Origin of the sequence: Bradyrhizobium sp. CCBAU 11357 (assembly GCF_028128865.1) — a bacterium.
Taxonomy (GTDB): Bacteria; Pseudomonadota; Alphaproteobacteria; order Rhizobiales; family Xanthobacteraceae; genus Bradyrhizobium.
The window spans coordinates 742,949-792,391 of record NZ_LBJW01000113.1 but is presented as its reverse complement, the minus strand read 5'-3'; the positions used below and the strand labels follow the sequence as shown (position 1 = coordinate 792,391).

General features: G+C 58.0%; 37 protein-coding genes and 1 pseudogene (1 of these 38 running past the window's edge). 10 read left to right on the top strand and 28 right to left on the bottom strand.

What is annotated here, in order from left to right; translation table 11 throughout:
- Positions 1–568: 568 nt before the first annotated feature.
- Both XI05_RS39435 and XI05_RS39430 read right to left on the bottom strand, forming a co-directional pair.
- Entirely contained in the window at positions 569–1,204 is a 636-nt protein-coding gene (locus XI05_RS39435) for a class I SAM-dependent methyltransferase (RefSeq protein WP_271511915.1), read from the bottom strand.
- Between the two features lie 53 nt (positions 1,205–1,257).
- The gene (locus XI05_RS39430) at positions 1,258–2,199 is read right to left on the bottom strand and encodes a glycosyltransferase family 2 protein (RefSeq protein WP_271511914.1); all 942 of its coding nucleotides are present in this window, start codon (positions 2,197–2,199) and stop codon (positions 1,258–1,260) included.
- 114 nt (positions 2,200–2,313) lie between these two features.
- Here XI05_RS39430 and XI05_RS39425 point away from each other — a divergent pair, with 114 nt between their 5' ends.
- The 3 genes from XI05_RS39425 (at position 2,314) to XI05_RS39415 (ending at position 6,495) form a co-directional block, all read left to right on the top strand.
- Positions 2,314–3,537, top strand: a complete 1,224-nt coding sequence (locus XI05_RS39425; protein ID WP_271511913.1) for a glycosyltransferase family 4 protein — start codon at positions 2,314–2,316, stop codon at positions 3,535–3,537.
- A 482-nt stretch (positions 3,538–4,019) separates the two neighbouring features.
- A complete protein-coding gene (locus XI05_RS39420; RefSeq protein WP_271511912.1) occupies positions 4,020–5,156 on the top strand; it encodes a glycosyltransferase family 4 protein in 1,137 nt (378 codons plus the stop codon).
- A 10-nt stretch (positions 5,157–5,166) separates the two neighbouring features.
- Positions 5,167–6,495, top strand: a complete 1,329-nt coding sequence (locus XI05_RS39415; protein WP_271511911.1) for a hypothetical protein — start codon at positions 5,167–5,169, stop codon at positions 6,493–6,495.
- Between the two features lie 579 nt (positions 6,496–7,074).
- On the opposite strand, the gene XI05_RS39410 is transcribed toward XI05_RS39415, so the two are convergent.
- The 12 genes from XI05_RS39410 to XI05_RS39355 all read right to left on the bottom strand — a co-directional run bounded on the left by XI05_RS39410 (position 7,075) and on the right by XI05_RS39355 (position 20,023).
- Positions 7,075–8,061 (bottom strand): glycosyltransferase family 2 protein, encoded by a 987-nt coding sequence (locus XI05_RS39410; RefSeq protein WP_271511910.1) that lies wholly within the window; start codon positions 8,059–8,061, stop codon positions 7,075–7,077.
- Entirely contained in the window at positions 8,058–8,786 is a 729-nt protein-coding gene (locus XI05_RS39405; RefSeq protein ID WP_271511909.1) for a class I SAM-dependent methyltransferase, read from the bottom strand. The genes XI05_RS39410 and XI05_RS39405 overlap by 4 nt, the downstream gene beginning before the upstream one ends.
- The gene (locus XI05_RS39400) at positions 8,783–10,234 is read right to left on the bottom strand and encodes a class I SAM-dependent methyltransferase (protein ID WP_271511908.1); all 1,452 of its coding nucleotides are present in this window, start codon (positions 10,232–10,234) and stop codon (positions 8,783–8,785) included. Before XI05_RS39400 ends, XI05_RS39405 begins: the two co-directional genes overlap by 4 nt.
- Before the next feature lie 16 nt (positions 10,235–10,250).
- Positions 10,251–11,447 carry a DegT/DnrJ/EryC1/StrS family aminotransferase gene (locus XI05_RS39395; RefSeq protein ID WP_271511907.1) on the bottom strand — a complete coding sequence of 399 codons (1,197 nt, stop codon included), beginning with the start codon at positions 11,445–11,447 and terminating at the stop codon, positions 10,251–10,253.
- Positions 11,387–12,412 (bottom strand): NAD-dependent epimerase/dehydratase family protein, encoded by a 1,026-nt coding sequence (locus tag XI05_RS39390; RefSeq protein ID WP_271511906.1) that lies wholly within the window; start codon positions 12,410–12,412, stop codon positions 11,387–11,389. The genes XI05_RS39395 and XI05_RS39390 overlap by 61 nt, the downstream gene beginning before the upstream one ends.
- Positions 12,385–13,563, bottom strand: a complete 1,179-nt coding sequence (locus XI05_RS39385) for a DegT/DnrJ/EryC1/StrS family aminotransferase (protein WP_271511905.1) — start codon at positions 13,561–13,563, stop codon at positions 12,385–12,387. The genes XI05_RS39390 and XI05_RS39385 overlap by 28 nt, the downstream gene beginning before the upstream one ends.
- A 92-nt stretch (positions 13,564–13,655) precedes the next feature.
- Positions 13,656–14,177: an acyltransferase gene (locus XI05_RS39380; protein ID WP_271511904.1), complete on the bottom strand. Its 522-nt coding sequence runs from the start codon at positions 14,175–14,177 to the stop codon at positions 13,656–13,658.
- 35 nt (positions 14,178–14,212) lie between these two features.
- Positions 14,213–15,688 (bottom strand): oligosaccharide flippase family protein, encoded by a 1,476-nt coding sequence (locus XI05_RS39375; protein ID WP_271511903.1) that lies wholly within the window; start codon positions 15,686–15,688, stop codon positions 14,213–14,215.
- Between the two features lie 52 nt (positions 15,689–15,740).
- Positions 15,741–16,805, bottom strand: a complete 1,065-nt coding sequence (locus XI05_RS39370) for a Gfo/Idh/MocA family protein (RefSeq protein WP_271511902.1) — start codon at positions 16,803–16,805, stop codon at positions 15,741–15,743.
- A gap of 40 nt (positions 16,806–16,845) precedes the next feature.
- Positions 16,846–18,108, bottom strand: coding sequence for a UDP-N-acetyl-D-mannosamine dehydrogenase (wecC, locus tag XI05_RS39365; protein ID WP_271511901.1), 1,263 nt, complete (start codon positions 18,106–18,108; stop codon positions 16,846–16,848).
- Positions 18,101–19,225 carry a non-hydrolyzing UDP-N-acetylglucosamine 2-epimerase gene (wecB, locus tag XI05_RS39360; protein ID WP_172784593.1) on the bottom strand — a complete coding sequence of 375 codons (1,125 nt, stop codon included), beginning with the start codon at positions 19,223–19,225 and terminating at the stop codon, positions 18,101–18,103. The genes wecC and wecB overlap by 8 nt, the downstream gene beginning before the upstream one ends.
- A gap of 3 nt (positions 19,226–19,228) precedes the next feature.
- On the bottom strand, positions 19,229–20,023 hold the full coding sequence (locus tag XI05_RS39355) for a WecB/TagA/CpsF family glycosyltransferase (protein WP_271511899.1): 795 nt from the start codon (positions 20,021–20,023) through the stop codon (positions 19,229–19,231).
- 191 nt (positions 20,024–20,214) lie between these two features.
- Between XI05_RS39355 and XI05_RS39350 the strand changes: the two genes are divergently transcribed.
- Complete coding sequence (locus XI05_RS39350) at positions 20,215–21,102, top strand: glycosyltransferase (protein ID WP_260383180.1); 888 nt, start codon at positions 20,215–20,217, stop codon at positions 21,100–21,102.
- A 16-nt stretch (positions 21,103–21,118) separates the two neighbouring features.
- On the opposite strand, the gene XI05_RS39345 is transcribed toward XI05_RS39350, so the two are convergent.
- The 9 genes from XI05_RS39345 to rfbC form a co-directional block, all read right to left on the bottom strand.
- Positions 21,119–22,291 (bottom strand): hypothetical protein, encoded by a 1,173-nt coding sequence (locus XI05_RS39345; protein WP_271511897.1) that lies wholly within the window; start codon positions 22,289–22,291, stop codon positions 21,119–21,121.
- A gap of 24 nt (positions 22,292–22,315) precedes the next feature.
- A complete protein-coding gene (locus tag XI05_RS39340) occupies positions 22,316–23,743 on the bottom strand; it encodes an HlyD family type I secretion periplasmic adaptor subunit (protein WP_271511895.1) in 1,428 nt (475 codons plus the stop codon).
- Entirely contained in the window at positions 23,740–25,959 is a 2,220-nt protein-coding gene (locus XI05_RS39335; RefSeq protein WP_271511893.1) for a peptidase domain-containing ABC transporter, read from the bottom strand. The genes XI05_RS39340 and XI05_RS39335 overlap by 4 nt, the downstream gene beginning before the upstream one ends.
- A complete protein-coding gene (locus XI05_RS39330; RefSeq protein ID WP_271511892.1) occupies positions 25,937–26,257 on the bottom strand; it encodes a hypothetical protein in 321 nt (106 codons plus the stop codon). The genes XI05_RS39335 and XI05_RS39330 overlap by 23 nt, the downstream gene beginning before the upstream one ends.
- A gap of 11 nt (positions 26,258–26,268) precedes the next feature.
- Positions 26,269–33,075: a DUF4082 domain-containing protein gene (locus XI05_RS39325; RefSeq protein ID WP_271511891.1), complete on the bottom strand. Its 6,807-nt coding sequence runs from the start codon at positions 33,073–33,075 to the stop codon at positions 26,269–26,271.
- 201 nt (positions 33,076–33,276) lie between these two features.
- Positions 33,277–34,164 (bottom strand): glucose-1-phosphate thymidylyltransferase RfbA, encoded by an 888-nt coding sequence (gene rfbA / locus XI05_RS39320; protein WP_212256479.1) that lies wholly within the window; start codon positions 34,162–34,164, stop codon positions 33,277–33,279.
- The gene (rfbD, locus tag XI05_RS39315) at positions 34,073–35,062 is read right to left on the bottom strand and encodes a dTDP-4-dehydrorhamnose reductase (protein WP_271511890.1); all 990 of its coding nucleotides are present in this window, start codon (positions 35,060–35,062) and stop codon (positions 34,073–34,075) included. Before rfbD ends, rfbA begins: the two co-directional genes overlap by 92 nt.
- Before the next feature lie 7 nt (positions 35,063–35,069).
- Complete coding sequence (gene rfbB / locus XI05_RS39310; protein WP_271511889.1) at positions 35,070–36,128, bottom strand: dTDP-glucose 4,6-dehydratase; 1,059 nt, start codon at positions 36,126–36,128, stop codon at positions 35,070–35,072.
- A gap of 14 nt (positions 36,129–36,142) precedes the next feature.
- Positions 36,143–36,700 (bottom strand): dTDP-4-dehydrorhamnose 3,5-epimerase, encoded by a 558-nt coding sequence (rfbC, locus tag XI05_RS39305; protein ID WP_271511887.1) that lies wholly within the window; start codon positions 36,698–36,700, stop codon positions 36,143–36,145.
- 344 nt (positions 36,701–37,044) lie between these two features.
- Here rfbC and XI05_RS39300 point away from each other — a divergent pair, with 344 nt between their 5' ends.
- The 3 genes from XI05_RS39300 (at position 37,045) to XI05_RS39290 (ending at position 43,085) form a co-directional block, all read left to right on the top strand.
- Positions 37,045–39,381 (top strand): AAA family ATPase, encoded by a 2,337-nt coding sequence (locus XI05_RS39300; RefSeq protein WP_271511989.1) that lies wholly within the window; start codon positions 37,045–37,047, stop codon positions 39,379–39,381.
- Between the two features lie 76 nt (positions 39,382–39,457).
- Positions 39,458–41,470 (top strand): hypothetical protein, encoded by a 2,013-nt coding sequence (locus XI05_RS39295; protein ID WP_271511885.1) that lies wholly within the window; start codon positions 39,458–39,460, stop codon positions 41,468–41,470.
- Positions 41,471–41,615: 145 nt separating this feature from the next.
- The gene (locus tag XI05_RS39290; protein ID WP_271511884.1) at positions 41,616–43,085 is read left to right on the top strand and encodes an exopolysaccharide biosynthesis polyprenyl glycosylphosphotransferase; all 1,470 of its coding nucleotides are present in this window, start codon (positions 41,616–41,618) and stop codon (positions 43,083–43,085) included.
- A 55-nt stretch (positions 43,086–43,140) separates the two neighbouring features.
- Here XI05_RS39290 and XI05_RS39285 read toward each other — a convergent pair whose 3' ends face one another.
- Positions 43,141–43,509 carry an H-NS histone family protein gene (locus XI05_RS39285; RefSeq protein ID WP_271511882.1) on the bottom strand — a complete coding sequence of 123 codons (369 nt, stop codon included), beginning with the start codon at positions 43,507–43,509 and terminating at the stop codon, positions 43,141–43,143.
- 610 nt (positions 43,510–44,119) lie between these two features.
- On the opposite strand from XI05_RS39285, the gene XI05_RS39280 reads away from it, so the two are divergent.
- Complete coding sequence (locus XI05_RS39280) at positions 44,120–44,503, top strand: H-NS histone family protein (RefSeq protein WP_172784582.1); 384 nt, start codon at positions 44,120–44,122, stop codon at positions 44,501–44,503.
- Between the two features lie 33 nt (positions 44,504–44,536).
- Here the strand turns inward: XI05_RS39280 and XI05_RS39275 are convergent, their stop codons facing one another.
- The 3 genes from XI05_RS39275 to XI05_RS39265 all read right to left on the bottom strand — a co-directional run bounded on the left by XI05_RS39275 (position 44,537) and on the right by XI05_RS39265 (position 47,156).
- A complete protein-coding gene (locus tag XI05_RS39275; RefSeq protein WP_271511880.1) occupies positions 44,537–45,562 on the bottom strand; it encodes a nucleotidyltransferase family protein in 1,026 nt (341 codons plus the stop codon).
- A 37-nt stretch (positions 45,563–45,599) separates the two neighbouring features.
- Positions 45,600–46,640, bottom strand: a complete 1,041-nt coding sequence (locus tag XI05_RS39270; protein ID WP_271511878.1) for a serine/threonine protein kinase — start codon at positions 46,638–46,640, stop codon at positions 45,600–45,602.
- A 270-nt stretch (positions 46,641–46,910) separates the two neighbouring features.
- Positions 46,911–47,156, bottom strand: coding sequence for a hypothetical protein (locus XI05_RS39265; RefSeq protein ID WP_271511877.1), 246 nt, complete (start codon positions 47,154–47,156; stop codon positions 46,911–46,913).
- Between the two features lie 690 nt (positions 47,157–47,846).
- On the opposite strand from XI05_RS39265, the gene XI05_RS39260 reads away from it, so the two are divergent.
- Positions 47,847–48,062, top strand: coding sequence for a hypothetical protein (locus XI05_RS39260; protein WP_271511876.1), 216 nt, complete (start codon positions 47,847–47,849; stop codon positions 48,060–48,062).
- Positions 48,063–48,658: 596 nt separating this feature from the next.
- Here the strand turns inward: XI05_RS39260 and XI05_RS39255 are convergent.
- Positions 48,659–49,239 (bottom strand): annotated as a pseudogene (locus XI05_RS39255) (SDR family NAD(P)-dependent oxidoreductase); the annotation flags it as partial.
- A 38-nt stretch (positions 49,240–49,277) separates the two neighbouring features.
- Here XI05_RS39255 and XI05_RS39250 point away from each other — a divergent pair.
- Positions 49,278–49,443, top strand: partial view of a hypothetical protein gene (locus XI05_RS39250; RefSeq protein ID WP_271511874.1) — the 5' portion only. It continues 50 nt past the right edge of the window; the window shows 166 of its 216 coding nt (coding positions 1–166); the start codon lies at positions 49,278–49,280; the stop codon falls past the right edge of the window.

Genomic DNA, 49,443 nt, shown 5'->3' with positions numbered 1-49,443 from the left:
GTTCGCAGCCATGATCGCCACCTGATATCCGCCGTGAAGCGCGAAGTCGTATCCATCTAGCGTGACGTTGTCGCCCGTAATGCGGATAGTCCTGCTCGAAGTGTCGATCGTAACGCCAACCATCGAGATGGTTGCCGGATCCTTTGATGGCGTTGAATTCGGTCCAACCGCGTAGTCAACCCCCGCGACCTTACAGGGAGATCTTATCGCATAGCGCCTCAACAACTCTGGATGCTGCGGTGCCGAGCTCGCAGCGCCCGTCCGGCCATCGGCCGCACAGCTGTCGGCAACACTGCCCACGTCTTCGGTTCGGAGAAAAACGCCACTTTGGTTCGCACCAGTGGAAGCCAACACGCTTGGCGAGTCGAGGCAAACGGGCACGCTTAGCATAGCCAGCCAGGTAGCCCGCCATGGTGAACAACTGCTCATCGATTTGAAACTCGGCTACTTGCGATCGCCTAATCACCTGGTGACAACTTCGAAGTATCACAACGGCGACATTTGCAACATGATCAGGCGATTCTGGCTCGGCATATCGCAGATTAAGAGCACCGTCATTCGCATCAAATCAGTTCCGATCAAAGACCGCGATCATAGCTTGTGAAAACCGAGGAATCATCGAACTAATTTTTGAATTGATGAACAGCTTAACTCTCTTCGATCTTGAACCATGGCCTTGCGCATACTGCATGTCGCTGTAGATGATTTGCCTCAATCGAAATCCATGGCGGCAAACCAGTTGCTCCAGGGTTTGCGGCGTAAAGTAAAATGTATGCTCTGGATTGCAGGGTGGTTCGTTTGTGGCGCGAGCGACTACACGTGCAAGCTTCGCCAAGGAATATGTGTTCGGGGTAGCAACGATGAGTTGGCCACCCTCCACCAGATTTTCGCGGCTACATTGGATAAACAATCCGGGGTTTGAAAGATGTTCAATCAAGTCACCCGCGAAAACGACCTGATACTTTTCAGGTGTAACGAATGTCTCGGCGTTTCCAAACACAATGTCGTGCCCATCAAGTCGAGCGACTTCAATCTCATTTTCGAGGATGTCGAAACCCTTTATACTTGCCGCATATTGCGCAAGCACGGCAAAGTTCCAGGTTTTGAAAGCCGTTCTGCCTTTGTAGGAATGGCCGATGCTTCCGGCATCAAGAACGGTCTTCCCTTCAATAAAGGGTATAAGCATATTGTAAAAGGATGACATCGGTCAGACCTCGACACCCCGCTGAGATTGGCGGCTAAGAAAATGTGGACGACCTACGAAATTAAATGCCTTCTGTAATTTAGCATGTCTATTAAGCCCGCCCAATGATTCTCAAGGAGCCGGTCGTTCTCCCCGCCGGGCCAGACCACCCTCTTTGTGACCAAAAGGGGCAGCCGGAGCAAATAGAACAACGTCAGCATAATTACGCCTGCAACTGCCCGTGATCTTGACCAATGTTTGAACATATACCGCACAAAAGACCTATTCGAAACCCGAGCGCGATTCGATCCCAACTTGGGGGCGCTGCCTCCTCCCAAGTGAATAATCTCGGCCTCCGGTGTAAATCGATTTTTCCAGCCTTTTGCGACAAACCTGAGGCACCAGTCAGTCTCTTCGGCATACATGAAGAAGCGTTCGTCCAGCGGCCCTACCTGATCGATGGCGTCTCGCCGAACCAGCATGTAACATCCAGTGACAACATCCACCTCACGGACATCGTTTCGAGCCCACCATGTCATCCGTTCGCGGCCGAAGAATCTGCTCCGCGGGAAAAGTTGATACAAATAGGTCGCGTGCAAAAACCAATTCAGAAGTGACGGAAACATAAAGCAAGTGGATTGCAAGCTGCGGTCCTGGTTTAGGACGCGGCATCCAACGACTGCAGTATCAAGGTAGCGGTCGGCAAAGGCGATCGTCTTTTCAATTGCTCGGTCCAATACAATGGTATCGCTATTTAACAGCAAGACGTACCGCCCTTGCGCAACCGCAAGAGCTTGATTGTTCGCCGCCGCAAATCCTCGATTCTCGCTGTTTACTATGAGCTTGACGCCGGGAAACTCTCTCCGGACCATTTCGCATGAACCATCCGTCGACGCATTATCCACAACGATGATTTCGAAACTTACGCGCGAGCTCATCTCGATAGCAACTGACCCCAGGCACTGCGCGAGAAGGCAGCGCGTATTCCAGTTGACAATTATAATTGAGACGTCCACATTGAACCCCAAAATCTATTTAATTGATTTTATCATGCTGAATTAGATATCAGTATTTTACGCCTGAGTGAAGGATAAAATGCGGACTTTAAACCCATAGCGGACGAGCCGTAGATGGCGCTAAACCTTCTTCTGATAGCTCCCACCTGTGATGGCCAGGACGTCGGCGAGGCATGGGTGGCCTACCAGTGGGTGCGCCGCCTGGCTGAGCGGCATCGGGTCACGCTCTTGACCTACTACAAGCGCGGCGCAAGTCCCACATCCACACAACTTAGCGGCTTGCGGATAATTGAGTGGCCCGAGCCTCCGCTGTTAGGACAGGCCGAGCGTCTCAACAGCATGCTTAAGCCAGGCTACCTCTACTTTTATTGGAGGGCACGAAAATGGATTCGCCAAGCTTTGGCACGCGGAGAGCGATTCGATCTCGCGCACCAGCCCCTTCCGGTTGCAATGCGATATCCCTCTCCTTTGGTCGGGTTCAGCATTCCGTATATTGTGGGACCTGTCGGGGGCAGCCTCGATTCACCGGCGGCGTTCCGACAGCAGGAACGTGCTACCGCCTGGTATGTGCGGTTGCGGCGGCTAGATCGGTTGCGCCTGCGTTTCGATCCATGGCTTCGCATGACCTTTGATCGAGCGTCCTGCGTTATCGGCATCGCCCCTTATGTCAGGGACGTTCTTAGTGAGCGATCACTCCATTGCTTTGAAATCATGAGTGAAACGGGCCTCGAGAAGCTTCCGCATCCGATAGATCGGTCAACCAGGCGTGGTCCGGTGAAGCTTCTCTTTGTCGGCCGCCTCATCAGAACCAAAGGGGCGCGGGATGTCATTGAGGCAATGAGCAAACTGCACCATCTAGAACTCGTGCTTGATATTGTAGGTGACGGCCCTGACCGCGCAGCATGCGAGCAGTTGGCAAGGCGGCTTCACTTAACGGATCGGGTATTCTTTCATGGGCGGAAAACCCGCGACGCCGTTGACGGCTTCTACGGGAGAGCGGACATCTTTGTCTTTCCGAGTTATCGGGAACCGGGGGGCAACGTGATATTCGAAGCCATGGGTTATGGCCTACCGCTGATCGTTTGTGATCGGGGCGGACCCGGAGCCGCTACCGACGATAGTTGCGCGATCCGCCTGCATGCGGTGTCACCAGAACAGTACGCGCATGATATCGCCTCTGCCATACGGCGCCTGGCGAGTGACCGCAATCTCAGACTGTCTCTCGGCGAGCAAGCGCGTAATCGTGTGTCCAAGATTGGGCTGTGGGACCGCAAGCTGGACCAGTTGGACGCAATTTACAACAGCGTGCTTCGCCAGCGCCTTGGGGCTCAAAGATAGAGCTCGCGCATTCCAACGAGGATCGGCGGGCGTGGAACACCCACAGCAATTAAACAAGGCCGCCGTTTATTACATTTAAATTTATTTTCTAGACGGCTCGCGCTTTAAATATTACACTTGGTTGACGGTTGAAGGAACTGACTAGGCCTTGCGTGGAGCCGGGATCGTCCGCTACCAGCCCCGAGAATAAGATTAGGATCGATACGGTGGAGGAGTCTCACAAGGTTGATACGTCTCGCATCGTACAGCTTGCGCTTCTTGCACAGCGCTATCGAGGGCCCGCCCCTCGCATACTACGAAATGCGGGGCGCTACTTGCTGTCGCAGCTCCGCAAGGAGCAACCTTTAATTGCGGATTGGTCCTCGCCCTTGATCACGCGCGAGTATGCGCACGGCCGGCCACTTCTGCCGCTCGAGCACGCCGCGGAGCTGGTCCGAAATGGAGAGTGCGCACCTACAGCCCCCAAGCTCCAGCAGAGATGTTTGATTTCCACCAGCGTTTTGGATACCGGCGGCATTGATGAATTCGTCGCTTTTCTTTCCCGACGACTGCCGAGCCATGGCATAGCTACGACCATCATGCTCACGGACCCTGCCGCCCGGAGAGGACTACTCCTGAGGAATGTGCGCGATGAGGGGATTCAGGTAATCCAAGAGTCTATCGAAAACAGTCGCCGATGGCTGGCCGACAATCGTCCTGACGTCATCAGTGCGCACGCACCTCCTGACTGGTTGGTCGAGGCAGCGCATGACGCGCGAATACCTGTGGTCGAAACGCTCCACGCGGTACCAACCCCGATCGGAACGAATTGGCAGGCCGAAGTCCAGAGGAGTCAATGCATTCGGTTCTTTGTCGCGGTTAGCGAGCTTGTAAGGCTACAGTACATGCGCGGCAATCCTGCTTTCCAGCCGGACGCCATTGTCACAATCCCGAATGGATTCAACGACAGGCAACGGCCTCCAGTGGACCGAACGGCTGCGAGACAATGGCTTGGCCTTGAAGATGAATTTCTCTTCGTTTCTCTAGGACGCCATGTTATGCAGAAAAATGCCTATGGCCTGATCTCAGCGTTCTCCGCCGTCGCGCAAACATTTCAGCATGCTCATCTACTTATCGCGGGAAGAATGGATGATGCGTTGTATATGCAGCAGTTGCTGCGTCTTCGCGGGCAGTCCGGTGCCTCAGATAGGATACATCTGCGCGACAGTATTTCCCATCCGTCCATACTCCTGTGCGCAGCCGATTGCTTCGTATTGAATTCGTTCTTTGAAGGATGGCCGCTGGCCTCGATGGAAGCGCTATGCGCGGGTCTGCCTGTCATAATAAGCGATGTGGGCGGCGCCCGCGAACAAGTGGGACGCGAAGGCAAGTTTGGATACATCGTTCCAAATCCTGCCGGTGATCCGGAAACGGTCACCTGGGAGACAGCAGCAAGACACCGCTTTCAGACTCAACGCAACAAGGCAGAACTTGTCTCTGCGATGAACCACATCATCGGAAACCGCGAACACTGGGAAGCCGAACGGTCGGTGATCGCTAGGGAAGCCCGCATTCGTTTCGATGTGGAGGTTTGCATCAAGCGGTATGTAAACGTTCTGGGAAAGGCCGCTGCTGCGTAGGATCGATAACATGGCAATACCCGCTCGCCTATACGGCGTTCACGACCACGCGAAGCAACACTATCGAACGCCTAATCCGATAGTCGCCTGGCTTTGCTTTCTTGGGATTCTGTTTCCAGGTGGTCTCGTCGCGTCCAGTGCCTTGGGACCGAAGCTTACAGTCGGGCGCGGCGTCCTCCTGCTGCTCCTGATTCCGGCGCTGATCAGGCTTGGCAAGTCATATCGGCAGCTCATATTGGCTGACTACTTGATGGCCACGACGGCCATCTGGATGATCGGAGTAGCAGCCTATGTGGGCGGCACCGAAAGCATGTCGTCAGCAGGGGCTCAAGCCACAGAGCTCGCGGGAGCCTACTTCGTTGCTCGCGGTTTTTTCCTCGGTCCGGAAGCTGTGGCCGTGTTCATTCGCGCCCTAAAAGGCACGATCGCGATCGTCGTCCTGTTGGGCATCGCAGATACGCTTTCAGGACGACTATTCGTTCATGAAGCTCTGGCTCGGCTTGTCAACAGTGCTCCGCTTCTAGCCCCGGACTTCCGCATCAATCTTGTCAGGGCAGCGTCCACTTTTGATCATCCAATCCTGTTTGGTACGTTCTGTACCATCTCCAGCGTAATTCTGATGGGTTCGGAAACCACGCCTGGTAAATGGATCCAGTGGGTAGGCGTCTCCGCACTCGGATGCTTCCTCGCGCTATCATCTGGCCCACTACTTTCACTACTAATAGCGGCGGGCGCATTCGCATACGACAGGTCTTTGAAGCAGTTTCCGTGGCGAGGGAGTCTGTTCTGGACTTCGATAGCAATTCTCGCGATCGTCCTATTCGCTGTGACCAACCGACCGATAGCCTGGATCATCACTAACTTGACGCTTGACCCCGTATCCGGGTGGTTCCGCTTGATGATCTGGGATCTCGCGCTCGCGAGGATCGACGAGCAGCCGATCACGGGTTTCGCCTTCCTTCCTCTGAACGATTCCATCCTTGACTACACCGTCGATTCTGTCTGGCTACAGTTGGCTTTACGCTTTGGCCTTCCGATGATCGGGATGTTAATCCTCGCTAATTTCAGCACGGTCATTGGTGACCGCGGCGTTCAAGTGCGCGGGAACGAGAACGTTGATACGGCTCGCCTGAAGTGGGGCTTCTCGGCCGCCGTCGTCATGTTGATGCTGACTGGTCTGACTGTTCACTACTGGCACTTCGTATGGATCTTCTGGGGTCTGTGCCTTGGGATTCGCGGCTCTCTCCGGGAATCTTCCCTTGCTGATGACCGTTATTATGGAGCCGAGCTATTGCGGCTCCGAGATCCCATTGCGGGACTTTCGCAAGTTCAGTCATAAGAAAGTCGTGATCGGATGACTTTAAAGTGGTCCGCTCCGGTAGTTAGCTGACGGATTGCCGTTCAACCACTCTGGCTCAGTTGTCACAACTAGCTCCAGCCATCGCGAGACGAGACTGAAGTGCCCTGAGCGGATCAACTAAAGCGCTTCTGGCTCTGGCCGGTCGATGTTGCTCAAGATAGAATTCCGCCACCCCTTACATTCGTCTGCGTTACGCTAGGTTCTCCGCAGTACCGCATCCGCGCCCTTTTGAACGTTTGGTAGCACTCACCGTTTGCTCGAGAATTGCTGGTGACGATGACGGCACGCAGCTCGCCGGAGGGCAAGTGATTGGTCGATCAGCCCGACGGTCACGGGGAATTGTTTTTGACGCGACGGGAATATCGTGCCCTTCGCGCTGAGAGTTTCTTGCTAAGCGCGCTGGTTGACAACTCCAAGTCTCCCCCAGCATGCCCCGCCTGGTCAATGCTGTCCTGGGAAACTTGCGACCGAACTCCTCAAACGGACTCAGCCCATCGAGATCACCGTGACCATGAGGATAGCCGGCGTGCCCTCCCAAGGGCTGCGCACGCCTTCCTGCTATCGCCACAGCATCTGCCTAGCTAGATCAACGGCCGGTCGTAAAAACTGCGATGCACGTAGACCAAGACGGCGTTTGCAACCGAGAACAAACCAAGATAAAGAGCTTCCAACGCTCGGATCCATCTCCAATGCAGCGTTACAGAGCCGGTCGGAAAGTCCCATTGCTCCTTCGTTGAAGGCACGGCTCGCACTCCTTACTGCGTCAAGCGCCAGTTCGTGGACGAACCAGGTCCGAAGATCATCGATGTTTGCAAGCACCGGAGCGCAACTACTAAGAAAGTCTTCGAATGCCTCCCTTCGTTGCGCGAGATCCTGCTCCGGCGAGTACGTCGTTGACATGTTGGTCGTATGCCGTCGATAAACAGCTTGAGCCTGGTCAATGAATCCGAGCTCGGCGTGCGCGGCAAATCGCAACCACATACCCATGTCGCCACTGTGCGTCAGTTGCGGTGAATATCCGCCCACCTTTTTTTGTAGGCTCGTCCGAACCACTACGGTAGGCGCGAGCACGATGTTCTTGGCACGGCTGAGATGGATGAACTCGATTCCAGATAATATCCGTGTTCCCGGCCCCAGACCTGGAGGAGCAGCGACGTCTTCCGTTCGATCATCCTGTTGTACGATCGCTCTACCAAAAACGAGACCGACGGAAGGGTGATCATCCATCACGCGAGTTGATCTTGCAAGCGCACCAGGCAGCAGATAGTCATCTGCAGAAAGCAGCACCATGTAGTCGGCCGCCGCCCAGGCAATGCCCTCGTTGAACGTTGCGATGTGCCCCCGATTAGACGCATGCTTGAGGACGTTGACCCGCGAGTCCGCGCGGGCCCACTCCCGCGCAACGTCAGCCGTGTTGTCTGGTGACGCGTCGTCAATAATCAGCACGCGGACCGTCACCCCGGATTGCGCCAGAACAGATTGGACGCAATCACTCAGAAAATGCCCATACCGATAGCAGGGGATGACTACATCTATGGATCTCACCGGCGTCCCTCCGCCGCGCGCATGTTGTCCGCTCTCCTCCAGATGATGTTGGGCTGTGCCGAAGCATCGCCGCGTTGCCCGGCCATGATGTACTGCTTGACCAAGTGGTGACGAAGGGCTCCGAGCGAGAGACAATCAATCAACTTCGATCTCGGTCCATCGATGCCCGCAACCAAACCGTCCGTGACAATTAGACCAGCATCGTTCAGAAGTCCGACGGCCGTTCCTTCGACAAAAAACCTCAAATGCGTGCGATCTAGGATCCCGGAATCCCGATATGTAAACGTCCGCCGGAAGAGCAGCGGCAACGATACACTCAAATGCGCGACGTTCGGCACCGACACGATAGTGCGGCCGCCCTCAGTTAGACGCCCGCTGATCGATCGAAGTGTCCTCCCGGGATCCGGCAGGTGCTCCAGTACATCGAGAAGCAAGACGAGATCGAACTGGCCCAGGTCGGATGTACAATCATCGATGTTGCCGATAATGGCTATATCCGCGTTTTCCTCCAACTCTTCCTTCAACTCACGGTTGATCTCGACCCCCACGGTCGTGACGTTCGGATAGATCGATCTCAGCCAACGCAGCGTGTAACCGCCGCCCGGCCCTACCTCCAAGATCCTCGATGCTCTGTTTGGCAAGAGCGATCGAATTTCCTCGCGTGAATGCCTGTAGTATTCGGTATGTTCCGAGTCACAAGCGCGACCGTCTCTTCGGTTCGTCATAGCGGCTCGCCCGCGTTTGCTTCGTTTCTCTTCGGACCTCTGCGGTCGTTCGGATTATCCACTCTCCTTGCCAGAGCGACAACGTCCGCGGCAAGGAGGGAGGGCAAGCGGCTCTTCTTTGGTCCGTTGGCTCGGGCAGAAGCGATTTTCGATGTCCTCTCCATCGCGAGTCCCGACTCGACACACCAGCGTCGAATGACCGCGGTGGATGTATTATGAATTCTCGTCGTCTCGAAGCTAAGCCCCCTATGGCGCGGTTCACTAACGCCTTTCCGCCGCCACCGATAACGGATATACGGTCTGTTTGGTGCCGTAATGAGGACTGCCCCTCCTGGCGAGAGAGCGTCGACAAACAGTCTCAGCAGATGCTCGGGGCGATGGACGAACTGCAAAACGTTAAGGAACAAGATGCAGTCAAATCTTATTGGACCAATCTTTGCGCGAGCGGTCTCAAAATCTCCTGACACCACCTGAAGCCCACGTGCGGCTGATTGGCTGCTTATGACATCATCAAGTGGTACCGCCACCACCCGTTTTCCGGTCTCGAGCAACCAAAGTTCATTGGCGCCGGAAGCTGACCCGATCGACAGGATGCGTTCGGCGCTACTGGGAATCAGGCTCAAGACTTCGTTTCTGATCGGCTCATAATAATCCTTCGAATACATTTTGTGCCACAAGCTGGTCTCGGTATTCAGCAGCGGACAACGTCTTTGCTCCTGAGAGGCGATCTGCAGCAACGCCGATATTTGAGAGCCCAGTTCGTCTTGGTCGACACCCAAATGGCCGATATACTTGTTCGGCAAATGATGCACCCAGAATTGCTCTATGTGCGATATGGCAATGAGTCTTCTTAAACCGCATTGCGTATACGGGTCAGTGGCAGCGCTGCAAAGAAGATCGTACTCTCCCTCGTGCGGTGCTACCAGGAATCCGCCTGAAGCAATCGCTTTCGCCAGCTGTTGCTGGGTTAGTACGTAGCAGGCTGAGTGTTCGTTCGTGAAATGGGCGAGAGTATAGTTCCCCCTAATTCTGACCGATTCACAATCCCAGCGGAAATGACCATGCACCTCCGGAAAGTTGTGCTCTCCATCTGGACCATATTCGATCCGCAGGAATCCGGCGATCTCGCCTTCGCTCAGGTCGGTCTGAACGTTCAGAAACGCTCTGATATTCTCTTCGGTTATTAGAATGTCATCTTCCGAGTAGATGAACAGATCGTAGGAATCGAGCCGTTCACGGAACAGCTCCTTGTGCCGAAACGGCAGAGACCAGGGATCTTTGGTTGGGAGTCCAACGAGACACTCGACCGAGGCCGGGAGGGCCTTTTCGATGTTCGAGAGAACGACCACGTCGACCTCGAAGTTCATGGATCGGTATTCATTGATCACCCGATCAAGGTACTGGTCATTTACGTGGCCGTAGCTGGCAATTGCGACCAGGATTCTCATAGATGTGCCGCACTCATCATTGGGCTATCTCGGCTTTCAGCGCCGCAACAACGCTCAGCATGTCCGCATCCGTCATCTGCGCGTAGAGGGGCAGCAAGATGGACCTGTCCTGCGCCACTTCAGATTGACGAAGGTCGTGGCGCTGCCTCGCCTCGGCGTAGGGCTGCTCACGATGCGAGCACATGATCCCGCGGCGGCTCGCGATTCCCTTGTCGAGGAGGTTTTGCATGACGATGCGTTGGTCGAGGCGGTCTGGCAACCGCACGCAGTAGCTCTGCCAGTTGGATCTGGCCCACGTCGGCTCGGTTGGCAACCGCAGTCCTTCCAGATTGCCGAGCTGTTCGGCATAGTTGGCGGCAACGGCCCGCCGGCGTGCTACCAGCTCCGGAAGCCGCTTGAGCTGTTTGCGGCCAATTGCGGCCTGCATATCCGTCATTCGGTAGTTGTAACCCAGAACGACGTACTCCTCGAAGATCACGGACGACGAATTGTGCCGCACCGTGTCCGGAACGTTCATGCCGTGCTGGCGCAGGAGCCTGAACTTGCGGTCAAGCTCGGCATTCGCGGTGGTGAGCATTCCCCCCTCACCGGTCGTGATCACCTTTCGCGGATGAAAGGAAAAGCAGGCAATGTCTCCATGCGGCTTGCCGATCGCCTCCCATTCCCCGTTCATCCGGATCTGCGATCCGGCGGCACAGGCCGCGTCCTCGATCACGGCGATCCCATGACGGCGCGCTATGGCCAGAAGCGCGGCCATATCACATGGCATGCCCATCTGATGGACGACGATCACGGCACGCGTGCGCTCCGAGATCGCTTCGGCCAGCCGAGCGCAATCCAGATTATATGTCTCCGGCTCGATATCGATGAAAACCGGAGTGGCGCCCTGGTGTCGGATGACGTTTGCGGTCGCGATGAAGGAGTGGCTTACCGTGATCACCTCGTCGCCAGCGCCGATGTCCAATGCCGCCAAGGCGAGTTGCAGGGCCGTCGTGCAGTTCGCGACGGCACAGGCGTGCGGAGCGCCGACAAGCGCAGCGAACTCGCGCTCGAACGCGGCCACCTGCGGACCTTGCGACACCCAGCCCGACAGCACTGCCGCGCGCGCAGCGTCAGCCTCTTCCTCCGCAAGTAGCGGCGCAGCGATCGGAATCACGATGCCGCCGCCTGCCGATGATGATCCGAAGCGAGCTCGCGCTCGGATCGCCACCATTTCACGAGATCGGCGAGCCCCTGCTCCAGCGAAACCGTGGTGCGGAAGCCCAGCAAACGCTCTGCCTTGCCCGTCGAGGCCAGACGTCGCGGTACTGGATTGACCGAGCGCTCCGGCGCGAATTCGGGCGTGAGGCCGCGGTGTCCCATCACCGACGCAAGCACCGTAGCCAGCTCGGTCAGGCTTGTTTCGGTGCCGCTCCCGACGTTAAAGACCTCATCGGTAATCTTTGCCCTGGCGGCAAGGATGTTGGCACGCGCGACGTCGCGGACGTGAACGAAATCCATGGTCTGACGGCCGTCGCCAAAGATAACGGGAGGCAATCCAGCTTCCAGCCGCTCCATCCAGCGAATCAAGACCTCGGTGTACCGTCCGTGGATGTCCATCCGGCTGCCATAGACGTTGAAATACCGGAATGCCACATAGTCGAGGCCGCATGCATCGTTGAAAGCCCGCAGTAGCCCTTCGTTAAACGCCTTGGCGGCCCCATAGAGAGTTCGGTTATTGTAGGCATTCTGCCGCTCTGTCGTCGGAAACTCCTCGGCCATGCCATATACCGATGCCGAAGAGGCCGCGATGATCTTCTCAATATCGTGCTTGATGCACAGTTCCAGCAGGTCGTAGGTGGCATCCACCATGACCTCCTTGGCCAGACGTGGTTCGGCCGCACAATGAGTAATGCGGAGCGCGGCCTGGTGGAAGACGATATCGGCCGCCTTGACCAACGCTTCCATCAGCTTGCGATCGCGAATGTCGCCATGAACCAGTCTCACCGGCCCACGCCCGAGCGCGCGCCGGAGATTTTCCGGCCGGCCTCTGATCATGTTGTCGAGGGCAACAATCTCGATGCAGCCCTCGTCGCAGAGCAGATCAACGATGTGGGAGCCGATGAATCCGGCCCCGCCGGTGACCAGAACGCGTTTACCCTTGAGATCAATCAAGACGCTCTCCTGTTGTGGGACCATGTCATGACGCTTTGTGGATGCTCCGACCGGGTGTTGATGGCTACGCTGGGCTGCAGCGCCGCCGCACTCCTCAATATTCCGACAACCTCGGCCGCCTGTTCCGGCAGCAACTCGGGATAGATGGGAAGAGAGAGGAAGTCGTTCGCGAGCATCTCAGTGACGGGGAGATCACCGGCGCGATAGCCGAGTTCTGCATACGCCCTCTGCAGATGCACCGGGACGGGATAGTGAATCCCGGCGCCAATTCCGGCATCACGCAATAGCTTCAGCGCGTCGTCGCGGCGCTCCAATCTGACCGCATAGACGTGATACACGTGGCGGGCGTACTGGGGCGGCTGGGGACGCGCGAATGGAAGACCAGAAAGCAGTGCATTGTATCGCTCAGCCAGCGACCGACGTGCATCCGTCCAATGCTCAATATAGTCCAGCTTGACATTCAGTATCGCGCTCTGAATTTCGTCCATGCGATAGTTGTAGCCGGCGATGACGTGGTCGTATTTCGCCTCCTGCCCCCAATCCCGCAGCAGTGACACGCGGCGCGCGAATTCAGGCCGGTCCGTGACGACGGCTCCGCCCTCGCCGCACGCCCCCAGATTCTTGCCCGGATAAAAGCTGAAGCATCCCAGATCGCCGATCGAGCCTGCGCGACGCCCGCGGTATTCCGCCCCGTGCGCCTGCGCGGCGTCCTCGATGACGACCAGGCCGTGACGACGCGCGATCTCCATGATGGGATCCATGTCGGCCATCAACCCGTGGAGATGAACCGGCAGGATAGCCTTGGTTCGCGGCGTTATCGCAGCTTCGACCAAGCTGGGATCCATTGTCCACGTCACAGGGTCGACGTCGACGAACACCGGCCTGGCGCCGCTGTAGAGAATGGCCGCGGTCGTCGCGACGAAGGTCATCGAGACCGTGATGACTTCGTCACCGGGCCTTACGCCCGCCGCCAGCAAGGCAAGGTGAAGCGCCGAAGTTCCGCTGTTCACCGCGCGGCAATGGGCAGTCCGGCAATATTCCGCAAAGCGTCCTTCGAAGGCCGTCACCTCAGGCCCGAGCACAAAGTGCCCGCTCCCGATGACCCTCGCCACAGCCGCGTCGATTTCGGGCTTGATCTGGCTATATTGGGCTTTCAGATCCAGGAAGGGTATCAAGATTCAAGACCTTGGATTGGATTGAAATTATATCCCGCATTTAAATATAATCATCATATTAAATCAAGCATTAAATTCGCACGGGATGAATATTAACAACGCTCTTTCCGCTGCGTCCCGAATGAGCCGAGGCCACCCAGGACCGTCTCTTCAGCTGCGGACAGAACCCGAGCGGGCACTCCCGCGACGATGGCGCCGTCCGGAACGTCTTTCGTCACGACTGCACCCGCGCCTATGCAGGCTCCCTTTCCGATCGTCACACCGCACAGGATGGTGGCGTTCGAACCGATGGACGCCCCCTTGCCGACGTGAGTGCGCTGAAGCGTCCAGTCCGACGCCTGCTGAAGACGACCGTCCGCGGTCGTTGCCTTCGGGTATTTGTCGTTTGTGAACATCACGCCATGACCGATGAACACTTCGTCCTCGATCGTGACGCCCTCGCAGACGAAGCTGTGCGACGATATCTTGCAACGCGCACCGATCTCCGCCCCCGCCTGGATCTCGACGAAGGTTCCGATTCTGCTTTCGTCACCAACGGTGCAACCATACAGATTGACCAGGTCCGGATGCATGATGCGGACATCGCGACCAAGCTGGGTATCCTTTATTGGCATGTCAGTTTCCCTGTCTCTACAATCCGGCAAAACCCTTACAGTACTGAGCGTGACGGGCGCAGCCTGGGCGCGATCTCGACGAGACCCGCGGCCGCTTGACGAAGGTGCTGCAGCAAAGGGTGCCTTGTGACGATCAGTCCCCACCCCCAGCAGAAGGCGGCGACCACAAACGCTGACAGAAGGCCAACGAAGAAATTGAGAATTCCTGTCTCGATCAACACCGCACAGCCGGCTCCGCCCGAGGCGGTCGCCATCGTGACGACACCGCTCTTCAGAACGGCACGGCCAAACTCGCGCGGCCGCAGCGCAAGATGCCGACTGAGATAGTATATCGCTACTGCCGCTTGGAACGGCAAGGTTAGCAGCGCGCACGCTGCGACTGCCTCCACGCCAAAGAAGGACGCGCCCAGGAGCGCAAGGAGCGACGGTGGCAGCGAGATGAAGGACGAGACAAGCGCGTCACGCACCCCACCAACCGCCAGGAACACAGGATAAGTCAGGCACGCAGCGAACAATGCCAGATTTGCGAGGCAGAGAATGCGCACTAACGGCACGACCTCCAGCCAAGCCTGACCAAGCCAGATCAAAACGATCGGTTTTGCCATAATCGCCACGAATGTGAGGAACGGCCACTGCACTGCGGAAAGCAGCTGGACCGCGTCCAGATATACGCCCTTTAAATCTGCCCCGGTTGCACGCCTCGTCACGATCGACGGCATGATGACCGGGTTCAGCACCTGCGTGACGAGCCTGTCAAATACCTGGGTCAGATTGATGGCCCGGCTATAGAGACCTACAGCCGTAAAATCGAGAATCTTCGCGAGAAAGAGCTGGGGGGCGAGGTTGTAGAAGATATTGATGACGCTGACGCCGCTGGAATAGAGACCGAATCTGAGCACGTCGCGGTATTCGGACAGCGAGGGGCGCAACACGCCGAAATCCCGATAGGAGCTCAGCAGCATAGCCGTGAGAACGATGCTCCCCGCGACACCACCCCAGATCGGCGCCATGTAACTGAAGTTGAATACCGCCAGTCCGATCGAAACCAGCGCAACCGTCATGTTGCTTGCAAGATTGCAGATCGCGAGCGTCCCAAACTGCATGTCACGGCGAAACAAGGCGATCAAAGTACCGGAGACCGGCAGAAGGAGAAGGTTTAGCGTAGAAACCTGGATACCTCGCCGCAGGCTGTCCTGCCCAAAAAGTTGCGACACGACGTCGGCCGAGGCTAACAGAATCGGGGCAACTGCCAGCGAGATCGCCGAAGTCACGGTGAACGCCGTGCGAATGGTTCCGCGCGACAACTCATGTTTCTGAATCAGGTAGTTCGCCCCTCCAAACTCCTGAAATGCGGCTGCGATGACAGCGGTAAGCGCATTGACAACCGCAAAGACCCCGAACTCGCTCGGCGTCAGCAGACGCGAGAGCACCGCGGTCGAGACAACGAACAGCACAAGGGCGGCATAGCGGTCCACCCCAGAAAATAGAACTGAACGATGCACTGAATTCATCGAGACTCCGTCGCGGGGCTCGGCTGGCCAACAGCCACGGCCAAGGCGCCAATCAAGCCGTGGCCCGGGTCTCCTCCGGTAGCATACGCGGCAACTGCCTGATCGGGATTGGCCTGCCCTGTTTGGCGATCGATCGAGAAGCTGCTTCGAGCACCTCGATCACCCGCAGCCCGGACATGCCACTGGAAATCGGCTGTGTCCCCGTGCGGACGCAGTTGACAAAATGCTCGACCTCCGTTTGCAGCGCCTCCTTGGGCGAGATATGCGGAGCCCACATGTCACCAGCGCGATATCCGATCCGGAACTGATGTGCACTCTCGGGAGGCCTGTCGAGCGTAATTCCCTTGTCGTAGACCTTAACCTTCTCGGTCGGCTCGAGATCGTCGTAGACGATCATCTTCTTGCTGCCTCCAATGAACGTCTGCCGCACCTTGACAGGCGAGAGCCAGTTGACGCTGACGTGAGCCACGCATGCGTTGGCAAAGAACAAAGTGATATGGGCCATGTTCTCCGGCGAACCGACAACATGGCACGAGCCCGTCGCCGAGACCGCAACCGGCTCTTGATCGAGGATATGATGGATGATCGAGATGTCGTGTACCGCCAGATCCCAGATCACGTTTACATCTCTTTGAAACAGTCCGAGGCTCGAGCGTATGCTATCGTAGTAGTAGATGTCCCCGAGCTCTCTCTTCAGCAGGAGCTCACCAATCTTCTGGACCGCCGGAGTATAGAGAAAGGTATGATCGACCATCAGCGTCAATCCGCGTCGGTCCGCCTCGTCGATTAAGCGGGACACCAGCTCCGCGCTCGGCGCAAGTGGTTTCTCGACCAAAACGTGCTTGCCAGCTCTCAACGCCGCCATTGCCAGCTCGTAATGCGTGTGCACCGGCGTAGCGATGGCGATTGCGTCGATCAAGGAGTCCTTCAGCAGATCGTCATATCGAGCGGTGGTCGCTACCCCTGGGTAGAGCTGCCTGATGGCGGCCAGCCTGCCTGGATCAAGGTCGCTGACGCCGACAACGCGGGCGGCGGGATTGATCGAGAAATTGCGAACGAGATTGGGGCCCCAATAGCCGTAGCCGACGACCCCGATTCCCAGCTGACTATCTCGCATACTGACCTCGATCCATTCGGGAAACTTCGATTTTGTTGGTTTAGGTGCGCGCGGGCATATCCTGCCATATGCCTCGCGTATCGATGACGTCGAGGTGCCGGCGCTCGGCCAATGGCACCATTTTGAATTCATCGTGATCAACGAGCAGGACCGCAATTTCGCAGCTGCGCAGGGCTTCATCGATGGTCACGAATGCGACGCGATAATCGGCCAACTGAGACGGCAGACGGCGCAGATTCGGTTCGACAACCTTGATCCGTTCGCCGTATTTGGCCGCTAGATGCGTGGCAATCTCCAAAGCCGGGCTTTCACGCACGTCGTCGACATTCGCCTTGAACGTCAGTCCGCAACAGGCAACGTTCGCATAGGGGTGATCGTCGATCAACGCCTCTGCGTTCTCGATGATCTTGCGAGTCTTGGCGTTATTCACGTCGCGGCTAGTCCGCATCACACGCGCGAGGTCGGGTGCAGAGTCGATGATGAACCAGGGATCGACCGCAATGCAGTGCCCGCCCACACCAGGGCCCGGCCGCAGTACGTTTACGCGAGGATGACGGTTGGCGATATCAATCACCTCCCAGACGTTGATGTCGAACCGGTCGCAAATCAACGAGAGTTCGTTGGCAAATGCTATGTTGGTGTCGCGGAAGGCGTTTTCAGTCAGCTTGACCAACTCGGCCGCGCGCGCCGTGGTGCCGACGCAAGCGCCGCGAACGAACATCTTGTAGAAGCGTTGAGCACGCCGCGTGCAGGTTGGCGTGATCCCGCCAATGCACCTGTCATTGTTGATGAGCTCGGTCAGGATCCTTCCCGGCAACACGCGTTCTGGACAGTATGCGACGTAGATCGCCCCGTCGTCCCTGCCGTTGACGCCTATGTGCAGCTCTGGCCTGCGTTCAACGATCCGCTTTGCGATGGCTTCGGTTGTCCCGATCGGCGACGTCGATTCAAGAATGACAAGATTGCCTGGCGCGAGAAGATCTATGATGTTTTCGACTGCGGCGTTGACGCTCGCCAAGTCTGGACGGTGCTCGTGGTCGATCGGAGTCGGCACCGCGATGATGAACACGTCGGCCGGCTGCGGCTTTCTGGACGTCGTGAGCGCACCGCTTGACACGACCTTGGAGACGAGACCGTCCAGATCGGGCTCGGCGATGTGAATTTTGCCAGACGCAACGGTGTCGACGATGCGTTCGTTTGTATCGATGCCAACCACCTGCAGTCCACGGCTCGCGATCAAAGCCGCGGTCGGCAGCCCGATATAACCAAGCCCAACGACATTTATCTTCTGGAATTCAGGCATCGAGAAGCACCTTCACGATCCGCTCGCTCGCGTGCCCGTCACCAAACGGATTGTGCGAACGCGCCATGGCAGCATAGGTCTCGTCATCGTCGAGGAGGCGAAATGTCTCTGCAACGATCCTGTCGTAATTGGCGCCGACCAGGCGCGCCGTTCCCGCTTCCACGCCCTCGGGACGCTCGGTTGTTTCGCGCATCACCAGGACCGGCTTCCCGAAAGTTGGGGCCTCCTCCTGGACGCCGCCTGAATCTGTCAGGACCAGATATGACATCGAGAGCAGACTCACGAAATCCGTGTATTCCTGAGGAGAAATGAGGACAACCCGCGGGTGATCCGACAACCGAGACGCAAACAGGTCTCGGACATTCGGATTCGGGTGCACGGGCAGCACCACGGCGACGTCCTCCCGCTGCAGGATGGTCTCCAACGCGTTCACGATGTTGGTCACGCCGCCACCGAAATTTTCCCTGCGATGGCAGGTCACCAGGATGATGCGCCGATTGCCGTGACGCTGCTTGATGCCGTCCCAGCGGCACGCCAGTCCCGGATCGGATTCGACCATCGCTTTCGCGAGGATGAGAGCGTCCACCACCGTGTTTCCGGTGACGTGAATGCGATCGTCGGCCACGTTCTCAGAACGCAACGCTCGGGCGGCGCGCTCTGTCGGGGCAAAATGTTGATCGGCGATCGAGCCGACGATCTTGCGGTTCACCTCCTCCGGCCATGGAGCGAAGATGTCCCCGCTGCGCAGTCCGGCCTCGATATGCGAGACCGGTATACGGTGATAGTAGGATGCCAGTGCACCGGTCATAGCAGTCGCGGTGTCGCCCTGGACAATGACCCTGGTGGGCTTCACCTTTTCGAGGAGCTCGCCGACTTGTCCGAGCAGCCGGGCGGTCAGATGATCCAGCGTCTGATTTGTTGTCATGACGTTGAGATCAAAATCCGGAACCACATTGGCCAACTTGAGGACTTGATCAAGCAGCTGCCGATGCTGTGCGGTCGCACATATCGTTACGGAGATGTCCTTACGCTTCTCGGCCTTGAGCCGGTTGATGACCGGAAAGAGCTTGATTGCTTCCGGCCGGGTTCCCAGAAGGATGAAAAAATGCTTGCGCACGCTTCACCCCCCGATCCGGCTCGGACCAGGGGGAACGGCGCCGGGCGCACCGAGCGGGTGCCGAAGCCCCTGCCTGATGAGCGCTTGCGCCAGGACGCCCGCAAACAGCGTGTTCGTTCTGGCGTATCGCCACCACATCCGCCCAGGCTCCTGATAGATGCGGTACAGCCATTCGAGGCCGAGCTTCTGAACCTGGACCGGCGCGCGCCGAACGGTGCCTGCCAGAACGTCGAATGCACCACCCACGCCCATGATGAAGGGTACGCCGAGATCATCGCGGTGAGCGGCCAGAAAGCGCTCCTTCCGGGGCGTCGGCATGCCGATGAAAAGGCAATCGGCCCCGCTGGACTGGATGTCCCGCACGACGTCATTCTCCTGCTCGCGCTTGAAATAGCCGTCGTGCCAACCCGCAAAGACAAGTGAGGGATGGCTCTCGCGCGCGTTCTGCATCGCCTGGTGCAGTACGTCGGGAGTCGCTCCCAGGAAATAAGGTTTGAAGCCTTCGCGCGCGCATACCGCGAGCAACTCGGCCAGGAGATCCACGCCCGCGACGCGCGACGTGGCCGGAAGCCCCAGCGCTCGAGCGCCCCAAACGATTCCCATGCCGTCCAGGCCGACGATATCACTGTTGGCGACGTCGGCCGCGAGCACCGGATCAGCCCTCATATTGACGAATTTGGCGACGTTCAGCGCCACATGTTGCAGCCTTCTCCGGCTGTGCATGGCCCCGCGCGCAAGATCCACGGTTTCTGCCATTGTCAGCAGGTCGACGGGACATCCCAGGAACGAGGCGCGCATTGGACTTACCTCTCGGAAAATACGACCTGTTTAAGTTTGCATTTAAGATTATTATCCAGATAATACGCGCGGGATATTTAATTGCAAGATTTAAATGGGACTGACTGCGTCATTGTAAAGCGGCACAGCAGGGCTCCAGCGCTAGACGACGGACAGCAGAATCCAACCAGATTAAATGGAGGATTTAAATAGTGATTTCAGTCATTATTCCGCATCTGAACCAGTCTGATGCGCTGGAAGTCTGTTTGCGCACGCTGGACGCGCAGAGTCTGCCTCGTCAGGCGTTCGAGGTCATCGTGGTGGACAACGGCTCGTCAACGCCCCCAACGGACATCGTTGCCGGCCATCCTGGTGTACGACTGCAGCACGAATCGCAGCCGGGTCCGGGACCGGCGCGAAACGCAGGCGTCGCTGCGGCCAATGGCGAGATCCTCGCCTTCATCGATGCCGACTGCAGGGCGCATCCGGATTGGCTGAGCAGCGTGGTGAAATGGTCCAACTTGTCGCCGGCGGGCACAGTTCTCGGGGGCGACGTTCGCATTTGGCGCGCGGAAAATGCGGAGCTCGATGCCATTGCGGCTTACGAGAGCGTCTTCGCTTATCGCTTCAAACTCTATATTGAGCGCCACGGTTATTCCGGCACTGGCAACATGGCGGTGTTTCGCCGCGATTTCGATCGCGTCGGCCCTTTTGCTGGCATCGAGGTCGCCGAAGATATGGAGTGGGGAGAGCGTGCGTTGCGTGCGGGGCTTCGGTTTCGATACACCCCCGAGATGATCGTCTTCCACCCGGCCCGGAGCTCTCTGCAGGAGCTCTACGCCAAATGGGATCGACACATCGCGCACTATCGCAACATGGCGGAAGGCAAACCTGTTTGGCAATTGCGCTGGCTCGCGCAAGCCTTGCTCGTCTTCGCATCTCTCGCGCCAAACGCTGTGACCGTGCTGACCAGCGACCGTCTGCATGGCAGCGGCGTCCGCCTCAAAGCCATTGCCGTATTGTGTGCCGTTCGGGCGCACCGCGCCATGACGATGCTCTCGCACCTACGGAGCAGGCGAGCAGTAGCCTGGAATCGTTAGCGCAACGGCAATTCTGTCAGGGGCCGCCAAAGGCGACATTGTGAGTCAGTTCCGGCAAGTCGGTGCGCCGGCCGAATGACCACAGAATCCAGCCCAGCTCGTAGCTGCGGCACTCAAGCCGAACTTCCACATCCGCAGCGTCGATCAGCCGCTCGCCGTGTCCGAGCCAGGCGTTCTTGAGGGCGCGGAACACCCTCGGCGTCCTTGTTGTCAATTCACCCTTGCGAACTTGCGAGCGGATAGTCAGGTTCAGTTCAGGGACGAGCATGGGCCGGCGCAGTTGATTGCACCCAAGGACCCAGTTGAATCCCTTGACCAAGGCATCCCGCGATTGCCTCTGCCCAAAGCGCTCGGCCCATTCCAGCAGCGCCGGAGCCATTCCATACTGATGGACCGAATAGACTTCGTAATAGTCAATGACGCGGCCGCTCAGCGCGTCGAAAAACCAAGGCCATTCGCCTTGCGAGCCTTGAAGCGCGATCAGATTGCGCACACAAGTATCGGCCATGACAAGTGCGGACGCATCACCGGAAAATTCACCATACTGATAGCAGGCGATCGAGAGGTAGGTCTGCGTTGCAAAGGACGAGAAACGGCGACGAAGCCCAAACGGTGCATCGAAGAATATTCCCGATTCGCTGTGAAAGCGCTCCTTCAGGAGGCGATAAAGCGGCTTGGCATAGCGCCACCACTCGTTCTCGCCTGCCCTCGCCTGAGTCACGACTCCCGTGAGCAACATGCCAAGATCCTGCGCACGGAAGCTCCTCCACCGGGATTCATCGGAAAGAATGGCTCTCAACTCGCATTTAACCGGGTCCGGAATTTCGAGCCCGAGCTCGGCCGCGCTCCATAGCGCCATACCAAAGGCATACTTGCGTACAGGAAGCTTCGTGAGTTGCAGAACGTTGCGATGAAATATCTCGGGTATATCAATGCCATTTGGAATTTCGGCAACGCGCGACATTCCAAGAAGCACATTGAGAGTATAAAATACGTCGCTGCTCGGTACCGATTCGTTTGGTGAAGAACGTCCATCGAGATGGTAGATGTGCGACCACCGGCGGTATTCAGGCAACCAACAACGTTCCAGCCCCTTGAGCGCGTAGTCCACCAGTGGTGCATTTCGCGAGAGCTTACTCTCCACGGTAGGCACCACGAGCTTCACTCCAAAATTCGGACTAATCATCATGGTCGATCGCCATTCCAAGCCGGGTTAGTATTCTCGAATGCTTTCATCCAATCCGCGCAGCAGCGGATAAAGGAAGTACGAAATCACGGTGCGCCTGCCGACTTTCAGTTCGGCCGTCACCGCCATACCCGGAATCAGTTGGATGCGCTCAGCCGGCAGCCGAAGGTGCGTGTCCGACAAATCGACCAGTACGCGGTAATAGGGAGCTGGCGCGCGGCGCGCACCTTCGGCCTTCGTATCCGGCGAGAACGTATCCTGACTGATGACGCGGACTTCTCCCGTTGCAGTTCCATACTTCTGGAAGGGAAACGCTTCGAACTTGATCCGGACCGACTGTCCGAGCGTCACCTGACCGATATCCCGCCCCTCGACGTTGACCTCCGCCTGAAGCGGAACGTCGCGCGGAACCAGGACGAACAGCGTTTCGGCTTCGCGAACCACCGAGCCGACTGTCCGGTTCGCGATATCCAGCACCACGGCATCTGCCGGCGCCTGCAGGACGATCAACTGTCGACGAAGCTCGGCCTTCTTCAATTCCTCTGCTGCGCTGTTGCGCTTCGGCAGCGTCTCCACCAGTTCCTGATAGGTGGTGCGACGAAACTCCTCGGCGAATACTTTCCGATCAGCGCGTGCCTTCTCCAGCCGATGGGTACTATCGGCGATACTGCCGCGAACACGCGCCAGATTGCTTTCGACCTCGAGCCGTGCATCGCGAGACAGTAGGAAGTTCAGCCTCGAACCGACCTCTTTGTCCATCAGCGTGGTTCGCATCGCTTCAATCGAACGCATCGTGTCGAGCCGCTGAAGGAGAACCGCCTCTTCATTCTGTGCTGTCTTGAGATTGGCTTGCGCGGAAGCGATCTGTGCGTCGTAGTTCTGGATCTGCGCCTCGTAGGCGGCTCTCCTCTGCAAGAACAACTTGCCTTGCAGGATCTGATCCGAATTCGTCAGCTCCTTGACGGCGTACTCGATTCCATTCAATTCAGCGCTCAGACGATCGATCGACGCATCGAATCCAGCCACTCTGCCGCGCAGTTGGTCGAAATCCGCCTGCGAAAACGTCGGATCGAGGGTCGCCAGAACGTCGCCGCGGTTGACGCGATCACCGGCCTTGACGTGGATCTCGCGTATGACCGACGTTTCCAACGGCTGCACAACCAGGTTGGGACGCGTCGTGGTGAGTTTTCCCTGCGCCGTGACGATCATCTCCACCTGCGAAACGGAAGCCCAGATGACCGCGAAAGCAATCAGTGCAAGTACGCCGTAAAGGGTGAAACGCGCGAGCCGCGGTGGCGCTTGCTGCTCGAGTTCGGTGGCATCGGACTGGAATTCGGCGATGACTGGCGCTCGCCTCGGCCCTGGCCTGAATAGCTTGCGGCGGCGCTCGACCGGCCTGGCCGGAACAAGAGCGGTCGGCTTCACATCCGCGCGTGATGGCTCTGTCTCCCTCATGCAATCTGCTTCATCTGTTGATTCCACAAATGCCTGTAGATAGTGCATTTCGACAGGAGGTGGTCGTGACGATCCACATCGACGATTCGGCCGCGGTCCATCACCAGTATCTGGCTTGCTTCAGTCAGCATCGACAACCGATGCGAGACGATGATGACGGTACGCCCTGCCGCCAAGCGGCGGAGATTGCGCCTGATGATCATTTCGCTTTCGGAATCGAGGGCACTCGTCGCTTCATCGAGAATCAAGATCCTTGGATTGACGATCAGAGCTCTCGCAATCGCGAGCCGCTGCTTCTGCCCGCCGGACAGGTTCGAGGCGTCTTCCTCAAGCATGGTGTCGAAGCCACGCGGCAACCGTTCGATGAACTCGTCGGCGCCTGCGAGCTGCGCTGCTGCGACGACCTCGGCAAAGGTGGCATCACGTTTCACGCAGGCGATATTGTCGCGAACAGTCCCGCGAAACAGGAAATTATCTTGCAGGACGATTCCAAGGTTTCGGCGCAGATGCGCGAGGTCGAGCTCCCTCGAGTCATATCCGTCGATGCGCAGCAGCCCCTGCTGCACTGGATACATGCCCGAAATCAGCCTGGTGAGAGTCGTCTTGCCTGAGCCGCTCCGTCCCACGATCCCGAAGATCGATCCTGGCTCGACGGTGAAGGAGACATCATCAAGCGCCGGCGATCCGTCGGATCCGTAGCGAAAAGAGACACTTTCGAACTCGATTTTGCCGGCAAGGTCGGGCCGCAGTCCATCTTTCCGACCGTCGCGCTCAGGCTTCTGATTCATCACCTCGCCGAGCATTTTCACGGCAAGAGCCACTTCCTGGTATTCGTGCACCATGGTCACGAGCTGGACCAGGGGTCCGGAGACCCTGCCGGCCAACATATTGAAGGCGACCAACGCGCCGATTGTCATTTCGCCGGCGAAGACATCGAGTGCCCCGACGGAGATGATTCCGAGCGTCATGATCTTCTCGAGAAATCCGGTGAGCGCCTGGGCGCCAGCGGAAATCTTCTCGACACCGAATCGCATGGTCACGGACTGCGCGCAGCGGCTATCCCAAACCCTGCTCTGCGCTGGCTCCATCCCCAGCGATTTCACGGTGCGCATGCCGTGAACTGTTTCGACGAGGAGAGCCTGCCGCGCACCTTCCGCTTGGTATAGATCGTACAGTCGTCGCCGAAATGGGCCCATGAGCAGGCCGACAACAGCGCCGCTCGCGGCGGTGAAGGCCAGGACCATCAAAGTCAATTTGACGCTGTACAGCGCGAGGACCGGCAGGAAGACGAACAACGAGAGCGCATCGAGGGTCGTCAAAAACAGGCGGCCAGTCAGAAACTCACGGATCCGCGCCGCTTGTTGCATGTGCTTGACCAGAACCCCCGCGGCCATATGTTCGAAAAACGTGACCGGCAGCCCGAGGAGATGACCGAACGTCTTCGTCGCAACGCGAATGTCGACCCTGTTGGTCGCATATAGCAGCAAGTAGCGCCGCAGAAAGCCGAATATCGCGTCAAAGACGAGCGCCACGGCCGCGCCTACCGCGAGTACGTACAGCGTGGTGAAGCTCTCGTGAACCAGAACCTTGTCGATGACGAGCTGGAAAAAGATCGGGACGACGAGGCCCAACGCATAGAGCAGGATGGCGGCAATGGCGACGTCCCTGAACAGCCGCCATTGAAGAAGCAGTTCCGGCACGAACCATCGGAGGCCGAAACTCCTTCGACCATCCTGTGCCAACTGCTCGCGCTTGATTAGGATCGTGTCACCGGCCCACTGCGCACAGAATCGATCGCGGTCGACAACCAAGACCTCGTGCTTGCGGTCGGCGAGCGGGTCGAAGATGCTGACGACCTCGGTGCCATCAGTTCGCCGCCCCGCACCAAGGACGGCGATCCAGTTGCCATTGGCGAGCCTCGCCAGCGCCGGATAGGCCTCTCCGAGACGAATCAGCGCGCCCCAATCCAGCTTCGTGCTCCTCGCGCGCAGGCCTGCATCCTTCGCCATGCGCAACAGGAGATTCAACGAGAGCGGGCCGGCTACCGCATAGGCGTGCTTCAAGCGCTCGACCGGCAGATCTATGCCATGGTGACCGGAAACCTTGGACAGGCATTCCAATGCCGTCTGGGTTGACAATCCGGGTGCGGGCGCGTCCGCAACCCGGTCCTTCGCGCCGCCTGCGGCATCGATTTCAGCGGAAATTCGAAGAGACATTCAGAGACCGTGTGTTGGGCGCCAGCGCATCACGTACTCCCGACGCACCGTTGTGCGATCCAGCTGGCTGGTTCCGCCGGACCACGCCCGCATCAACCAGGCCCTGAAGCGCCTTCTGCATCACGTCGACCGAATTGGCGAAAGCTTCGACCGAAAAGATCAGCCGCTGAGAAAATACGCGCTTCGGGGCGTTGTTGGCGTCACGCTCTGTCGGTGAAAGACTGACCAGATCGATGCGGACGATGGTTCCGCTGACGGTAATTTCTTCGATTCCATCGGTATAAAGTTCGGCGTGCATCTTTACGTCTCCTATGCTGCTAGCTGAGGCCTGAAAACAACATCAACGCCGTAGCTCGTTGAGTTGTAGGTGTTGGTCGGGAATAGGCTATCTGTCCCGTACGCAAACACACCGTTGCCGCCGATCGAGCCCGAGGATGGGGCCGTCAGAGGTCCGTTGGTAATTGCGTTGGCGAGCAGGCCCGGATCGGCCGCGTAATTTCCGGAGGTGTGATACGAGGCGACGTATGTGGTTCCCGGCATGATCGTCACGGGCGTAGCGAAATTGACCTGCTGCCAGCCGTCGGCGGTTTCGTTGGTAAAGGTCGCAGTTGCCAGCAACGTCCCGGTGCTGCTCCAGAGATCTGCAACGTGAGTGCCCGTGTTGGTTGGCCCCTTGTAGAAGCGAATGCCGATGATATCGCCCGGGGTCGACGTCTGGAATTTGAGGCCCAGCTCCACAGACTTAGGATCATTGGCCGCCACAATGCTAGGCTCCTGACTTGCGCTAAACAGGCGCACAGCCGTTGAAGACGCAGCATTCACATCGAGGGCGACGGATGCGCTGGCGGAGCCACCTTGGCCGTCGGAGATGCTGTAGTTGAACGACGCCGGCCCCGTGTAGCCGGTCGTCGGTGTGAAGATCACACTGTTACTTTGGGCGTTGTAGCTGGCGACGCCGTTCACACCGCCGCTCGCGGCCGTGATCGTAAGCGTATTGCCGTCCGGATCGGTATCGTTGGCGAGCAGTGCCGAGGCCGGGATCCCGAAAGGCACGTTCTGCGTGGCGTCGAAGCCGCTGTCGTTCGCGGCGACGGGTGACCGGTTGGGGCCGCCGCTGGAGCTGTTGAACACGACGTCAACCCAGTAATTGGTCGCGTTATAGGTACTGGTTGGGAACAAATTGCTCGTTCCATAGGTATAAAGGCCGTTGACGTTCGCGGGAGCCGTGAGCGGCCCATTGGTGCGAGCGGAGGTGAAGTAGCTGGTGGTGGAGGCGTAGTGGCCGTTGCTGTGATAGCTTGCGACGTAGGTGGTGCCGGCTGTGATGGACACCGGATTGCTGAACGTGACTGTCTGCCAACCACTGCTGCTCTCGTTGGTGAAAGTCGCGGTCGCCAGTAGCGCGCCGGTGCTGCTCCACAACGAGCCCGTATGGGTTCCGGGGTCATTCGCGCTCTTGTAGTATTTGATGCCGGTAATCGTGCCTGCCACGGACGACGTGAATTGCATTCCGAGATTGACTTGGGAAGTGTCCGACCCCGATCGGGTCGCCGGAGTATCGGTGTTCGAGAATAGGCTCACGGTCGAAGGAACCGCCGAAACTGCGATATTGAATGTCTCGCTGCTCGTGAGGTTGCCGAGATCGGCAGCGGACACCGTGACGCTGAACGTGCCAACGTCCGCGGACGTCGGCGTGCCGGTAAAGGTTCGGGTCGATGGAGTGAACGTGAGCCAACCCGGAAGCCCTGAACTGCCAGCGGCTGCGCTGTAGGTGAGCGAGTCCCCGGCATCGACATCGGTAAAGGTGCCGGCGGGTAACGTTAGCGAAAACGCCGAGCCAACGGTCACGGCCTGGTTGCTAGTCTGGATCGCCAGTACCGGCGCGTCGTTGGCACCATGAATGGTGACAGTAAGCGTGGTCGATGAGGCGGCGCCCACGGCGTCCCGCATCGTATAGCTGAAGACATCGGTCAGCGTATTGGTCGACTGCCGCAAGGCCTGCACGGCTTGATCATTCTCGTTCACCGTGTAGGTGAAAGAGCCCGAGGCACTGAGCAAGAGCGTGCCGTGCGCGCCCGCGAGAGGCACATCGAACGTTCCGTTGGTCGAGCCGAAGCTGAATGCAGTGACAGTCTTGGTGTCGCCGGAATCGGGATCTGTATCGTTGGCCAGCACGTTGCCGGTGGCGGGCGAACCGCCAGTGCTGTTGTTCACGCCACCCTTTTCGGTGGCGCCCGCGCTGTCAGCAACCGCGGTTGGCGGGGTATTGTTGCTGGCGGCGGAGCCGTTGAAGACGACATCGACCCAGTAGTTGGAGGATTTGAAAGTATTCGTCGGGAACGTGCTTCCGGATCCGTAGGCATAGACTCCGTTGCCACTGGCCGGAGCCGTCAACTGGCCGTTGACAAGCGATGTCGCGAAATAGTTCTGGGTACCGGAATAATTGCCGTTGGTGTGGTAGGACGCGACGTAGGTGGTGCCTGCCGTGATGGCAACGGGATTGGAGAAGTTGACCTGCTGCCAGCCGCTGGCTGTCTCGTTCGTGAACGTGGCAGTTGCAAGCAGGGTTCCGGTCGAGCTCCAGAGATCGGCAATATGGGGACCCGTATTCAACGATCCCTTGTAGAAGCGCAGGCCGGTTATTGTCCCATTCACCGATGCGGTGAACTTGACCCCGACTTCGACCGGGCTGGTATCGCCGGAGTTGGGGACGCTTGGCGCATCAGTGGTACCGAACAGGCTCTGTGCGGAGACCGGATAGTTGACCTTGAGCGAGACCTGGCCGGACCCGCTCTGGCCGCTCGTGTCCGTGATCGTGTAGGTGAAGCTCGCCGCCCCGGCATAGCCAGCGGTGGGGGTAAAGGTCACAGTCTGGTTCTGCGAATTGTAGCTTACGCTTCCATTGGCTGGATTGCCGACACTGGTAAGCGAGAAAGCCAGCCCGGACGGGTTGGTATCGTTCGCCAGCAGCGCTGATGCCTGGATGTTCAGCACACCATTTTGGCTAACCGTGAAGCCGCCGTCGACGTTGGCTTGCGGCACGCTGGTCGAGGAGGAGCCGTTGAAGACGACATCGACCCAGTAATTGGAGGATTTGTACGTGTTGGTCGGGAACGCGCTTCCGGGTCCGTAGCTGTAGACTCCGTTGGCGCCAGCCGGAGCCGTCAACTGGCCATTGGCAAGCGATGTCACGAAGTAGTTCTGAGTGCCGGAATAGTTGCCGTTGGTGTGATAGGAGGCGACGTAGGTTGCCCCTGCCGTGATGGCGACGGGATTGGAAAAACTGACCTGTTGCCAGCCGCTGGCTGTCTCGTTGGTGAACGTGGCAGTCGCAAGCAGGGCTCCGGTCGAGCTCCATAGATTCGCAATATGGGGACCAGTATTCAACGATCCCTTGTAAAATCGCAGGCCGGTTATCGTTCCGCTCACGGATGCGGTGAACTTGACGCCAACCTCGATAGGACTGGTGTCGCCGGAATTAGGCGCGCTCGGTGCATCATTGGTGCCGAACAGGCTCTGTGCAGAGGCCGGATAGTTGACCTTGAGCGAGACCTGGCCGGACCCGCTTTGGCCACTCGTGTCCGTGATCGTGTAGGTAAAGCTGGCCGCCCCGGCATAACCGGCGCTGGGAGTAAAAGTCACCGTCTGGTTCTGTGAATTGTAGCTTACGCTTCCGTTGGCCGGGTTACCGACACTGGTAATCGAGAAAGCCAGCCCGGACGGGTTGGTGTCGTTCGCAAGCAGCGTCGATGCCGGAATGTTCAGCACGCCATTTTGGCTGACTGTAAAGCCGCTGTCTTCGTGAGCTTGCGGCGACGTCAGGCCTGAATCGCTGAAAACGACGTCGACCCAGTAATTCGCGGCCTTGACATAGGAAACGTTGCTGGGGAAGACGGGGCTACTCCCATAGGCGTAGACGCCGTTGAGGCTGCTACCAGGCACGGTGAGCGCACCTTTCGTCAGGCCGTCGTAGTCGATGAAGTAGTAGTCGGTCGACGAATAGTGGCCAGTGTTCGTGTGATAGGAAGCGACATACGTGACGCCCGCCTGCACATTGACAGGAGTCGCGAAATCAACCTGCTGCCAGCCGCTCGCTGTTTCGTTGCTAAACGTGGCGCTCCCAAGCAGCGTCCCGTTGGTGGTCCAGAGGTCACCGATGTGAGTTCCGGTATTATCAGACGCCTTGTAGAAACGTATGCCGGTGATCTTGCCCGACACAGCGGGGATGAATTTGACGCCGACCTCGACTGCTCCGGAATCGCTGTTTGAGATCACCGCAGGCGTATCAGTCGGACTGAAGAGTGTCAGGTTGGAAGATGGCGTGACCGTGTAGGTCGTGCCCGCACCAGGTGTTTCCAGGTTCAAGCTGTCGTCGACCGCCCTGGTCTTGAGACCATATGTCCCCTGCGCGCCTGTGACGAACGTATATGACCACGTCACGTTCGTCGCGCCAACATTGCTGTTGGTTGGGTGCCAGGTTGTTCCACCATCCGTGGAAATTTCGACGCCGGCAATCTTTCCACCCGCGTCGTTGGCCGTCCCCGTCACCGTGATCGACTGCCCCTCGACAACAGTGGCGGCAGAAAGATTGGTGATGCTGGAGTTCGGCGCCGCAGCGTCTGTCGACCGGATTGCGGCAGTCAAGCTCGCCTGCAGCGTCGCCGGCTGAACCCCCATGTCGGCGAAAAGATTAACCATCGCCTGCTGAACGTTCGGATCAACAGGCGTCGCCGGTCCGTCGTGGTCGCTAGCAAGCGCCCACGGCCAGTTGATAGAACCGGCCGAGAAGATCAGTGCACCACTGACAGGATCACGATGCAGCACGAGATTGTGGGTCGCCGTGCCCGCTCCGAAGGTGTTGCCGTAGTCAAGCAGATACTTCCCGTCCACATTGATTGTGGAAGACGAGACACTGACCAACCCGGCTGGGCGGAATCCATTGTCCGGCGCGATGTCCCACTCAACGCCCAATAAGCCAGGTACGAGCGAGGCAGTCTGCCCGGCTGGGGTTTGCGCGACGGCCGTATTGCGCCAGAAGCGCAATTGGGTCATCGGGTACGGTATCGTGATCGTATCGTACCGAAACGCGTTGACCGCGAACAATGTGCCGGTCAGCTGATTCGAGGGAAGCGGAGCCCCGAACCGCGGGTCGGAAAAGTTTCCGGTCGCCTGTCCTGACGGATCAATCAGCGCATTTGCGTGCGTATCCTTGTAGCTAATGAGCGTGCGATTGGGTGTCGCGCTGCCATCGATGTTGGGCGCTAACCTCGTTTTCCAAAAGATCTCGTTGGCTGTGAGAAACGCAAGGTTCACGCCGGCGTGCGCTGCGGCCTCTACGTTGGCGCGCTGAGCTTCGGTCCAATACTCGTCATGCCCCGCGTCCATGAAGACTTTGTGATTGAGCAATAACGAGCCGTTTGTCGCAGCATCTATCCCAGAAATGTAAGAGACATCGTACCCGTTCTGCTCGAGCCAATAGATGGCCGCGATCTCAGCCGTGAAGGGGGAATCTCCCCCCTCGGAGAAGGTTCCGGTGCCGTCGCGCGTCACGAGGGGGCGATTGTAACTGACCGCGTAGGCCGATCCATTGATGCCGGGGCCGTTCCCGAAATACAGGTTGGCCCCTCCCCAACCGTTGTAGGCTTGCCAATCCTGATCACTTGTCTGCAGGACGATGTCGCTGTGCGAAGCATCGTTCCTTATGATGAATGGAATCTGGAAAATCTCGGTACCGTTGATGACGTTGGCGATGTAGACGCCCGAGGCGGCATCGGTTGGCACGCTCCAGGAATCGGTTACACTCCAGTTGCCTGCATCTACGAGACCGGTCGACGCGTCCCTTAAGGGAGCGGGTTGGACGACCGCGGCTGCAGCCTGATGCTGCAGGCTCGTAACCAGTCTGGCACCATTGCCACCGTAATAGCCCAGCCGGTAAACATCGACGCGATAATTCGGATTTCCGGTCAGGTTGTTGATCTTGAATTGGACCGTCCCCCCGACATTGGTGCTGATTGCTGTCGCAAACCCCTGGGTCACAGTCGAATTGTCGCCCGGCTGGATCTCCCAAACACTTCTCGGCGTGCCTGGCTTCTGGTTTTCCAATACGGTGGGATTCGTCGGAGGATCGGAGACGATGGTGCCGCCCAGCCCATCGCTCTTGAAATTCCAGTTCAAGTCCATCCCTGAGAACAGCAAGGTAACATTGGCCGCACCGTTGCTGAAATCCACCGTGCTGATATTCGAGCTACTATCGTAGGAGGAGACGGTCGCCGACATCGACGATGTGAAGGGCAGATCCCTCAGGTCGACTAGATTCCCCGGCGAAAGCGCTGCTCCCGGCGATGAAGCTGTGATCAACCCGGCGAAGTTGGCCGACTGATCGAGGACAAGCGTACCAGTTCCCGTTTCGAACGACACGGTTATGCCGGAGAACGATCCATTCAGGAACTGGCCGGACACCGAACCTCCGATCTCCAGGATCGCCTTGTCTGCAATCTCGAAAGATCCAGTACCGCTGACGTCACCCCTAAACTCCCCGGTCGTAATGCGATTGCCAAGGAACGCTCCAACCTCGACTGTCCCATTGTTCAGCACATCGCCTTCGACGACAAACGGCGAGCCGGCCCCCAACGAAAGCGTCGCACCTGCATCGAGGACCAGGCTCCCAATGTCGACACCGGCCGAGCTCGTGACGACATACGTTCCTGCTGCATCGAGGAACGCGGCATCGATGATCCCCGGAAGCCCGGCGCTCCAATTCGTTGCTACATTCCAGGCTCCGTCACTCGGATGGACCCAGTGAGTGGCGCCAGGGGTGGAAACCGATTGAGATTTCTGCGCCGCTTCGTTCGCCACAGATGAGAACGTTGGCGTCAGGCCATTATGACCGCTCGTCAAAGACGTCGAAGACAGAAGCGCAGACAACCGCGACCGGGAAGGTGCGGCGAAGAGAGCGGGCATAACGCCGCGCAAGCCCGACGGATCACCCGAGTCGGGCCGAAACGTCTGTTCGAAGAACGAGGCGTCCCCCCCGGCGGTGAATGATCCGCTTACTGGCCGATCAACGAGCCGCGGAGCCCAGAGGCCAAGTGCGTCGAAACCCGCGAAAGCGCTCACGAACGGCGATTCCGGCCAAAGGGCTGGAATATCCTCCCCCCAAACGTGCCGAGTTCCCCGGCCGAAGGCGTTCGCCTTTTGAACCAGCATGAGCATACCGATTAAATAAATAATCGCCTCTCTATATTTTAATTGCCTTTTAAACTGCGGTCAATTCAATACACATAATTTAACTAGGTCTCGAATATCGACTGAGTGGCGCTAGCGCGAGACGAATTGCGGCAGTCGCATGATTTCGCTGAGATATTTGCCGTAGCCGCTCTTCTCCAGCGGTTGCGCCAGCGCAAGAAGTTGATCGCGATTGATGAAGCCGAGCCTGAACGCGACCTCCTCAAGGCAGGCAATCTTCATTCCCTGCCGCTTTTCCAAGGTCTGCACGAACGTCCCTGCATCGATGAGAGATTCGACCGTGCCGGTATCCAGCCACGCAAATCCCCGCCCCATGCGTTCAACATGGAGCGCATTGGCCGAAAGGTAACGCATCTGAAGATCGGTAATCTCGAGCTCGCCGCGCGCCGATGGCTCGACGCGGCGAGCGTAGCGAACGACGCGGTTGTCGAAAAAATACAGCCCCGTGATCGCCCAGTTCGAAGCCGGCCGTTTGGGCTTCTCCTCGATCGACACCGGGCGGTCCGCTTCATCAAACGCGACCACGCCATATCGTTCTGGGTCTCGCACGTGATAGGCAAAAACCGTTGCGCCTTCTTCGCGACCTGCTGCCCTGGCAAGCAATTCGCTCAGGCCGTCGCCGAAGAAAATATTGTCTCCAAGCACCATCGCTACGCGATCGTTTCCGATGAAGTCGGCACCGACAATGAACGCGTCCGCGAGACCGGCGGGTCGGGTTTGTTCCGCGTAGCTGAGCCGGATACCCCATTGGCTGCCGTCGCCCAGCAATCGCTCGAACTGACACCGGTCTGAAGGCGTGGTGATGATCAGAATTTCGCGGATCCCTGCCAACATCAACGTCGACAGCGGATAGTAGATCATCGGCTTGTCATAGATCGGGAGCAACTGCTTGCTGACCACGCGCGTGATCGGATAGAGGCGCGTTCCGCTGCCGCCAGCCAGCACGATTCCCTTCAGCATCGGTTTCTCCTTCTCCGACCAGCTGGTCCAGACAAGCTTGAAGTGAATGGCGCCAAGGCGCCAAGCGAATCCCGAACACGCGTTCGGCCTTGGATGAGTCCAGACGCGAGTTCCGAGGTCGACGCGCAGCGGTCGGAAATTGCTCGGTCGTGATCGCCTCGAGCGCCCGAATCCGGGCACCACGACGGGAACACTCGTGGAAGATTGCCTGCGCAAAATCGTGCCAGCTTGCCTCGCCTTGGCCACCGAGATGAAAGATGCCGGCCGTGGCCCTGCGATCGTCCGTTACTGACCGTTGTGCGATCCGGAGGACGGCGTCTGCGAGGTCGAACGCGTAAGTCGGGTTACCATGCTGGTCACTGACAACCCTTACGACCTGCTGCGTCTCGCATAGCCGCAGCATCGTTCGGACGAAGTTGCTGCCATAGGGACTGTAAAGCCAGGAGCATCTGATCACGGTCGCGAGCGGGTGCGCTGCCAATACAGCAGCCTCCCCGGCAAGCTTGGATGCGCCGTAGACGTTCAACGGCGCTGGAATGTCGCTTTCGTCGTACGCATCCGGTTTCGCACCGTCGAAGACATAGTCGGTCGACAGATGGATGAGCGGAATGTTCAGTTGCCACGCGACATCCGCCAGCGCGGCCGCGCCATCACGATTGATGCTGAAGGCCCTCGCTGCTTCGGATTCAGCCTGATCTACCGCCGTATAGGCGGCCGTGTTGATGATTGCAGACGGCCCGATCGACCCAATGAGCTTGTCGATCCCTTCCCGATTCTCCAGATCGAGTTCTGGGCGCCCGAGAGCCACCGCAGGCAAACCGCGCATTGTGGCAAGATCACGAAGGCACATTGCCAGCTGACCATTCCGCCCGGCAAAGAGGATCGGTCGATCTGTCATCTTCACCTCAGCTTTGGGCAGCCAGGAGACCCAGACGCGAGCCGTCATAGACACCGCAGCGAGCACGCTCCCACCACGCTCGGTTCTTGAGATACCATCCAACGGTTTCGAACAAGCCCTGTTCGAAAGTTCTCGTCGGTTCCCAGCCGAGTTCGCGATGTGCTTTCGATGCGTCGATTGCATAGCGCGCATCATGGCCCGGACGATCCGGCACGAACGTAACGAGAGAACGTCGACATCCGGCGCCCGGAGACAATCGATCCACAACGTCACAGATCCGGGTGACGACCTCCAGGTTGGATCGCTGGGCATCTCCGCCGAAATTATACTTCTCGCCGGGTCTTCCTCGGTACAGAAGCCTTATCAAGCCAGCGGCATGATCATCGACGTGAAGCCAGTCGCGGATATTTCTACCGTCGCCATAGACCGGCAGTGGCCTCCGATCGATCGCATTGAGGATCGTAAGCGGGATGAGCTTTTCCGGAAACTGATACGGCCCGTAATTGTTCGAGCAGTTCGATACGATCACCGGCAGGCCGTAGGTCCGAAACCACGCGAGTGCGAGGTGGTCCGCGGCGGCCTTGCTCGCCGAATAGGGCGAGCTCGGCCTGTAGGGCGTATCCTCGCGAAACAGATCGTCTGGTCCCAATGAGCCGTAGACTTCGTCTGTCGACACATGGATAAAGCGGAATTGCTTCCGCCTCGAAGACGGCAGTCGTTCGTAGTAATTTCTGGCGGCCTCCAAGAGCGTGTAAGTACCTATTACGTTGGTATTGACGAAGGCGTCAGGTCCGTTGATCGAGCGGTCGACGTGGCTTTCGGCGGCCAGATGTATGATCGCGTCCGGCTCATAGTCGGCGAACGCAAGATCCATGGTCGCGCGATGGCAGATGTCGGATTGCAGCAACGCATAAGTCTCCAGCTTCTCGATGCTCGCGAGCGAAGCCAGGTTGGCTGCGTATGTCAACTTGTCGATGTTGATCACTGCGGCACCAGTCTGTGACACCAAACGGCGACAGACCGCAGAACCGATAAAGCCCGCTCCGCCGGTCACCAAGATACGCATTCTACTCGTCTCCATTAGTCGAAAACGCAACCGAGCTGGCAGAGCGTAGGAAGGGTCTGGTCCTTTGGCGACACCTGAGCCTCCGAGATTGCCACGGGCCACTCGATCGCTAATGTCGGATCGGCCCAATAGACGCCACCGTCGTGACTTGGGGCATAGACCTGATCGACTTTGTACAAGACGACGGTCTTAGGCTGGAGCGTACAGAAACCGTGCGCGAACCCCTTCGGAATGAAAACCTGCTCACCGCTCTCGCTATCCAACTGGATCGCGATGTGCTTGCCGAAGCTGGGTGATGAACGGCGAAGGTCAACTGCAATATCGAGAATCGCCCCGCTCACCACCCGTATTAACTTCGCCTGCGCGAAGGGCGGCCGCTGAAAATGCAAGCCGCGCACCGTGCCGATCCGATCCGAGCTGGACTGATTATCCTGAACGAAGTCATGGAGAATTCCCTTCTCCGCAAAAGCCGGTCGCTGGAAAGTCTCGCAGAAGTAACCACGGGCGTCGGAAAACCGATCTGTGCGAATGACTTTGACATCAGGGATCGCCAAGGACCGTAGTTCCAACATTGGATTACTCTCCTGCCCGCTCTCAATCGGATCGGGCTTCGTATAATCCCCGACGGTATTAATTTTGCGCCAGCTCCCAACCTCGGCTAAGCGCTCGCGTTATTTTTGACAGAGCCGCCGCGAGTGACCGTAAATTACGGAAATCCCATCGAGTTCTTCAACGTACACACAGACAGAACCGGCTCGTCGCTATTTTCATCCGCAGCCAAATTAATATATGATTTATTTAATTTGGCAAGTGGATTTTTATGGGGTATATAATCTGCAGCCTTCTCGCAGGTCTCATTAAATGCTGGCTTGCGCGCGGGGGGCCGCAACGTGACCCAACGTCGGACAGGTACGTGATGCTCCAGAACAATCTTCAACACACCGATAGAATGCGGCTGCCGGTGAACGGGCTGCCCCAACCCACCCAGGCAGCCGGCGGAGGAATCACGGAAGTCATCAATTTCGGCATCGGGCTTCTGAGGCGCCAGTATCTCGTAATCCTTATCACTGCCGCACTCGCCACTGCGGCCAGCCTGCTCTATCTCCGTTTGGTCCCTCCAACCTATACGGCTCAAGTTCAGATCCTGTTGGCCAATCCAAGGCCCCAATTTGTCCAGCAGCAATCGATTCTCGCGGAGCCCGCTTTCGATCTCAATCAAATCGAGACGCAGCTTCAGCTCCTGAGATCAAAGGCCACTGCAGTTGCGGTAATCGATCAGTTGAAACTGAGGGAAGATCCGGACTTTAATTCGTCGGGGCTGTCTCTTCAGTCGCTCTGGCAGCGAATTCGGTCATGGACCTCGAATGCATCGAAGGAACATGGGCCATCCGATGCGCAAGCCGGACCATCGGACACTATCGTAAACGCGTTTCTCAATCGGCTCTCAGCCGGGCGTGTCGGGTACAGCAACGTCATTGAGGTAAGCTTCAATTCGAGCAACGCAGCCCGAGCCGCCGAGATCGTCAACGCGGTTGCAGCTACCTATGTTGCCGACCAGCTCAATGCAAAATTCGACGCCAATCGCAGGGCAACAGGCTGGTTGCAGGAGAGGCTGCGTGATCTCGGTGACCAAGCTCTCGCTGCGCAGCGCGCCGTCGACGCCTACAAGACTCAGAACAATATCGTTTCATTTGACGGAAAGCTCATCGACGAGCAGCAGATCACGGAAATCAACAATCGATTGGCTGCGGCACGTGCTCAAACATCTGAAGCCACGGCCAAGTTGGCTCGCTATCAAACGCTCCTTGCCGTCGATCCGAAAAATCCGTCCTCGATAGACAATCTGGATGCTATCGGGACAGACGCGCTGAACAGTCAGATTATTACGGGGCTGCGCCAGCAATATCTGGAGCTCACCAGACGTGAGGCCGAGTTGGCGGCCAGGGTCGGTCGCGACCACCTGGCGGTCGTCAATGTCCGGAACCGCGCACGAGAGTTCCGCGTCTCCATTTTCGACGAGGTAAGGAGACTTGCCGAGGTCAGCCGAAGTGAATTTGAACTCGCCAAACAGCGCCAGGAAGAAATCGAAAAGCAATTATCCAAAGCCGTTTCGCAGTCCCGTTCGGTCAATTCTGCTGAACTGACCATCAAGGATTTGGAAAGCCGAGCAAAGGGCCTGCGTAGCTTATACGAGACCTTCCTGCAGCGTTATATGGGCTCCGCACAGCAGGAGACATTTCCCACGTCGGACACGCGGGTACTCTTTCCCGCTTTGCCGCCGGCGAGCAAGAGCAAGCCGAAGACAACGTTGGTACTGGCGCTCGGCATCTTGGGCGGTCTCGCGCTGGGCATCGGCTTGGCGCTCCTCAGAGACGTCATGGACCGCGTCTTTCGGACCTCTTCACAGGTGGAAACCGTACTGGAGTTGCCTTGTCTGTCTTTGGTCCCGTTGTTGCCGGCCCGCAAATCTCCCAAGCCACCAATCCGCCTCCAGAAAACCGATGATGATGTTCAGCGACGGATCTCTTCGTCTCCAGCCGCAATTCATCAGACGGTGGTCGGGATGCCGCTATCTCGATATACGGAGGCCATTCGTTCCATCAAGCTAGCCATCGACCACAATCCGGCGAAAATCTCTTCCCAGGTCATCGGCATTACCTCTGCGTTACCGAATGAGGGAAAGACCACGATTGCAGCTTCGCTCGCGCAATTGATCGGGCACACCGGCAAAAGAGCCATTATCGTCGATTGCGACCTCAGGAATCCCTCGCTGACTGGCATCTTTGCGCCCAAGGCGGCCTGCGGCATCATCGAAGTTGCAAACGGTAGCCGGTCGCTCGCCGACGCTGTCTGGAGGGACCCGACGACCAATCTTGCATTTCTGCCCGCCGTGCGTCGGGGACCTTTGCTCCACACCAGCGAAATTCTTTGCGCGGACTCGATAAGCAAACTCTTCGACCGTTTACGGGCCGAGTATGACTACGTCATCGTCGACCTTCCGCCCTTGACACCGTTGGTGGATGTTCGAGCCACTTCATCTCTGATTGACTGCTACATTCTCGTTGTCGAATGGGGCCGGACCAAAATTGATGTAGTGCAACACGCACTGCACACGGCACCAAACATTCACGAATCTCTGATTGGGGCAGTTCTCAGCAAGACCGATACCAAGGCGATGGCTCGATATGACGGACATCGGAGCTACTATTACCATGATAGCCATTACATCCGTTATGGTCTTTCTGGCTCTTGAGGCTGGTTCATAGCGGCCTACCCGTTAGCTGGCCCGAGGGACCAGCGGAGTGGCCGCACCACACCAGGGTGTTTACATGATGGTCCGGCTTGTCATATTGGCCGAGTTGGTGGCGATTGCCGCGGCGTTCGCAATGCCGGAAAGCCTGCAAGGCTGGGTGTTGATGTCGTTGGTACTCGCAACGGCGGCGCTAATGGTCGCGATCTTTCTACCGCCCTCCTCCCTCGGGCTTGCCAGACTGCTCCGTCCTAGTCTCGTCGCTGTACTCGCGGCTCCGGCGCTCTGGATGGCCTTGCAGGCGGTGCCGATGCCGATTGGCAAACTCGGCAATCCCATTTGGGCAACTGCATCGGCGACTTTAAACGAGCCCCTCGCCGAGAAAATCACAGTCGACACCACGGCGACCATGTTCTCGCTCGTGCAGTATTGCACTGTGCTCGCTGCAGCTCTCATTGCTGCAGCCATTGCGCTTGACCGATATCGCGCCGCGCAACTGCTGCATATTCTGCTGTCGATAGCCACAATCGTTACCGCCATGTGGTTCGGCAGGGAAATAACCGGTGTGGCTGGGCCCGACGGCTCAACCATCGCGGTGCTCGGTGTGTTGCTCTCCTGCGCAACGGCAATTCGTGCGGTCGATCAGGTCCTCCGACGCAGTCGGCCAGGAACAATTGCGCTAAGCCCGCTCCCTGCGCTGTCCGCCGCGATCATCGCAATGATTATCTGCATGGCCGCGCTGCTCATTCGAGCCAACTCAACTGCAGTCGTCGCGGCCCTCCTCGGCTCAGAAATCTTGCTCTCGGTGTTCGCGGTTCGCAGGTGGTTCCCGGGATTGTGGGGTACTGCTGGCGTCCTTGCAACTGCCACGATTATCTTCATTGCCACGGCTACGGTCATTCCCTTCAGAACGAACACCGATCTGACGATCGTCTTGTCAACGAGCAGTCAGGCCGCAACAGAACGGATGCTGCAGGACGTCGCGCCGGTAGGATCCGGTGCGGGTGCTTCGACGGTACTTTTGCCGATTTACCAGGACGCTGGAGTTGGCGACTCGCCAGAATGGCCAACCGCCGCCGCCACGATCGTTATAGACATGGGGTGGGCTTTTCTCTGCGCGCTGGTGGTTGCTGCGTTGCTCTGCGCTTCTATTCTGATCAGACGTGCTCTGTCACGTGCTTACGATTACGTCTTCCCAGCGCTGGGCGCCGGCGCTTTGATTGCAGTGACGATACTCGCGTTTTCCGATCATGGAATTCTGGGCTTAGGAGCATCGCTTCTGGTCGCTGCGCTTTTTGGCCTGGCTTTCGGTCAAAGCCTCTCCGGCGCAGAACGTGACGCCATATCGTCTGAGACGAAAGCGACGTCCGACCAAATTGCAGATCAAACACCTGCGCCTCGCCGAAGGTTGACCTCAGCGTCAGTCACCATTTGGCCCCGCGTTAGCCTGATGGTGCTTGGTATTGTGTTGATCGTGCAGGCAGCATGGATGGCGCTCCCCGACCGGTACTTCGGTGCAAGATCGTCTTTGCCGTCAGTTCTTTCGACTGCAGCAGCAGGGCCGAACGCGATGTCGAAGACGGTTTCCCTTGCGACAGCGCGTGGAGACCTATGGATCCGAGGGGGATCTAGCTTTACCCGGGATTCGGCTCTGGCTGCCGACGAGCAAAGGACGGCTCCTCCCATGACTTCGGACGAGTTTGCTCGTGCATTGCGCTCTTCGCCGCTCCGCGGTGACATTTGGCTCTTGCTCGCGGCTACGTCGAAGCACAGTTCGCCCCAGCCCAGCACGGCAGCGATGCTCAGAATGTCATACTATACCGCGCCGAATGATTTGGACCTGCTTCCGTTGCGCGTATCGGTCGCACTCGCCGCAGATGCCATGGTGCGGGACACTGATCTGCGCGAATTGATCAAACGGGACGTCAGCCTCGTCGTTAGACATCGGCCTGCCCTCAAGCCAGCCCTTGTGACCGCTTACCGGTCAGCCTCGGCTGATGGGAAGATCTATCTCGAGGGCCTGATTTCGGAACTCGATCCGGCGTTCCTCGACGAGGTGCACGCGCGGAGTTCCCGCATGCGTTCTCGATAACCTCAAGAGCCGCGAGCTCAGCCCAAGCTACGATCGCAGTCGGCGACAAAGGGGCACACGTCATTAAATAGGCCGAGCTGCGGATTTTACTTGATAAACACCTTTAATTAATAAATAATTAATATTAAATCGCAGAGCCCCGGCCATGAATTTCGTGAACCGACATTTCCCCGATCGGGAGGTTACGGATCGTATCGGTCCCGAAGCGACAGTATCCCCCGAGCCCAAATGGCCCCTCCGTTATGACGCGGTCGAGCACGTAGTGCTCGGTGCTGATATTGCGACCATCCTATTTGCGAGCATCGTCTCCACGTTGCTGTACCAAGCGCAGAATGGACAAGCCGCGGCCAACTTGGGCAACTCGCTTGGCTTGGCGCTGGTTAGCGCAGTTTGTCTCGTTTGCCTGCTGAAGGCCTACGGGCTTTATCAACCGGTTGAGCTCCTCGCGCTCCGAAATCAGATCCGCGCGGTCTGTTTGGCTTGGATGTCTTCGGTGCTTTTCATTTTGGCGGTTTTCGGCTTCGCAATCCGCCCGGAGAGCTCTCTGCACCGAGGCCTGCTCTTCGGCGTCTTGGCCCTGGGCTTACTTTTGGGTGAGCGGTGGGGAGTTAAGGTGCTTCTCGGGAGGGCCCTGAGCGGCAGGAAGTTCGCCAATACGAATATTGTCCTGATCAGCGATCAGCCCTTGTCGAAGAACGTGGGATTGTCCGAAACCTTGTCGATGCACGGGTATCTCGTCAAAGAAAGGTTCAGCTTGCCTCCGTTCGGATTCGGTCCTGCCTGCCGAAGGCGGCTCACAGCCCGTGTCATCGACCACATCCGCACCTGCCAGCTCGATCAGGTGGTGGTGGAAGCTGACCCGGAGCGATGGCCCGAATTGCGAGCCTTTGTTGCCGATTTGCGCGTTTTGCCGTTCCCGATCATTTTCGTGCCCGTCGGCACAACGTCCGAATTGCTTCGACACCCTAAGCGAAGTCTTGGAAGTGCCGTTTGTGTAGAACTCCAGCGTGGCCCCCTGACGCCGCTGGAGTGCGCGATTAAGCGGACGATTGACATTATGGGGGCTGGCCTCTGCTTGGCGATGCTCGCCCCGCTGCTTGCGCTGGCTGCAGTCGCGATCAAGCTGGATTCTCCCGGCCCTATATTCTTTCGGCAGCAACGCTGTGGCTTCAACGGCCGAATATTCTTGATCCGCAAATTCCGGACCATGCATGTGCTCGAGGACGGGCCTGTAATCCTCCAGGCCAACCGCGCCGATCGACGCGTTACCCGCGTCGGCAAATGGCTGCGCCGGACGAGCTTCGATGAACTGCCACAACTCCTAAATGTTCTCGACGGCAGCATGTCGCTGGTGGGCCCGCGTCCTCATGCCGTGGCGCACGACAGTGAATTTGACAAGCTCGTGCGAAACTACGCGCTTCGCCACCGGGTCAGGCCAGGATTGACCGGCTGGGCCCAAGTCCATGGGTGCCGGGGCCCCACCCCTACAGCAGTCATGGTAGAAACACGTGTCCAGTACGACCTCTGGTACATCGACAATTGGAGTATTCGACTGGATCTCGCAATCCTGTTGCGAACTCCTATGGAAGTATTGCGAGGGCGCAACGCCTATTAGGCTCGGTCTCGACGTAAGGCGCCGACCTGCGCCAGTTCGCTGGCGCAGCAAGTTCTCACGCCCGCTGTCGAAGCTTCGGAGCCGCCTCTCCGATGCGAAACTCCTCGATCCGCCGGCCCGATTTCATGGCAGCAACCAGCCAACGCGGTCGCTTGCCGCGTCCCGACCAAGTTTCGGAAGTTTGCGGGTTACGATATTTCGGCAGTACACGCGGATATTTGCGTCTCTGCTTGCCGTTGGGAGAGACGCCCAACCCGCTCGTTTCGGCTAACGCAGCCATTCCGCCGCCGAGAACCGCCAGACGCTTCTCAAGTTCCTGCTTTTCCGCCCTTATCCGATCCGACAAAATGCCGCTAATCTCCTCATGAAGCGACCAGAGATCATCAAGGGACATCGCTTCTAGTTCGAGCTTCTTGGTCGACATACTGGCATCCTGTGGTTGCGCCCATTTAATACAATCCCGGCCTAGTAATCAAGAAGCTAGGTTGGGTCGGTGTAAAAAAAACGTGGAACCGAACGGCAAGTTCGGTGCTCCACATAGCTGCGTCGCCGGTTCCAATCAAGACTAAAAATGTGATTATCCGCTGAATTTAATAGCGGTTCTAGTAACAACACGCGCTGCGCGAGTATCGAGACGCGGTTCAAGCGAGGGGCGTCTCATTAAACGGAAAACGGAGCGCGAGCTCACTCTGCTCGGCCGCCCCGTCGGCAACGTCAGTATTTGTAGCTCGACGCCTCAATATCGGCCGCTGCGGCCGAGGGCGCGATAAACCGATTGATCGCCGCTTGAGGAGGGATCAGTGGACAGTGGAGAATCTCCAATGCTTCTCTTCGAGACTCCGGCAAGTTTTCTCGCCCGCAATAAATACATGAAAATAATCCTCGCAATATATATTAAATAATATATTATTTATTTATTGTCGCGGCCATTTTGAAGACCAAGCCTTGCTCCCCTGCCCATTGTTCGCCGCGATCTTCGACGTAGGTGACAGACAGGTACGCAAGGTGCCGGTCGAACGGTGACGAGAATGCTTATGCGCAGGCAGGATCTCGAAGCCATGGACTTTGAAGAACTTTGGCTCCTCCACGAGGAGCTGACGAAGATTCTTGCTGAAAAGATCACAGCCGAAAAGCGGGAATTGGAAAAGCGCCTGGCTCAACTCAATCAGCCGGATCAATTCGCCGGGGCGGAGGGCGGGGCGACAACGACTGGCTCAAGTCAGCCCCCTCGTCGCAAATACCCGAAGGTCGTTCCGAAATACTTCAATCCCCTCAAGCCCACAGAGACTTGGTCTGGGCGTGGCAAACAGCCGCGCTGGTTGGTCGCAGCGCTCCAATCAGGGCACACGCTGGAGGAGTTCAGGATTCGCGAGAACGGCGAAGCGCCGAGCCGGAATGCTGGTGGTCACGAGCATTGATGGCCCTGCCGCCCGACCGAAGGCATTTGTGATCTAGACCTTCCCTGCGCGCTCCGCGAAGGCCGCCTTCAACAGGAACTGCACGGTGTCCGCCCTCGGTAGGGACCACAGTCCACGCGGATGCACAGCAGCTCGCCCGGCGCCGCGTGCCGCTTTCCGATGATTACCGAGATCCAGTACCATCATTGCGAGGAAGGGAACGCGTGTAGCCGGAAAACGTGCCTGCATCACCTGTCGCATGAACTGCAGGCGAGGAATCAGTCGGGAGCGCAACGCATGCGGAATGTCGACGCCAAGCAGCTCGGCAAGAGCGATCAGCTGAGTTTCGACCGCGTTCCTCATCAAGTCGCTCGAGGCAAGAGAGGTCAGCTTCTCCCAATCGAGGGGTTCGGCGGAAGCGTTTAGATCGCGCAATTCAACAAGGTGCCGCAGGTCGAGGTCGCCGAGCCAATAACCATAGTCCTGAAACTGATCGTGGACGATCAACGTGACCGCCTGGAAGATAGGCATGGGGATATATACGCTTGCCCGTCCGAGCGGCGCAGGAACACAATGGTTCAGCACATGCCCGAAGTTCTGGTAGAGGTACGCAGGCCCTGGAGCTGCCTCTTGCAGGTCGATGGACCCGACGTCCTGCGGGCGATTCAGATCGACATGCCATCTCCGGCTTTCGGGAGGGGTCTGCTCATGAATATCGTAACCAATTTCACTTAGCGCGGCGACTGCCGTTCTGGCGTCGTCCGGCATGACCATGATATCCAGATCGGACATAATCCGAACGCCTCTTCGCGCCTCGGGCGCGGTCGCCAGTGTCGATGCCCCCTTGAGTAGAACCGGCGTAATGCCGTGACCATTCAGAGCAACGACGGCCTCTTCGAGTTGAACGACGAGGCGGTCATTGCGCAACCCATTTCGGCGGTGGATATGGCGAATATAGGCGCAGACGTCCTCCGGCAGCATCGATGCGAATTTGTCGACAAAGTCGATGAGCGCCGGCGTCGTCAGGGTCTGATTTGCAAGTCCGATGACGGACGTCCACTCTACTTCGACCGGCGGCATGCCCCGCAAGCAATTGCAGAGGCTCGTGAGCGCGCTGCTATGCCCTGCCATTGCACAATTCCCTAAGCAGACGCCGAGCCTCTCCGGCCTCGCAGTAGGTGAGTTGAAGCGATTGCGCGCCCGCGACCATCCGCTTTAGCGCAAAAAAGCCAGTCTGCGACAGTCTACCATCGCTGGAAAATGCGTTCTCGACGAGCCGCTTCATCGAATCCAAACGATCTATTGCGGTCAGTTCGGCCGGCCCGCTCGCGACCCGGTTCAAGAAGATGATCCAGCCTGTGGAGAAGCTTTCGTTCTGTGCATCCGGAATGGGTACGTACCGCACCCGAACGCCGTCGGAGCGGCAATGCGTCGCGTCGTAGCGGTCGCCATGCAGTCGCGAGAGCAAGTCCCACGATCCTTCCTTGAGGGTGATCGCAAACGGGACTCCGCAGATCGTCCCGTCGGTGCCAACCAGCGCGACGTCGTCGCCTGCGTACCGGAATCCGGCGTCCACCAGCTGCAGCGTGAGGGTAGACTTTCCAGCTCCCGGATGGCCGCATAACAGCAGGCCCATGCCGTCTTTCACGAGAGAAGCGGCATGTAGGGAGAACACCCAACGATCGCTTCGAATAAGCCGCTCGGTGACGTGAGCTTTGATCGTAGGGGCCAGTGCTTCGACTTCGCATCTGGAAATGCTGGAATCCTCCGCGCGCAGGAACACTTGCTCATCCAGCATCATTGCCTCGATCGCGATGTCGCCGTCGCCGCCGGCACTCTGGTCCGAAACACAAAATGGCGACAGCAGCCGTCTCAAGAGGTCCCGATTTGCAGCCCGGACGCTTATTCTGTGCCGACCCAGATGAGCTGAGAAGACGCAATCGGTCGGCATTCGCCAATCGACTTCGAGCAGCGCTCGATCGATCCAGACATCTACGGCCTGTCGCGTGAACTGGCGTGCCGCGTGCTCGTCAATGCCTTGCGCTGCAAGCCCCCGATAAACGTCTCCCAGCGAGGCGCCTTCCCCTAATTTACACCAGATGAATGCCCCTACTCGGTCGAGTTCAAAGATCTTCTGCCCCGCTTCGCTGAAGATCATTGCTCGGCCATCCAACAGTGCGAATACTGCATCCGGAGCCGGTCTCAACACTATCTCTGCCGACGATCTTTCCAGCACGCCTTCCACCAATGTGAACCATTCTGCCTGGCCTGTGCCGGCGAGGCGGCGACAGCCTCCGGGACGGCACCCGACAAGCGAACGGCCGCCGCCTGCGACATTCAATCTAGCCCGGCCTGCGACGCTGCGATTTCCATTCACCCGAACACACGCCACCCGGTCCGGCTCGCTTCGACACGTCAATCCGGCCGGTCATGCCGCGAGCTGACCGTCCTTGCCCCCGTCTCGAGGAGAAATGTTCAACCCCTGCTCTCCAGGGAGGCTCGCTCTGGCGGTCAACCGATGAGCATCCAAGAGGTACCGATAAGCTTCGCGATCGGCACTTCGTTCTCTCAGAATACGCTCCTTCTCGCCAATGTTGACCAATTCCTCGCGCATCTGAGCCAACTGCAGCGTCTCCGAGGTGAGGTTGTACTCGTTAAGAATTAATTCCCACATCGTCTCCTCCAGCCGAAGAAACCTCGAGGACTTTAGCTTACGTGATCGGCAGCAATTAACAACGAGATTTACTGATTTTTCTTATAATCAAAATTTGTTTCATATTTGAACCTGGTGCGACCATTCAGCACAACCGGCAAAGCGCAGCACGCGCCGAACTGACTTGAGAATGAGGGCTGCTGAAGCCTGGAGAAAAGGACTGACGTTCCTCGGCAATGCATCGCGCCGCGCATAAAATAAATCGGCCGAGAGTCGCAAATCAGACCGACAAGGCCACTTTTAATTTGCACATTAAATAAAAAAGAGAATAGTTAACGAACTGCACCGAGGGGAGTGACACCAGTGATCCGGTTGGCAGACCTGTCCGTCGAGGGGACATTGATGGTTTCGTTGCAGGGGGAACGTTCCGCACGAAGTCGCGGGTATTTCGATACGACGATTATTTGGCGCCTCCCAGAAGCTTTCGGTTGAGGTCGGACATCATTCGGTATTGCGGCGAAAGCCGGCAGTATCCCAAGAATTCGCCAAGCAGGAATCCGGTCGGTTGGAGAAGCGTCGTCACGAGCAAGCTGCCCTTTGCTCGAACAACGACCCCAGGTGCGATGCCCCCCAAGTCACCCGCACCGACGAGAGCGCACTCCAGCCGGCCGGCCCTTTTGCTCGACAAATGCGTGTTTCAGGGAGGCTCGTATGGGCATGATCATGGTCAAGTGTCCGCAATCCGGCCGCGCGATTCCTACCGGCATCAAATCCGATCGTGAGACTTTCCTGCGAAGCATCGTGTTTTTCGGCAATACTCTTTGTCCGGACTGTCGGGCCAATCACAACTGGTTTGCCCGCGAGGCCTGGGTCGAGGAGGCGATCGTCAGAACAGTAGCGGCCGCTCGTACGGCGCCAACGTGCTGATGCAAATGACGCGCGCTTCGGAGAGCGTATCCAAATGCTCCTTCCGATAGCGCTTGCTGCTGCAACGCATTGCAACCCCTGAGAATATTTTCGCGCATTGTCGCAAAACGAACCGACGCCTCCGGCGGCCATCGCTTAGACGTTGCTGGCATGTCGCCACAAATCCGAGCTTCCGTCAGGAATTCGGCAAGGGCCTGTTTGGGGGTGTTGTAGTGAGTAGTGGGGTTTGCAGCCTGGCTGTTCTGCGTGACACAAAGATCGAGCTCGTGAGCCTGCTGGCTCAATTGAGGCGGCTCCGCGAGAGAGTACGAAGGGCGGAAGCACGGCGCTCCGGACAAAGACCACGATCAGCGTCGGCATCGCGCGCCCGAAGGGCCCGAGCATGAGACATCACACGCAAGGTATCCGCAGCTCAAGGCATTTCTGCTCCCTGGAATTGAAGGCCAGCATGAAATTGCAAGCGCTCTTTCTGGATCTTCGTTGATGCAGGGGAGTTCGGCGTTCCCGGCGTCTCAAGGCCGCGCTCTCGCTCCAATCCATCACGGCCAATTTGGAACAGCAAGCTCTAGCGAGAAACAAGTGCCGATACGGCCTGCCTACAGCTGCACGCCGCGCGTCGAGGCAACGTCGACGACGAGGTTCGTGCCGGTGATGATGCTCGCCGCGCGGCTCGCGAGAAACACCAAGGCGTTAGCCATTTCCCGCGGTGTTCCCATTCGTCCTGTCGGATTAAGCGCCAGCGCGGTCTTGTAGAGCTCTGGATTGTTGTCCTTGATCATGTTCCAAACCCCACCCTCAAAATAGGTATTGCCGGGCGAAACCGAATTGGCGCGGATGCCCTTCCCCGCTGATTGGCGAGCCCTTGGGTGCAATGGATGATCGCCGCCTTGAAGGTGCCGTAGGGGCCGGCCGCGAAATCGACCTCGCGCCCGGAGACGCTCGATATCGTAACGATCGCGCCGGCCGCGCTTTTCTCCAGATACGGCATGGCCGCGTTCACCAGCCGGACGGTGCCCATCATGTCGGTCGAGAACTCCTTTTGCCAGCTTTCGTCGTCCTGTCCGATCGCCAGCGCGCTGACATTGGCGACGACGACATCGATGCCGCCGAGCTTCTAGGCCATATCGCCGACCCAGCTCTTCAGAACCGCCGCATCGGCGACGTCGACCGCACCGCCGTAGGTCGGGCATGCCGACGACGATGTAGCAGTCATGCTTGCGCGCGAGCGCCGCGAAGCGCGTTATTGCAGCGCAGATTGCTGCAATTCGTATCGCCATGCAGCAAATCTGTGCAGCGCGGCTGCGTAGCCCCGACCTCGCTCCATGCCGAGATGCGGTGAGCGCGGCACTCGAGCAGCGCCACGTCGGCGTTCGCAAGCTCT

Excerpts from the sequence above, each read along its gene's own strand:
- XI05_RS39380 (WP_271511904.1), bottom strand. The coding sequence starts at position 14,177 with ATGCCAATAAAGGATACCCAGCTTGGTCGCGATGTCCGCATCATGCAT.
- XI05_RS39415 (WP_271511911.1), top strand. The coding sequence starts at position 5,167 with ATGGCAATACCCGCTCGCCTATACGGCGTTCACGACCACGCGAAGCAA.
- rfbB (WP_271511889.1), bottom strand. The coding sequence starts at position 36,128 with ATGCGTATCTTGGTGACCGGCGGAGCGGGCTTTATCGGTTCTGCGGTC.
- XI05_RS39390 (WP_271511906.1), bottom strand. The coding sequence starts at position 12,412 with ATGGTCCCACAACAGGAGAGCGTCTTGATTGATCTCAAGGGTAAACGC.
- XI05_RS39280 (WP_172784582.1), top strand. The coding sequence starts at position 44,120 with ATGCGCAGGCAGGATCTCGAAGCCATGGACTTTGAAGAACTTTGGCTC.
- XI05_RS39405 (WP_271511909.1), bottom strand. The coding sequence starts at position 8,786 with ATGACGAACCGAAGAGACGGTCGCGCTTGTGACTCGGAACATACCGAA.
- XI05_RS39295 (WP_271511885.1), top strand. The coding sequence starts at position 39,458 with ATGATGGTCCGGCTTGTCATATTGGCCGAGTTGGTGGCGATTGCCGCG.
- rfbA (WP_212256479.1), bottom strand. The coding sequence starts at position 34,164 with ATGCTGAAGGGAATCGTGCTGGCTGGCGGCAGCGGAACGCGCCTCTAT.
- XI05_RS39375 (WP_271511903.1), bottom strand. The coding sequence starts at position 15,688 with ATGAATTCAGTGCATCGTTCAGTTCTATTTTCTGGGGTGGACCGCTAT.
- XI05_RS39355 (WP_271511899.1), bottom strand. The coding sequence starts at position 20,023 with ATGCGCGCCTCGTTCCTGGGATGTCCCGTCGACCTGCTGACAATGGCA.
- XI05_RS39265 (WP_271511877.1), bottom strand. The coding sequence starts at position 47,156 with ATGTGGGAATTAATTCTTAACGAGTACAACCTCACCTCGGAGACGCTG.
- XI05_RS39300 (WP_271511989.1), top strand. The coding sequence starts at position 37,045 with ATGCTCCAGAACAATCTTCAACACACCGATAGAATGCGGCTGCCGGTG.
- XI05_RS39285 (WP_271511882.1), bottom strand. The coding sequence starts at position 43,509 with ATGTCGACCAAGAAGCTCGAACTAGAAGCGATGTCCCTTGATGATCTC.
- XI05_RS39275 (WP_271511880.1), bottom strand. The coding sequence starts at position 45,562 with ATGCCGCCGGTCGAAGTAGAGTGGACGTCCGTCATCGGACTTGCAAAT.
- XI05_RS39270 (WP_271511878.1), bottom strand. The coding sequence starts at position 46,640 with ATGATCTTCAGCGAAGCGGGGCAGAAGATCTTTGAACTCGACCGAGTA.
- XI05_RS39260 (WP_271511876.1), top strand. The coding sequence starts at position 47,847 with ATGGGCATGATCATGGTCAAGTGTCCGCAATCCGGCCGCGCGATTCCT.
- XI05_RS39400 (WP_271511908.1), bottom strand. The coding sequence starts at position 10,234 with ATGAGAATCCTGGTCGCAATTGCCAGCTACGGCCACGTAAATGACCAG.
- XI05_RS39395 (WP_271511907.1), bottom strand. The coding sequence starts at position 11,447 with ATGGTGGCGATCCGAGCGCGAGCTCGCTTCGGATCATCATCGGCAGGC.
- XI05_RS39340 (WP_271511895.1), bottom strand. The coding sequence starts at position 23,743 with ATGAGGGAGACAGAGCCATCACGCGCGGATGTGAAGCCGACCGCTCTT.
- XI05_RS39330 (WP_271511892.1), bottom strand. The coding sequence starts at position 26,257 with ATGCACGCCGAACTTTATACCGATGGAATCGAAGAAATTACCGTCAGC.
- XI05_RS39290 (WP_271511884.1), top strand. The coding sequence starts at position 41,616 with ATGAATTTCGTGAACCGACATTTCCCCGATCGGGAGGTTACGGATCGT.
- XI05_RS39335 (WP_271511893.1), bottom strand. The coding sequence starts at position 25,959 with ATGTCTCTTCGAATTTCCGCTGAAATCGATGCCGCAGGCGGCGCGAAG.
- XI05_RS39370 (WP_271511902.1), bottom strand. The coding sequence starts at position 16,805 with ATGCGAGATAGTCAGCTGGGAATCGGGGTCGTCGGCTACGGCTATTGG.
- wecC (WP_271511901.1), bottom strand. The coding sequence starts at position 18,108 with ATGCCTGAATTCCAGAAGATAAATGTCGTTGGGCTTGGTTATATCGGG.
- XI05_RS39435 (WP_271511915.1), bottom strand. The coding sequence starts at position 1,204 with ATGTCATCCTTTTACAATATGCTTATACCCTTTATTGAAGGGAAGACC.
- rfbD (WP_271511890.1), bottom strand. The coding sequence starts at position 35,062 with ATGACAGATCGACCGATCCTCTTTGCCGGGCGGAATGGTCAGCTGGCA.
- rfbC (WP_271511887.1), bottom strand. The coding sequence starts at position 36,700 with ATGTTGGAACTACGGTCCTTGGCGATCCCTGATGTCAAAGTCATTCGC.
- XI05_RS39425 (WP_271511913.1), top strand. The coding sequence starts at position 2,314 with ATGGCGCTAAACCTTCTTCTGATAGCTCCCACCTGTGATGGCCAGGAC.
- XI05_RS39345 (WP_271511897.1), bottom strand. The coding sequence starts at position 22,291 with ATGATGATTAGTCCGAATTTTGGAGTGAAGCTCGTGGTGCCTACCGTG.